Origin of the sequence: Paenibacillus sp. Lou8.1, assembly GCF_024213565.1 — a bacterium.
Classification (GTDB): domain Bacteria; phylum Bacillota; class Bacilli; order Paenibacillales; family Paenibacillaceae; genus Paenibacillus; species Paenibacillus polymyxa_B.
In genome coordinates this window covers 1-57,671 of the sequence record NZ_JANAVN010000020.1, presented here as the reverse complement: position 1 = coordinate 57,671, position 57,671 = coordinate 1, and the positions used below count along the sequence as shown (strand labels likewise).

The window sequence follows — 57,671 nt, the reverse complement described above, 5'->3', positions numbered from 1 at the left end:
CATTTAAATACCATTGCATATATTTTTCACCTCCTTATAAAATCTAAATGTTTCTATACACGTAAAATTGTTCTTTTAGGTATATCGGCAGGAAACATATAGAATTTTAGTTGTAAAATTATAACTTTAAACTAGAAATTTACGCAATACATTTATTAATGTTAATAATTCGATGAATAATTTATAAAAACATAAAATTACATATTGAATTTTCCATATCCATTGAATAATATAGAGGTACGGTTAACCGCCAGGTTTGAATCGTCCTTCTTAACAGAAGGTGCTTTTATTTTTCAAATCAATTGAAAGCGCTTTAATTCGAAATAGGAGGGATGACTAACATTAAATTCGAGGGTGAAGAAGTTAATACAAACATAATCCTGACCGCTTTCTCAATATTTTTTTATGTTATCAGGGATGTTCAAAACGAGAGGAGATTGATTTATGAAGCAATCATTTGTTCGTAAAGTAACGGCAGCTTCACTCGCAGGTGCGCTGTTGTTGCCTGCTTCTTTGGTAGGCGCGGAGCCAACACTCAATTCAGATACAGATGGAATTCAAAATGTAGGGCAAACTTCCCTTCAAGCTCAAGACCTAGAAAACTTTTCAATTCAAAGTAAAAAGGCTGTCTCTTTCAAGGAGACTTCCGTACATGATCCATCCATTCTGAAAGTGAAAGACACATTTTACATTTTTGGCTCACATCTGGCGGCTGCCAAGTCCAAAGACCTCATGAATTGGGATACGATTGCTACAGGAGTGGCGAATGGTAATGCATTGATTCCCAATGTCAAAGAAGAATTAAAGGAAGCACTGGATTGGGCACAGACGGACACGCTGTGGGCAGCTGATGTCATTCAACTGGCAGATGGCAAGTTCTATATGTATTATAACGCTTGCAAGGGTGACTCCCCGCGTTCAGCGATGGGCCTAGCAGTTGCTGATAAAATTGAAGGGCCTTATAAGAATAAAGGAATTTTTCTGAAATCCGGCATGTGGGACCAACCGAGTGAGGATGGAACGATCTATGATGCAACCAAGCATCCAAATGCCGTAGACCCGGACACCTTTTATGATAAAAACGGCAAGCTGTGGATGGTATATGGCTCTTACTCAGGAGGCATATTCATTATGCAGATGGATGAAAAAACAGGGAAGCCGCTCCCTGGTCAAGGCTACGGGAAAAAGCTGACAGGCGGTAACCATGCTCGTATGGAAGGGCCGTACATACAATACAGTCCGCAAACGGACTACTATTACTTGTTCCTGTCCTATGGTGGATTGTCAGCGGATGGCGGATACAACTTGCGGGTGGCTCGGTCCAAAACACCGGATGGCCCTTTCTACGATGCTGAAGGCAATGATATGATCAAGGTCAAGGCAAATCCGGATAAACCACTTTTTGACGACGCTTCCATTGAACCATACGGTGTCAAACTGATAGGTAATTACCTGATTCCAAGAGAGATTGGTGATCCGGGTACTGGACTGGGTGCAGGCTATGTGTCGCCCGGACACAACTCGGCTTATTATGATCCTAAGACGAAAAAGCATTTTGTCATTTTCCATTCCCGTTTCCCGGGGAGAGGCGAACAGTTTGAAGTGCGGGTACATGAAATGTTCATGAACGCTGACGGTTGGCCTGTGGTTGCTCCTTATCGTTATTCGGGAGATGAGGATTCACTGAAAAAGCTGTCAGAAAAGGATGTCCTCGGTCAATATTCGTATGTAAATCACGGGAAGGAAATTTCGGCAAATATTAAGCAAGCCGTTAACGTCAGTCTGGATAGCGGCGGCAAACTGTCCGGTGGTGTGAACGGTACATGGAAGTTGGGGACAGGCAATCAGTTGGAAATTACAGCAGAGGGCACGAAGTACAAAGGTGTATTCCTGCGGCACCGTGATCCAGACACAGGTGCCAAGACACTTGCTTTTACCGCGTTGTCCTCCAAGGGTGTTGCGGTATGGGGTTCGCTAAAGCCTGACCTGAAGGCCAGCAAGATTGTAGCTGCTGTGCAGAAGGATCTGAGCCTGGGCGATACGAGCAATGTTCTTAATAATCTGACGCTACCTACTCAAGCAGCACAAGATACCACTATTTCATGGGAGTCCACCCACCCGGAGAATATATCTGTGACAGGTGAAGTATACCGTCCAGAAGCCGGTTCTCAGCCTGTAGCAGTTACATTGACGGCGACCATCAAAAAGGACAAAGCCACAGCTAAGAAAAGCTTTACAGCCATTGTTCCCGGGCAGGCCCAAGGTTCTCAGCTTGCACGCTATTCGTGGAGTGAAGATCAAGGAACTTCGGTAGTCGACAGCACATACAATCATTTCGATGGTAAGATCTATGGTGGTGCCGCATGGGATAAAGACGGGAAGCTTGGCGGTGCTCTTGTCCTGAACGGCAAGGATGGTTACGTGCAGCTACCAGCGACGGTAACGGATGCGAAGGATTTTACCTTTTCCGCTTGGGTGAACTGGAAGGGCGGTGCAGCTTGGCAACGGATTTTTGACTTCGGCAACGGCCAAGCCCGCCATATGTTTCTTACCCCTTCCCAAGGAAGTGGTGTGCTCCAGTTTACAATCCATGAGGGTACAGATCAAAGCTTGCTTTCCAAATCATCATTACCTCTAATCCAGTGGACGCATGTAGCGGTTACACTGGAAGGGAATACAGGGAAGTTGTATGTAAATGGTGAGGAAGTAGCTGTTAATGACAGCATTACCTTCAATCCCGATGAGTTGCTGACGAGCGAGGCTTATCTCGGCAAAAGCCGTTTTGCCGCCGATGCTTACTTCAATGGCAGCCTGGATGAAGTTCAATTGTATAACAAAGCGCTGACAGCAGAGGAAATTAAAGCACTGGCAGAATTGTAGTTCAAAATGAGCAAATAAACGCAGGAGATGAGCTTTTAGTAAGAAGTTCGTCTCCTGCACAATGTTTTGTATATTTATTTCTTGATTGCTGGTATAATAAGAAGCAACTGCGGATATAATGTTTTAAGTAGGCGTTAATGACTCACTCCCGTCGAATGAACACAGCTTTGAAGTTCGCAATAGAGAACATAAGCACTCTGCATAAATTAAATTCACCAGTGCTTGCGTTTTCAATACACTTATGGTAATATGAGTATATTGAAATTGTGACCTGAGATTCGCATATTGTAGAGGGCTATTGTTTTAGGTTGAAATAACCTTGTGCAATATGTGAATTTTTATTTGTAAAAAATAAAGGTCATATAAATACATTTTGGAGGTAATTCCATGCAAACAGGTACAGTTAAATGGTTTAACGCAGAAAAAGGTTTCGGTTTCATCGAGGTTGAAGGTGGAAGCGACGTATTCGTACATTTCTCCGCAATCCAAGGCGAAGGTTTCAAATCTTTGGACGAAGGCCAACGCGTAGAATTCAACGTAGTTGAAGGAAACCGTGGACCACAAGCTGAGAACGTTGTAAAACTGTAATTTAAAATTACAGCCTATTCAGATGCCCCGAACATAGCGTTTGGGGCATTTGTTTTTATCTGTTCACAAGACCGTTTTTGAACTGATTACATCTTATCGCTTTATAAATCATGAAGAAAGAGGGATGTTTATGTACAATTCACGGAAAAAGCCAATGGATGAGATTCCTGAGGAAATTACAACTGTCTGGAATTGCGCCAGCGATACATGTAACGGCTGGATGCGGGATAACTTCGCTTTTTCTGTCGAGCCGACATGCCCCATTTGCGGTTCTGCCATGGTGAAGGGCGAGAAAAAGCTGGCAGTTTTAAATAATACGAGCTTCAATCATACCAAACAATCCTAAGCGGATAAATGTTTGTAGTGAAAGATGCCCCATAGCCATTAACGGCGCTGAGGCGTCTTTTTGTTTTTTATAAATATAAATTATACATAAGAATGAACAGGCTTTCAATTATGGTGTGGAGGATGGGGCTAGTATGCTCAGTAAGATAGAATTAAATTCAGGTAGCGCTTCGTAAAATACACCGTGCCCGCTACGTTCAAAAGGAATAAGTTTTGATCCAGCAATTCCTTTTTGAGTTTGGACAGCCAGGGGGAAAGGACAGACCCGATCCAGCTTGCCGTGTAGAATCCAAGTAGGCACCTGTATACATGGAAAATCAGGACGCAAATCAGAGTCACGTAGTGAATACAAAGTACAGGCCATGCTATGAACTGAAGCCGCAAAGCCCTGATCACGTAACCAGTCGCGTAAGCTCTGGCTGACGGGATTGGCAAACAACATTTCGCCAAAAGAAGTTACCAATTGTGGACGATCTGTATAGGCTTGTTTGATGAGTTTATCTACCTCTGTGACAGGAGTGCCATAAGGGAAGTCGCTGGTTGGGGTGAACCGGGGTGTAGCTGCTCCGATCAAGATCAACTGATTGACGCCAAATCCCCGGTGTCTGCTCATGTAGCGTGTGACCACAGCTCCCCCCATGGAAAAACCGATCAGCCGTACCTGGTTTAACTGAAGCGCCTGCATAACAGCCAGCAGATCGTCCGCCAATCGATCATAGTTATATCCATGCCATGGTCGATCAGACTTGCCGAACCCCCTAAGATCAACCTGAATACAGCGGTACCCGTAAGCAGGCAACAAGGCGACCTGGTATTCGTACATTCGGTGATCCAGCGGCCAGCCGTGCACCATCAGAACAGGGATGCCTTCTCCAATATCCTCGACATACAGCTTCACGCCGCGTTCCACCTCAATATAATATCCCATCGTGTTCACCCCTCTAGAAATCACGTCATTTCATTCTCTCTCACATATATGTAGCCAGGGCTTAGCTCATTCGAAAAAGGGATGAGTCTGTCACGATATAAGCATATAATATGTCAAAAAATGTATGTCATCCTGTATAGGGATAGGATATAATTATGGAATGAAACAGCATCGGGAGAGTGGAACAATGACACCATCAAAAACATTAAAATGGATTACAGGCGGATTGGAGCTATTTTTAGCTATTCCCGTTTTGGGCGGGCTGCTCATCGTAAATTCCGCGTATACTATATTGTTCTTTATGCTGATTTTCCACGTTGTTACGTTGGTGCTATCGGTGACGAATAGAGAGTCTTATTATGGATCTATTTTAGGGATCGTGACCTCGGTTATTGGATGGATTCCGATTGTGGGTTGGTTGATGCATTTGCTCTCAGGCATATTTTTGATGATTACCGCAGCCCAGCAGCCGCGTGATCAGTATCGTAATCGCAATCCTTATGATGATTATCGCTATTAGGGTAAGTGTGGCCATGCAAAGATGAAAGATCCTGTTGAACAGGGTCTTTTTTTATTTATGAAATCTCCCCATGATTATGGTGTTGTAGTATTTACCATCTGAAAGAACCTTATCGTTTTTTAATAATCCTTCGATTTCAAATCCATGTTTTTTATAAAGCTCAATGGCTTTATCATTCGTTTCCAAAACTTGTAGAGTTATTTTCTTGATGCCATTGGAGTCGGCCCAGGAAATAGATTCTTTTAAAAGATTCGTCCCGATCCCGTAACCCCAAAAATCCTTTAGTACACATACGCCGAATTCAACTTTATGAGAGAATCTGCTCAGAACATGGCCCTCACATCTTGAAAATCCCACGATTTTATCATGAACTACCGCAACTAAAAATAGGTTTCTGTTATTCTCTGTATCTGATTTAATGAGCTGTTCAAAACCGGATGTACTTATAAACGCTTCTCCCTTCTCTCTATCTAAATTTTCAGTTTCTCCATCAATCAGCAAGCGGATTTCAGACAAATTCTTCGCATCTTGAATTATGGCTGATCTGATCGTATAGTGTATTCCTTGCACATCAAATTCCTGTTTATTTATTTTCATTACATTCTCCTTATTATGAATTAGAGTGAAAAATGACCTCTGGATCATATTAGTCTACCACATATTATCTTGTTTACATGACAAATAAGCCTGTCTCCTTCTGTTGTATCGCAGCAGGGGACAGGCCTATTGATTTCTCTACCCGTACAGGGAAGCCGGATGGAGATTTATTATACATGGGTGGATGTGTCAGATTAACAAATGGTTTTTATGAATGCGACTTATCGAGCGACAGCTCTTTGGAAAACGGAAGTTGTAGCTATTTCTGCTTAGCAGAGGCTTTAGCTGCATTGGTTTTAGCAGAAGCCTTGGCTGCATCTCCCTGAGCAGGAGCTTTACCTGCATCCGCTTTACCGCCATCTACTGGTGGTTTGGATGGTTTCACGCCATTCACCATATCTGTCATCATTTGCTTCAGATTAGAGACACGTTGGTTATATTCAGTTGCCGTAATCTTGCCGTTTTGTTTTTCCGTAGCCAGTTTTGCTTTCATATCTGAAACCATCACATCAATAACGGAATTTACACTCACGCCCTGTGCTTTGGCGATCGTAGCAAGGGATTTACCTGCTTTCAGCTGTGTATCCAACTGAGTGGAGGATAATTTCAATAATTTCAGGAGAGCTTTGTTCTCAGCATAGTTACCTCCTGCGATTTTAGGACCATTAGCATCACCGGGATTCCCCTTAGGTGCCTGTGCTTTGTCTGCGATGGGAGCCTTCTCAGGTGTAGTTGAAGCAGCATGGGCTGCGCTTGTGGAGTACAGTGCCCCGCCTCCTAAAAATGTCAAGGCCATCGCTCCAGCCAAAATTGCTTTCTTGGTGTTCTTCATCTTCATTTTCCACCTTTCGGTTATGGTTTGTTTGGTACGTGATACATCATAAGGGATCAACTTGAATGCTATCTGAGCGCAAGCTGAGCATTTACTGAATGAAATTTGGGTGGCATGACTAAAATTTCAGCTAAGTAAACTTGTATTAAGTGTATTAAGTGATATAATACACTACAGGCACGATAGATGCAGCCGATTAGGGGGAAACACCCATGGAAGAACAACGGGTTGGCTCGTTCCGATTTTTAATTGATTTTAGCCAGCCATTATATGAACAAATATTAAATCAAGTACGAAGCTCCATTGCTAAAGGGGAGATCGAAATGGGAAGCAAAATGCCATCTGTTCGTGATCTGGCGCAGGAATTACGCATGAATCCGAATACCGTGATGCGGGCATATCAAGAGCTGGAGCGGGACGGATTGACTGAGAAGCGGCGCGGGCTAGGCACTTATGTTACTTCGTCCAGTGAACGGATTGCCAGCTTTCGGGAACAATTGGCAATAACGTATATAGATCAGTTTCTCGGACAGATGAGTAGCCTGGGGTTATCGTGGGAAGATGTACAGCAGTATATACGAAGCAAACAGGACGGAAATGACAAGGAAGGAGGCGATAAGGCATGACGGAGTCTGTTGTGGTTGCGAATCATCTGGTGAAGCAATACGGCAGTAAAAAAGCACTGGATCAATTAGATGTCATCATTCCGGCAGGACGTATTGTAGGCGTGCTTGGACCCAATGGCTGTGGGAAGTCCAGCTTCTTTCGAGCAATCACCGGATTGATTCAGCCAGATGGGGGCGAGCTTCAGGTGTTGGGCCGACAGCCTGGTTGGGAAACCAACCGGGATATATCCTATCTTCCTGACCGGGCACGCTGGTACCCCAATCATACAGTTCAGCAGACGCTGGAATGGGGGAAGTCTTTTTTGCCTGGTTTCAATATAAAAGATGCGTATAAACTTGCTGATCATATGGACGTCGAGCTGGAACTTAAAATGACTGGGCTGAGTCGCGGTCAGGAGGCACGTGTGCTACTGATTTTATGTCTGGCACGTGAGGTTCCACTCATGATCCTGGATGAACCGTTTGCGGGTATTGATGTTCTCTCTAGAGAGGCGATTGTAGCCGGGATTATTGATTATTTGGAGGGTCGGCAGCAGTCTATACTCATTAGCACGCATGATATTCAGGAAGTGGAAGGCTTGTTTGACTACACGGTCATGATGGACCGCGGACGGATCATATGGTCTGGTGATTCGGATGATCTGCGTGCAGAGCATGGCTCGCTGAATCAGGTGTTCCGCAATTTGTACAAAAAGGAGTGGAAGGCGTGAATTCATCAGGGCTGTTCAAAGATTTGATACGCCATGAATTTCGAAATAAAGGAAGCTGGAGAAAGCAGGGCCGCAATCGACTACCGAGATCGTGGAGACTCGTGTATTTCTCATTATTTCTAATTGCGGCGTTCGCTATTTCCTTGTACTTCGCACTTCACAACCAGCTCGAATTAACAAGGCTGTGGTATGTCACCCTGGGCCTGCCGTACATGATCATTTTTATGGGTGTGGGAAGTTTGAGAAGAGAATGGGAAAATGACACCTACGGATGGTGGCTGACCCTTCCCTATCCGCGCATATGGCTGATTAGCGCCAAATGGATTGCGGCTATTTTACAAACCATGGTCGTAATATTGCTTCTGTTTGTGGTGGGTTCTCTGTACGCGTTGTTCATCTCATCAACCATACAGCCTTATACGTTTGTGGATGCAGCGTCTTTTATTGTAGCTGGATTGAACTGGTTTGTGATGATTATCGCCTTCACGCCGTTGGTTATTGCGCTGGGTCTATTGACGGCCAGTACCAAATACAGCACCTTGAGGCCGCTTAACCCGATACTGTGGATTCTTTTGATGGGTGGCGGGAGTGTCTTTTATTGGTCGGGCGATCAGGGGCTTTATGAGCAGTTTGACCATGCTCAAACAGGACAATGGTTTCCATTTACCTGGCATTTCCCGATTGCGGTGTTGATGAGTTGGGTTGCTGCATATGTATTAATCCGCTTGAGCGCGTATCTGCTGGAGAAAAAACTGTCGATTTAGGCTAGCGTATCTACAGGATCTATGAGGAAGGAGTTACTACACCATGACGACGATATTTATATATGTATTGATGGCTGTTCTGGTGGGGCTGATGATCTGGTTAAGGACCAAGAGACGAAGGGGACCGGTAAAAGGAAATGGAATCCGGATTCTGCTCCCCTTGTTTATCGCTTTCCCGCTTATGATGATGTCTGTGTACCAATTAATGCATATTCCCGGTCAAACGTACGAGCTCCCCGCCTTTTGGGAACTGCTGGTTGCCGGGCTATTAGGGGCTCTGTTTGGCTATGTTATTTTGCTGCATACAGCGTATGAAAGACGGGATGACGGTCTTATTTATCCCAAGCCGAACCAATATTTTAAATATATTATTATCGCTATTATCTTGATTCGCGTCGTTTTGACTCAGTACCTCAGTAGTTTGGGTACGACCGAAATTAGCATGCTGGCAATTACGATGGCGCTGGTGTATATCTCAATCTGGCGAATCGGGAGCTTTATCAAGTTTCGGAGAACGTTATCCGTATAACAATAGCAATGGGGTTAACACAGCGGCTTGCTATTCAAAAAGCGTTCATTCGCTTGGCGATAGGAGCCGCTTTTTTTGTGGTTTCATCATAAATTCATTTGTAAGACCATAAGCATACATTGTTATTAGTCCCCATATCCTTTATTCTAAGGCTGTAGCTTGCTGCATAACGGGCTATGCATATAGAATTTTGAAAGGAGGGGTATTGAGGTTTCAAGAGATTCAGATGAGGGTTAAAGATAAGGCAGGACGTGAAAAGTTCATTTTTTGTGATTAGGTGTAACTTAATTAGTTACATAAAAGGGAATTGTTTTCAATTTTCTATTTTTTTTATGTTGAGAGGGGCTTACATTCATGAAAAAACATACGGTTACTGCCGCACTCGCTGGCTTGCTCGTGCTATCTTCTGCTGTACCGGCCTTGGCGGCCGAAACAAAACCCGCTACAGGTATTCAGGTTTGGGTAGATGGCAAGAAGGAGGCTTACAAAATTGCGCCTATCGTGAGAAATAAGCAGGTCTTAATTCCCTTGAGACAATTGGCCTCCAGTTTGGGGATTCCGCTGGATTCCAAGCATATTACGTTCAATACGGCGCGACAAAGCACGACCATTCGTTATGACCAGGCGACAGTTGTACTGGTGTCAGGCAGCCCGGAAGCGCAAATCAACGGGATTAAGGTACCGCTATCCACCTCGACCCTATTGACCAAGCAGGGGGTAACCTATGTACCAGTTGATGTCGTCAAAGAAGCATGGGGCAAGCAAGTGATTTGGGACCCGGCCAGCCAAACGGTGCAAATCGGGGTGAGTAATAAGGATAAGGTCATTGAAATCGTGAAAAGCTTTGAAACCGGAGACACGAAAGCGGCCGAGACTTGGATCAGCAAGGATCAGTACATTCAGCACAATCTGAGCTTTGCTAGCGGAAGAGATGCGTTGCTGCAAGGGATTAGCCAGTCGAAGGGAGCCAATGTTCAGGTTGAAATCCAACGTGTAATTCAGGATGGTAATGATGTAGCAGTTCATTATAAAGAGTCCATTTCAGGGAAAACGAGCATTGTTTTTGATATTTTCCGCTTCGATAGCAATGGTAAAATTGTTGAGCATTGGGACAATATGCAGGACTCGGCTCCAGCCAATCCAAGCGGACACACCATGATTGATGGAACAACACAGATCACGGATCTCAACCAAACTGAGACGAACAAAACACTGATCCGCAAGTTTGTGGATGATGTCCTGGTTGGCAAAAATCGTGCTGCATTGGAAAGCTACTATAACGGTGACCATTACATTCAACATAATCCTCTTTTTGGTGACGGTGTATCCAATTTGAAACAAGCATTTTCCGCAGCGGGAAGCCAAGGAGCTTCTTTTGGATATGATCAGGTTCACATGGTCATTGGAGAAGGCAACTTTGTGCTGGTTGTGAGTGAATTGACATCGTCTAAGGGAACTTCAGCCGCTGTTTATGATCTGTTCCGGGTAGAGAACGGCAAGGTAGCGGAGCATTGGGACGTAGTTCAGGAGGTTCCAGCTAAAACAGAGTGGAAAAATACAAACGGCAAGTTTTAAGAAAGTGCATTTGTGGTATGGCGTGATTGGCATGCTTCCCTAATCGTCCTCTTCCTGTTAAAATGATGCAAACTTATAACAGGAGGTTGGACGATGGAAGGCTTGAAGCAACGTGTGGGCTGCCTGCATGCACATCACTCGAACATAGCCTATGTGGAACGAGCTTTTGCTTCTTATGAGGTGGAGCTGATACATTTTGTGGACCCTGGGCTTATGCGCCGGATCTCGTCAGACCCGCATTTTTCTGCGGACGATGCCAGTCGCAAGGTAGAAGAGCAACTGAGCTGGATTGCTCAAAGCGATATAGACGTTATTTTGATAACGTGCACGAATTATATCGTTTTGGCAGAAAAAGCTCAATTGACCCTGTCTACACCAGTAATTGCGCTGGATGAGCCCTTTTTTCATGAGATATGCGATGATTTGCGGCCACGGACCTTGGTATTCACGAATCCGGCTACTGTAGAGGGAACGATGAAGCGTCTTTATCATACGGCTGCTCTGTTAGGCAAACCGGATATCTCTTCTTGGATAGAGGTTAAGGTGGTGGAGGACGCTTTTGAACTGATTATGCAGGGACGTGAAGACGAGTATAAGGAATTGCTGGTTCGTTCGCTGTATGAGCTAAGGGAGGTTGATCCAAGCAGAGGGCTGGCTGTAGCACAGTTGTCTATGGTTGATGCTGCGTTACAGGTGGAGCTGGAGACGGGGCAAACGATTGGTAATCCCTTACGGTCGTTGTCGAATTCAATTGAGGATTTGTTAAGTTAAATAAGTATAACCAAAAGAACTTCCACCCCGTGTTTTGGGCCTGTGGAAGTTCTTTTTTTTTTGGGAGGAGGCTGGCGAGCAGTTTACTTCTACGCTGTTCATCACAGATTCTGTTGATCTTGGGTGATGAATGCTGCGCCTGCCGATTCTCTTTGGACAAGCGTAACGTATAAACGTTCATGCTCCACGTCTTCCCCAGCAATGATTTTGAGAACTTGTTCGGCAGCTACAGCGCCCCATTTACGCTTGGAATAGTCAATCGTTGTCAGACGGGGCTGAATATATTGCGCCAGCTCGATATTATCAAAGCCGACGATATGAATATCCTTGCCAATCGTCAGCTCTGACTGAGCCATTCGATTGTACAAGCCCACTGCCATTTCATCATTGAGACAAAATACGGCTACAGGTTCCGAATCCGGGCTAACTTGTTGCTGCAAAATGATCTCAGCCGCCTGTTCACCGCCCGATTTCTCAAAATCGCCGTCAATTTCGATCATTTCAGCCACGCCGCTACGCTCAATGGTCTGCTTGACCGCCTGCATCCGTTGCCATGAATCGTAAGAACCTTCTGGTCCGGTAACCACATATAGCTTACGGTGTCCCAATTCCAATAAATGTTCGATTGCGAGAGCGGCGCCCGCTTTGTTATCCAGCAGCACCTGGTTAATGTTAGGATGGTTCAGTTCACGGTCCAACACGACAATTTTATGTCCTCGCTCGGCGTAGTTCAGTAGCTCCTGACTATCAAACGTCTGATCCAGCACAATGGCGCCGTCGATCATGCGTTCCGGCAGCATTCGGTGAGACTGCTTACCGCTGCATACGATGAGATCATAGCCCTTGCGGTTCAAAATTTCCTTGATGCCATACAGTAAATCTCCATAAACGTCTCCACGGAAATCAGTTAGGAAAACGCCAATAATTTTGGTCTGCCTTTTCTTGAGATTACGTGCGGCGGCATTGGGCACATAGTTAAGCTCTTTGGCAATGGCTAAAATACGTGCGCAAGTTTCTTCTGTTACCTTATCGCTACCATTCAAGGCATATGAAACGGTAGATATGGAAACGCCCGCCTGTTTGGCGATATCTTTAATGCTGACCACATCGTCACCTCCTTGTCGTCCATCTTATAATTGCTATTGTATATTCATTATTAACCACATATCTATTCCAAATGTCGTAGTCCTACACATAAGCAGCAAAGGGCGATCCCGCAAGATCGCCATCCCTTTGTTGCCTATACCAGATTTAGCATTAAAAACGCTTTATAAAATAATCTCCAGACGGTGTACACCGTCATGTTCTGCCAAGGCTTGCTCGAAAATCTCGCGTTTGATGCGCAAGGCACCGGAGCGGTAGCGATTATCATCGGCTGGCACGCTTTCCAGTGGTGTTCCGTTCAATACTGTACGGCCCTGCTCACCGCCAGTATGCTCTTGCAGCATGCGGTAGACGAAGGTAATTGGTTTTCCTGCAAAGGAAAATTCAAATTCCAATCCGTCGAGATGATCCGGCAGCACGGGGTCTAGGATCAGATCTTCGCCCGACTGACGAACACCAAGGACGTTCGATATAAGCTGATTCATATAGATTCCTGGACCACTGGAATAGATTCTCCAGCCGCCTTTGACGGGTACAGCTCCTTCACGCAGTTCACCAAACCGTTCCTGTGCTTCATAGCGGGTATTAAATTTACCATCCGAGCTGCTGAAATAGGCGTTGCTTTGGCGCCATTCGGCATTCGGTACGGACGCACGTATGCCGACCGGATTGATGAGCTTCAAGCTGTGCCAAGCGTCATCCTTGCGTCCCAACTTGGCCATCGCTTCCGCAAAGCGGATATGGGCATGCACATATTGCAGCCCGACCTCACGTCCGAAGTTGGCCGCTTGCTCTGCACGCTTGAAGTGCGAGCTCACACCGCCATCATACTGTGCAGGGCGGTTCATCAGACGCACCCCATCCGGGCAGAGGAACTGCTCACGGATGAGTTGCTCATGAGCCAATGCTTGCTCAGGCGTGAGCAGCTGGCTGATCATGCTGCGTGTCATCGGCAGCAACCGATAATGGATTCCTGTCTCGGTGTCAGACGGATGGAGCATCAGCTTAGGTTGGCCGGGCTCTTCCATATACACGAAGCCCGGAATAATTCCGCTCTCCAGCATGTAGCGGTTAAAGTCTTTACGGATGCCATTGGCCATCTGATGTAGATCTTGTGCGATCTTGTCGGCTTCACTTACTACACCCGCGGGGGCCTGCTCCAAAGCAGCAGCAAAGTTACTAATAACTTGGTAGGTGAGTGCAACCGTCCAGCTGCTCGCCATGTATTGCTTCAGCTGAGCATTGGCTGGTTGGAGGGTATCATCCCAATCGCCGTCGCCATAGGCCGACAAATACGTATCATGGAGGAAATTCTCGCGAATATATTCGATTTCCTTCAGGGCATGTTCCATGAGAGTCGCGGTCTGCTTGGTATAATCGAAAGTATGCCGATGGGTGTAAGGCACATTTTCTCCCAGAATACTGTAATCACGGGTAGCGGTCAAATAATCGCCCAGTACCTTGAGCGGCCAGACGATAATATCCCCATGGCTTTCTTCTTGCTGCACGTGAGTATAGTTGTCAAACATAAACCATTGCGGCCAGTTTCCGCTGTCCTCGTACTGATGGCTGAAAACAGTCAGCAAAATGGAACGGACCTCATCGAACTTTTGCATAGCTGAGAAATATTCCACAGGCCCCTGACACACATCACGTGTTCCCCAGGCTGCACCGCCGTATTGTTCCAGACCGTGAGGCACAGAGTAGTGAACGAGCATATTGTGGGTGTACCACCAAGCCACTGCGTTCACACGGAATAGCTCGCTCGTTTCGTGTTGACCCAGCGACAGATGGAAACCGTTCATAAGCTCGGCAAAATATGCCCGATAGCGCTCGCGCTCATCTTCAAAGGAAGCGTGACGCTCTTTGTGCGCTGATTCTTGCCCAGCTGAAAGCCCATTCAGCCAACCCTGCACGGTGCAGGTCCATTCGCTGCTGTCACCCAGCTCCAGCACAACCAGAGACGCATCAGGAGAAGCTTTCCCCTGTAGCAGTGCGTGAGCGTCGCTCACATGCTGTAATGGAGCGCCCTCTATGTGCATTCGGTACAGCAGGTCTGGATAGGCTTCGGCACTCAGGGAAGCAGAGTCTGCCCGGAAGAGTAGGGCGTCACCTTCACGTTCCATATGAAACGGGAGCTCATATTCGTTCACATGCATAGACATTTGCTGAGTGATGAGGAACGGATAGGTTTTGCCACTCGCCGCACGCATGTGAAGCCGCACTTCTGGGCTATCGACATTCGTATGGTTTGTAATAATGAATGTATCGTCAGCCGTTTTGTAATACCAGCGCACATAATTGAAGCCAATCTCGAACAGGGAAGGCATCGTGAGCAGGCGGTATTTCCCTTGGATTCCGACATAAATACGTTGACCGGATGTCTTGGGAATATTGAGCGCATTACGCGCGTTGGTAATCATTTTGTTGAAATTTGTATTGCCGATTACGAGTTGGGAATTGAACACCCCGTACATATAGGAGGTGGTTGTAATGGTTTCTTCCTTACCTCCTGAGTAATGACCACCCATTAAAATGTGCCCATGGGGACGCTCTACACGAAGCTCTTTGGATTTGAGTACGACATGCTCATAGCTGTCCGTAAAAAAGGAAAGTAGTTCATCGCCATCCCGTTCTTCTTCCTGCCGTTTGGGGAAAAGTTGATCCACTTCGGCATCGGTTAAGTCCAGCGTGCGCAGCGGCTCACCGATGGTTTGAGCTGGAGCCACACGCCCTGCCTGAAGATCACTTGCCGCGCGTACCGGTATGATGGTCTCGGAAGCGTCTACTAGAATGGCAGCTACTTCGTCACGTGCTTTTGTCACCAGTTCCTGATACTCCAGCTTTGTCACTGCGGCTGGATGATTCGGCTGGAACAGACCGTAAAAAGTAAAGCGAGCTTCCCCAGCCAGTTTCACCCGCTCAGATTGCAACGCGGTATAGGCGAATTCGTATTGGTACACTTCATTGGCGAGCGAATCGCGACGGAGTGCTTCCGGCTCATTCGTTTCTTTGTACGAAAGTCCAAAGAACTGAAATCCGTCAGTCGAGTAACCAACAGTGCGGGTTAACGAGCCTTGTTGAATGTATGGGAATGCCTGACTTTGAGGCTGGTTTTGACGTGAGCAAACGGTATAGCCTCTTTGTTCATCATGATACACGGTGTGGTCAATATATTGAGATAAATAAGCTTCATTACTGCGCACAGCAGCGGTATCGGCAATGCCGATATCCTGACCGTACACGACATCTGCTTCCACGTCATCGCCCTGTAGGGTTACATCCCAGAACCATACTCCCAGGCGGCTTAGCGTGAAGGTCACCTGATAGCCTACACCAGCGGTGAAACCTTCCCAAATAATCTGCTGATCCGTTTGTCGGATTACTCCCGGTGAGCGAACCCCAAGCAGGGGAGTGATACTTACACCGGACGGACGGTACAATCTCAAGTACAGATTGTTCAAGGAACCGTCGACTGAATTGGTCAACAGTTGGTTGATCATCGTTGAGCCGTGAGCGATCTTGTACACATCACCGCTGCTTAAGAAGGTAAAAGACAGGTCTCCGGTCCGCAGCAAAATATTTTGATCTAGACTTGTATTTATCAAAGGGAACGCCTCACTTTCCTGTTTCTTTTACTAACCGAAAATGGCCTTCTGTAGTATCTCGGCTGTTAGGTCCTGTAAAGACGGCAAATTCACCGCTGTCACTGTCAAAGCTCAAATCTGCATGATGATAGCGCAGCTGAGGCTCGGTCACTGTAAATTCCACTTCCCGGCTTTCGCCTGGGGCAAGCAGGACTTTGCAGAAATCTTTCAGTTCTTTCATCGGACGAACCGTATCACCGCTGATATCACGAATATAGAACTGGACGGTTTCCTCGACTGGACGCGTTCCTGTGTTCGTTACCTGCACTTTAACGGTCAGCTCCTGACCGGGAGTAAGAGTGTCGCCGGAAAGCTGTACGCTGTCATAGGCTACATTGGTGTAACTCAGTCCATAGCCGAACGGGAATAAAGGTTCGTTCGGTACGTCTAGGTATTGGGACACGTAGCGTTCTTTTGTATTTGGATCTAACTGCGGGCGTCCTGTATTAAAATGATTGTAATACACGGGCACCTGCCCGACCGATTGTGGGAAGGACATCGTCAGACGACCCGTAGGTTCGGCATCACCGTATAACAAATCGGCAATTGCTGCGCCGCCTTCGCCACCAGGGAACCAGGCTTCCAGTACAGCGTCTGCTTCTTCAATGACGCCGTGCAGATCCAATGGACGACCATTAAACAGTACGGCTACCATAGGCTTGTTCAGCGTCTTCAGGCGCTTCACCAGTTCCAACTGGGCTTGTGGCAAGCGAATATTGGAACGGCTGCCTGCTTCACCACTCATATCCGAGCGCTCTCCAAGCGCCAACACGATAACCTCTGCTTGGCTGGCAGCTTGCAGAGCTTCTGTATATTGCTCCTCAGTCATATCGTCGATAGAGCAACCTGCCGCAACCGTGAGCAACGAGGAGGATATTTTCGATTGGAATCCGTCAACAACACGAATGGCTTCCTCTTGTGAACCGCTCCACGACCAAGAACCCAGAATATCGCCGCTCTCTGCAAAAGGTCCGATCAATGCAATACGTTGATTGCGATTCAATGGAAGCGCGGAATCATTTTTGAGCAGCACGCATGATTTAATGGCTAGTTCTTTGGCAACCGTGCGATGAGCGTCGCAGAACACAACTTCACGTTCACGCTCAGGGTCTGCGCCGCGTAGCGGGTTTTCGAACAAGCCCAGCTTTTGCTTGAGCTTCAATATACGCATCACTGCTTCATCAATGAGCGCTTCATCCAGCTGTCCGCTGCGAACCAGCTCAGGCAGATGCCCGTTATAGCAGGAGGTCATCATTTCGATATCTACGCCAGCCAGCAGTGCCTTCTTCGCTGCCTCGCGCTCATCCTCGGCGATGCCGTGAGGGATAAGCTCCTTGATGGCGGCCCAATCCGAAATGAGTACACCATTAAAGCCCCATTCATCACGAAGCAAATCACGCATCAGGCGCTTATTGCCCGTTGCGGCTACGCCTTCTACGGTATTGAAGGATGTCATCACCATTTCACAGCCTTCATCTAAAGCAGCTTTGTAAGAGGGGAGATAATACTCTCGCAGCTGCCATGCGGATACATCTACAGTATTGTAATCCCGTCCGCCTTCGCCAGCTCCATATGCGGCAAAATGCTTCACGCATGCGGCGACCCGGTCGGTATCGTTCGTCAGATCTTTACCCTGAAACCCACGCACAAACGCTCGAGCAAATTCGCTGTTGAGGTAAGGGTCTTCCCCTGTAGATTCCATCACACGGCCCCAGCGCGGGTCACGCACCAGATCGACCATAGGGGCGAATGTGACATGAACACCGGATACAGCCGCTTCTCGAGCGGCAATGGTAGCGCTCTCTTCTGCCAGCTGCATATCCCATGAGCAACCAATAGCCAGCGGTATAGGGAAAATCGTTTTGAAGCCATGTACAATATCTGCCATAATTAAAAGCGGAATACCCAGACGGTTTTTACTCAAATGAGCCTGCTGAACACGAATTGCTTCCTTAGCCCCTGCGAGGCCAAGCACGGAACCGACGTTGTGGACATTTTTCTCTGTAATGCCGAGAGAAGCCATAGGGCCGGTAATTTGACTATCCGTTCCCGCTTCTTCAAAGAAGGCACCTACAAGCTGTAGCAGTTGATCGACTTTTTCTTCAAGCGTCATGTTTTCTAAATAGGAATTCAGGTGTTGTTCCATCATAATCCTCCATAAGCTGTATTGTTGGTGGACAGCTCTCTTTTTCAGATTCATGAGATTTTTTGGATAAAGATGATTAAAAAAAATGCTGAACAGGCTAATAGCTAGTATAGAAGCATAATATTCTGTCGTATTATTAATCGAAACGTTTCTATTGTTGAACTCAGTTGGATTATATACGCTTTCAAATGGAGAGTCAAATCCAATTCAGCGGGTTTTTATAGGCTAAATAGCGTAATAAAGATGATAAAAACGAAAAAAAGTCAGGATTCCGAGCAAACAAAAAATAATATTGCTATTGAATACGGTTTCAATTTGTTTTATAATGACTATCGAAACGTTTCTATTGACGGGTATGGTCCTTGTGCTTTGAACATAAGTGTTATAGCGGTATGCTTTAATCGCTATGTATTTACATGCATCAGGATTTTGCAAAATTCGATTCCAATCAATTATTGTATTTTTGCAAAATCCTCGTATTTGAATCCGTTATCATATTGCATGATCGGTAAACCGATCATCTCGGGAGGAATTCGTATGATGAAAAGAACGTTGGGGATCATTTTGGCAAGTACCTTATTACTGGGGGGCGCGCTGGCAGGCTGCTCGTCCAAGGATGATTCGTCTGGCAAAGATGCGAACGGCAAGACGACCATCACCATGTGGGGCATGGGAGCAGAAGGAAAACTGCTGCCTGAAATTGTAAAAGATTTTGAGAAAGAAAATCCAGATATTCACGTTGATGTACAGGCGTTGCCTTGGGATAACGCTCACGATAAGCTGCTGACAGCAGTTGCTTCAAAATCCGGTCCGGACGTGGTTCAGTTAGGTACATCATGGGTTCCCGAACTTGCGTCTGCGGGTGCATTGACGGATATTACCCCTTATATCAGCAAGTATCCTGAACTGGAATCGAAGAATTTCTTCGAGGGTGCTGTAGGTACGACAAAATTTGAAGGGAAACCAGTCGGTGTGCCTTGGTACACTGAAACGAGAGTTTTGTTCTATCGTTCTGACCTACTGAAACAAGTCGGATATAATGAAGCGCCTAAAACGTGGGAAGAGCTTTCCGATGCTGCTCAAAAGCTGGCGGCTCGGGGCAAAGGCAAATATGGCATCTCCTTTAGTGCAAAGGAGCAGTCTATGGGCTTTATGTTTGCTCTCCAGAACGGTTCCAAGCTGGTTGACGAGCAGGGCAATCCGCTGTTCAATCAACCACCGTTTGTAGATGCTGTGAAGTATGTGAATACCTTTTTCCAAAATGGCTCTAACGCAGTGGATATTGGAATTGATTCCGTTCAAGGTTTGCAAGGCGAGGGTATCGTTCCAATGTTTATCAGCGGTCCTTTCATGATTAAAGAAATCAAGAGCAAGGCACCAGAATTGGAAGGTAAGTGGAATATAGCGGAGCTTCCTGGCAAAGTAAACAACCTGTCCGTTTTGGGTGGAGCCAACCTTTCAATTATGAAATTCAGCAAGCACCCAGAGGAGTCGGCCAAATTCCTGGCTTACATGAGCAAACCAGAAACACAGCTGAAATGGATGGATCTGTCCAGTAACTTGCCTGCAACTACTAAATCGTGGGAAGATGCCAAACTGAAGAGTGATCCGATGCTTCGGACGATTCGCAAACAGTTGGATCATTCCGCAGCATTGCCGCAACTGGCCGCATGGGAAGAGGTTTCTCAACAATTCATCAAGAGCTTCGAACGTATTTACCGCGGTCATGCCGATGTACAGAAGGAAATGGATGACTTTAATCAGCAGGCTGCAAGTATAATGAAAAAATAATGATCCATATCCGTCATTGTCAAAGGGAGTGAAGGCATGAAAGGAAGCTCGCAGAAGCTTGCGCCATACTTGTTTATCGGTCCCTCCATCATCCTGTTAACGCTGTTTTCGTTGTTGCCGATACTACTGGCGCTCGTGATCAGCTTCACGGATATGGATCTGTCCGGACTCGTTAATTATGAAAGTATTCGCTTTATAGGATTGGAAAATTACACGAACGTGCTTTTGGACCCTTCCTTTTTAAAGTCCCTTGGTAATACCCTGTTCTTCGTCATCATCGGTGTTCCGTTGGTGCTGATATTTTCGCTTAGCATCGCGATTCTGATTAACATGGGGAAATCACGTGCTTTCAAAGTATTCCGCGTCGTGTTCTATCTGCCGTCCGTAACGAATGTGGTTGCGGTCGCAGTGGTTTGGAGTTATCTGTATAATCCGACGCTTGGATTATTCAACTACGTACTTGGTCTGATGAATTTAGGTCCCGTCCCATGGCTGACCGATCCAACAGTAGCGAAAATTTCGCTGATTGTGTTAGCGGTTTGGCGGGGCATCGGCTTAAACATGATTATTTTTATTGCGGCTATTAAAGGGATTCCGGGCTCTTATTATGAAGCGGCACAGCTTGACGGGGCCAATACATGGCAGCAAATTCGTTATATTACGCTTCCGCAGCTTCGTTACGCTATTTTCTTCGTGTCCATCACGACGATGATCGGCTGGCTGCAATTTTTCGAGGAACCTTTTGTCATGACCAAAGGGAAACCGCTCGACGGCACGCTGACGGCATCCTTGTTCATTTACAATAATGGTTTCCAATTTAGTAAATTCGGGTATGCCGCGGCGGGATCGTTCATTCTGTTCTTCGCGATCATCGCGGTAACGCTGATTCAGTTCCGTTTGCAAAATAAAGCGGAGTCCTGATAGAGAGAGGTGATGAACGTGAAAACAGCTGTTCAGCAAGCCCGCGCCAATACGCGCAGTGGTGAAAAAACATTTCAATGGTTCGTGGCGATTCTCCTGACCGTAGGAGGTCTGTTGATGGTGCTGCCTTTTGCGTGGATGATTCTATCCTCCTTTAAGACAGAGGGGGAGGTAACCAAAATTCCTCCGACCATCTGGCCGCAGCATTTTACACTGGATAATTTTAAATTACTATTCGATAGCATGGCTTTTGGAACCTATCTGACGAATACGCTGATTATTGTTTTAGCTTCCTTCTTCGGATTATTCCTCAATGCCATGGCGGGTTATGGTTTTGCCAAATTCCAATTTAAAGGCAAAGGGTTTCTGTTCTATCTGGTACTGGCAACGATGATGATTCCAGGTCAAGTGACGATGATTCCCGTCTATTTGATTCTGAACCAGATGGGGTTGACCAATTCCATGCTAGGGATTGTCCTGCCTGGATTGGTAGGTGCGTTCGCGATCTTCCTGTTCCGGCAGTTCATGTCCGATATCCCGGAAGAACTGCTGGAGGCGACACGCCTCGATGGAGCAGGGGAGTTCCGTACTTTTCTGCAAATCGTATTGCCTATCTCGACACCAATTCTGGCAGTACAGGCCATTTTAACCTTTATCGGTGGATGGAATAGCTTCCTGTGGCCGCTCATTATTGCGAACGATGAGAAGCTGTACACCTTGTCCGTCGGGTTGTCACTGCTCAAGGGGCAGAACGAAAGTCAATTTGCCCTTCAAATGGCAGGCTCGACCTTCATGGTCGTTCCGATCATGATTATCTTCATTGTTTTCCAAAAGTATATTATTGAGAACTATACGATTTCGGGGATTAAGTAATAGTGTAGTGACGAACTATAGGCTGAACATAGTAACGGCGTAGTTTCTTGGTTCTAAACCAACGAGACTACGCCGTTTACTCTAATGGAAATATGATCAGCAGGACAACTATTACTATTTAGCAAAGGGTTATTCACTCAATAAGTTTGTTTATAAAACGAAATATTTTGAAGTACGTAACCAATTTCTTATCGTTTATCATTAATGTTAATAAATATATTAAGTATTTAATAATAATATTGACTATAATAAATATGGTGTGTTATATTAAAACCGTAAATAAAACGGCTTCTTAGTCTTGGTGGTACAACGGATTTTATTTTCGCATTCAGAGAGGATGGTTTAGGTGGCAGCAGCTGTAAAAGCAAAGATGATTGTAGACAAATCTTTTCGTATTGCTGAAGTCGATAAACGCATTTATGGCTCTTTTGTAGAGCATCTCGGGCGTGCCGTATATGGCGGTATTTACGAGCCTACTCATTTAACTAGTGATGAAAGCGGTTTCCGAAATGATGTTAAAGAGTTGGTAAAACAGCTTGATGTTCCTATTATACGCTATCCGGGAGGCAATTTTGTATCCGGTTACAATTGGGAGGACGGTGTTGGCCCTGTCGCGTCCAGACCTAGACAGTTGGAGCTGGCGTGGAGAACGGTCGAGCCGAATGAAGTGGGTACGAATGAATTTTTCAAGTGGGCCAAGGATGTAGGTTCCGAAGTCATGATGGCGGTTAATCTGGGTACGCGCGGAATTGATGCTGCGCGTAATCTGGTGGAATATTGCAATCACACAGGCGGCTCCTACTGGAGTGATCTACGTCGTAGTCACGGTGTAGAGCAACCACATAAGATTAAAACCTGGTGTCTTGGTAACGAGATGGATGGCCCATGGCAGATTGGTCACAAGACAGCAGAAGAATATGGCCGTCTGGCTGTTGAATCTGCAAAAGCCATGAAGCTGATTGATCCTGACATTGAGCTTGTATCCTGTGGCAGCTCCAGTTCCACAATGCCGACGTTCCCGGAATGGGAAGCAACCACACTGGATCATACCTATGAGGTAGCGGACTATATTTCCTTGCACCAATACTACGGCAATCATGACAATGATACGGCTAATTACCTGGCACGCTCTATGGATATGGATCATTTTATTCATACGGTCATTTCGACTTGTGACTATATCAAAGCAAAGAAACGCAGCAAAAAGAAAATGATGCTCAGCTTTGACGAATGGAACGTATGGTACCACTCCAATGATGCGGACAAAAAAATTGATCCGTGGTCTGTGGCACCGCCGCAGCTTGAGGATATCTATAACTTTGAGGATGCATTGTTGGTAGGCAGCATGTTGATTACGTTCCTGCGCCACGCGGATCGTGTGAAAATGGCTTGCCTCGCCCAACTGGTCAACGTTATTGCGCCAATCATGACCGAGAATAACGGAAAGGCGTGGAAACAAACGATTTTCTATCCGTATTTGCATGCCTCCCGTTATGGTCGTGGCATATCGCTGATGCCTGTCGTGGATTCGGAAAAATACGATTCCAAGGACTTCACAGACATTCCTTATCTGGACAGCGCTGTAGTTTATGATGAAGAGGGAGACGCACTGACTGTCTTTGCAGTGAACCGTCATTTGTCTGAATCGCTGGAGCTGACAGTAGATGTACGCAGTTTTGAAGGCTACCGCATTGTCGAGCATACTGTATTGGAGCATGATGATCTTAAAGCGACCAACAGTCCAGCTGGTGAAAAAGTTACGCCTCACAACGGTGGCAACGCCAAGCTTGAAGACGGAATTGTAAAAGCTCATTTGGGCAAAGCTTCGTGGAACGTTATCCGTCTCGCTAAGTCTCATTAATTCTCTTCTGTAAAAGGTACAGCTTCGACTGTATCTAAATAAGCTCGCATTCTCTCTTGTAAGAGTATTACAAGAGCGGCAATGCGGGCTTTTTGCGTAAAATGAGCCATTTGTCCCTCCATAGATATAGGTTTCTAAGAGAAAGGTGGATTTTAAATAAATATTATATTTATTACTAAATTTAACTAGACAAAGATGACCTTTATTCACTAAGTGCTCGTACTCCGTACATTTTTATGAAGTTAATTAGACCCAGTGCCAGACTTCCCAGGTGAAAAAAGACCCTATTATATCGTTGTCAACGTATTGATATCTGAAATGCAGGGTGTGCAATCCGACTTAAATCCACGTTATACTTTAAAAGACAGTCTATTTAAAACCAGATGATGATTGTAGCATTTCGAGAAAGGAATGATCTGTATGAGTCAGACAGACCAATATCGTTTTCAAGTGAACTTGGGCGGTATGATTGATATTTTGGCCAATCATTTATATAGCAGTCCGCGAGTGTTTATACGTGAGGTTCTGCAAAATGCAACAGATGCGATCACGGCTCGCAAGGAGCTGCGGAAGGTTGCTGCTGAAAGTAATGTATTACAAGAAGACAAGGCCCTTGAAGATACAGCTTCTGAGAGTAACGACTATGAAGGTAAAGTCATCGTGGAGTTATCTGGTTCCGGGGAGCATCAGGTATTGATGATTCAGGATAACGGCATTGGATTGTCAGAAGAAGACATTCACCGTTTTTTGTCGATCATCGGTCAGTCTTCCAAGAAGGGAGCCGATTTGCTGGCTTCTGAGACTTCGTTTATCGGACGCTTTGGGATTGGGTTGCTATCCTGCTTTATGGTGAGCGATGAAATTGTAGTGCTGACCCGCTCGGTGAAGGAAGGCATCTCCATGGAATGGAGAGGGAAGCCGGATGGGACGTATACGATTCGTCGATTGGAAACCGAGCTGCCTGTAGGGACACAAATTTATTTGCGCTGCAAGCCGGGAAGTGAGTTTTATTATGAGCCAGCGCATGTAGAGGAGTCTTTATTCTATTATGGGGCGTTGCTGCCGTATCCGGTCATGCTGTCTGTAGATGGGGAGACCAAGCGCGTCAATCTTCCGTCGACGAGCTGGATGCAGGACCCAGAGCAATTACGGAGTCGCCGTAGTGAGGTACTGGATTTAGGCTATCGCCTGATGGGCGAGCGCTTCAGTGATTTTATACCGTTGCGGACGGCATCGGGCAGAACAGGCGGGATTGCATTCATTTTGCCTCGCAGTGTTAATCTGAATAGCAAGCGGCTGCATCGGGTGTACCTGAAGCATATGCTGGTGTCCGACAAGGCGGAAAATGTTTTGCCGGAATGGGCATTCTTCATTAAAAGTCTGATTTGGACAGATGAATTGCAACCAACGGCATCACGTGAGTATTTTTATGAAAATGAGCAGCTTGACGATGTTCGTTCTGAACTGGGAACCTGTATTCGGGAAGAACTGCTACGCATGGCGCAGTATGAGCCAGACCGCTTGCAGCACTGGATTCGTTTGCATGAGCTGTCCATGAAGGCGCTCGCCGTGGAGGATGATGAATTTTTGCGGATAATGTACCGTTGGTTTTCCTTCGAAAGTACATTTGGGCGGCGTGAGCTGAAAGAACTGATCCAAGAGGCGGACGGACGTCCACTGCATTACACATCGACAGTAGATGAGTATCGTCAGATTACGCATGTGGCGGCGGCGCAATCCATGTTGGTGATCAATGGCGGCTATATTTATGATTCAGACATTTTGGAAAGGCTGCATTGGATTGACCCTAACCTGCAAACAGAGCGTCTTAGCCCTGAGGAAGTATCTCTTTCATTTACCGGGCTAACGCAGGAAGAACGCGAGAGTTATTACGGTGTGCTACGTGTCATGGATGCTGCTTTGCAGCCGATGCGTTGCCGCGCTGAGTTGAAGCGTTTTGAGCCTGCGAGTTTGCCAGTGTTGTATACCATTTCTCAGGATGCCCTGACCTTGCGCTCTATGGAAAACACGGTTGAGGAGACAACCTCACTTTTTTCCAATGTGCTTGATAGTCTGAAAGCAGGAGTTCAGCAAAATTCGGGCTATTCCACCTTATACTTTAATCTGAACAACCCGGTGGTGGCGCGGATTCTTGAAGCTACCGATACGCAGATGGTCACGGCAGCTACAGAAATGATGTATGTGAATGCGCTTATGATGGGGCACTACCCGATGAACCGTAGTGAGTTGGGACTGATGAATCGGAGTGTGCTGCATTTTATCAATTGGGGATTAGGGAACGGACAAAATGCGTAATTGCGTAATTATAGGGGGAGCCAAATGGAAGATACGATATATGAATTGATGGAACAGGCGCAGGATCTGCCCGGGGGTGCAGCAAAGCTGGCGATTCTGGAAGAAGCTGTCCGCTTGGCAGACACATCCGGGTTGAAGGAACTTGCTTATGAAATCCGGGGAGAGATTGTGGACTGCGCTATTTTTAACGGATATCCATTGAAGTCGCTGATTGCTTTTTCGTGGCAGCTGGGCCAATTTGATCAAAATCCAGAGGAATACGACGCAGATGAGCTGTTGTGGAATTACAAATGGATACTCGGTAAGGTGTGCAGCTTTTCCAATATATCGAAGACTCAAATAGAAGATCTGGCGGAGGATATGCGCAGACGTTATGCCGAATACGGGTATAATGAACGTCCATATTACTATTATAAGTTCCGCATCGCGATGGACATGGGTGAACTGGAAGAAGCACGGCGATATCTGGATACCTTCCGCTTGGTCGAGCGGGACAGTATGAGTGATTGTGAGGCCTGCGAGCAGAGCCAGATGGTGCGGTTCTATTATTTGACCGGAGAAGACGAGCAGGCGCTTGCCGTGGCAAAACCGATTTTGTCGGGACGGATGAAATGTGCAGAAGTACCGCATGTGACGCTTTCACAGGTATTATTACCGCTCTATCGTCAAGGCGAGGTTGATCAGGCAAAGGACAATCATCGCAAAGGCTATCGCCTAATTCGGGATGAACGCGACTTCCTGAAAACGATAGCGGAGCATATCGAATATTTGGCGATTGCTGATCCAATTCAAGGAATCGAAGTGGTAGAGCGTCATCTACATATGGCACTGGACTATGAGAGCGGGCTGGAGCAGATGTATTTTTACGCGACGATGGTGAGTCTACTGCAAAAGTTGGATACTTCGGGAGAAAAACGGTTGATCCGGTTGCCGGCTTCCTTGGAATGGGCTAGAGAGGATCGCACATTGACAGAAATCATTGCGTATTTTAGGCCACTGGCAGAATCAGCGGCGGCTGATTTTGATCGACGGAACGGGAATACGTTTTATTCCGATTGGATCGGGAAAATTGTTCAAACGGCATAGAAGAAGTGGTAGCTGTGACGAATATTTTATACAGCCCAAACAATGAGCAGGTATAATGTTCCTGTGAAATGACAGGAGGGGTTATGTTGTGACCGTAACCGAAAAGGTGATTAATTTCGCACACCGCGGAGCTTCAGGTGTATGTCCCGAGAATACGATGGCGGCATTCCGCCACGCCTTGGAACTGGGAGCAACAGGTATAGAGACGGATGTGCAGCGTACCCAAGATGGGCATCTGGTGCTGATTCATGATGAGTCGCTGAAGCGTACGACAAGTTGCTCACTGGATGTAAGGGATATTACGCTGGAAGAATTAAACAAACTGGATGCGGGCGGTTGGTTTGATGAGAAATTCCGAGGTGAGCGGGTCCCGATGCTGGATGAGCTACTGGAACTAGCCCAGTCCTCGAATACAATTATTAATTTAGAGTTGAAAAATAGCATTTATCTCTATCCGGGAATGGAGGAAGAGGTCATTGCTGCCGTGAAGCGTTTTGGGTTGGAACAGCGGGTAATCATATCCAGCTTCAATCACGAATCGCTGGCGCTCTGTGCGCAGCTTGCTCCTGAGATCAAGACGGGGGCGCTGTATATTGAAATTATGGTTCGTCCATCGGAGTATGCCACCCAGTTCGGGGTTACAGCACTTCATGCCTACAAACAAGTTGTTACACCAGAAGCTGTATCAGAGGCTTTGGCATTAGGCGTCGTCTACCACCCATGGACGGTGAATGAACCGGAAGAAATGAAGCGTCTGCTGGAGGCCGGGGTGAACGGCATCATTACGGACTATCCTGATCGGTTGGCGCATTTGTTGGCTGTTCGCTCTTCCTAAGTCGAAACACACAGCGGAACTGCGACTTAGGTTTGCAGGTATATGACTGTGGCTATTTATTGAAGTGAAAAAGACTCTCCTATACGCACTCGTTTTTACGAGGCGAGGGAGAGTCTTTTTTTGCCTTAAGCCGAAGAGCGTATCATCCACGATGACCTTGATTCCTTTCTACTTGATGCCGAGCCGCATGCGATAGCTGAACAGGATATCTAGTGTTCTGCCCTGAAAATGATTCTCTACCAGCTTCACGAAGCGGGCTATATCGTCGTCAAGCGCTCGATTGCCAAGTTTGAAGAGACTTTGAATACCCCCTTGGCTGAGAGCGAGCCCTGTATAGCGAGCTGCGTCACACTGCTCACGGTTGTGAAAGACAATCTCCCGGGTATATCGGAATTGTCCGCTGCGGTGCAGATTAGCTAAATGCTGATCCTTGCTCCATTTATGAGCTTGTTGCTCTACTGGGGCTTCCTGTTCCAAAAGGGTATCCGCTTTGGTGATAAGCTCTATATAAGCTTGCTCTATCTGCCATTGCAGCACCGGAGGCCAGTCACAGTCAAAGGCCGCAAACACGCCGCCCTGAGCCAAGACCCTGCCCGCTTCCTGAAGCGTGCTCTCGGGGTCCATCCAGTGAAAGGATTGAGAGCAGGTAATGACGTCTACAGTTCCGTCTTCAAAGGGCAGGTTGTTGGAGAACCCGCTTTTGAAGGAAATGGTTTCTGCCATTGTCGTTCCTGCTGTCTCCAGCTTGTGCTGTGCTTTTCCTCTCATGTCCGGGTTAGGCTCGATACCGACGATTTGCCGAGCGGCGTTTTCCCATATGAAAGTTGAAAGTCCTGTACCGCAGCCAATATCGGCAACTAGCTCTACGTTTCGCTCCAGATAGCGGCTGATGATTTCCACGACGAGTGTCGGCGCTTCCGGGCGATGCTGATCGTAGTTGTCGGCAAAACCGTTGAAACGATCCACATTACTTTGCAGATTTCCCTCAGGTATCATAGGTCCTTTTCCTCCTTAGTTTCGACTGGGCGGCCGTGTAGATTCAAATGCTGCTGTACTCCTATATTGTACAAGTTTACATGTTCATCCATCTACTCTCGTGATTTCACAGCACCCGTCGGATTTCGGAGGAAGGAAATTCCCCTATTTTATCATTGAAGCAAGCGCCCACTCGCGCATCATGGAGTCAAGCATCGGACGCAAATCTTCGCGTTGCATACCCATGTGGAGCACGGCTTCCAGATATCCAGCTTTATCTCCAATATCATAACGTGTGCCTTCCAGCTCTAATGCGAGCAGTTGGTTCTGCAATGCTACTTGATGAAGGGCATCTGTCAATTGGTATTCACCGCCCGCTCCAGTGGACAGGTTTTCCAATATAGAGAAAATGGAAGGCTCCAACACATACCGACCAATGACTGCCTGCCGCGAAGGAGCCTCTGCCGGAGAAGGTTTTTCAACAAGCCCACCGACTTCGTGAATGAGACCGTTCTGGTGAGTGGAGTCAATAATGCCGTATTTACTTACATCCTGTTCTTCCACTGTGCGCACGCCGACCACTTGCTTGCCAGTCGCTTCGTAAACATCCATCATTTGACGAATCGCCGGGGTGGAGGAATTCATAATATCATCGCCCAGCAACACGGCGAAGGGCTCATCGCCAATGAACTGACGAGCGCAGCTGACCGCATGTCCCAGGCCGAGGGGTTCTTTTTGACGGATATAGTGAATGACTGCTTTGCCCCCGATACTTTGAACTTCACGTAGGAGATCATATTTACCTTTGCTCTCCAGTACCTGCTCCAACTCCACAGACTTGTCAAAATGATCCTCGATGGCTTTTTTATTACGCCCCGTTACGATAATGATGCTCTCAATTCCGGACTTGATGGCTTCTTCTACGATATATTGAATAGCCGGCTTGTCTACGATTGGAAGCATCTCTTTCGGTAAAGCTTTCGTAGCTGGTAGAAAACGGGTTCCTAATCCGGCGGCTGGAATAACAGCTTTTGTAATTTTTCTCATAGAAACTCACTTTCCTTTCGTGATGGGGAACCGAACACCCAGTATCGGCTCCCGATATAATTGATGATCATTCCGGCTGCGGTGGCGATCAGCTTGCTTAAAGCAAGTGGCAGCTCGGTTCCAGTGTGAAGCACCTGCAGTAATAAGGAGGTTACCCCCAATACGATGAGGTTGATGACGATAAATTTAGGTAATTGACGCTTATTAGTGTTGTTTGATAGTTGTTCGTTGAATGTCCATTTGCTGTTCAAAATATAACTGTTGGCTGTGCCGCAGCTGTACGAAATAATCTGGGCTACAATGACCGGCACTCCGACCCAAGCCAGCAGCATAAAAATGATATAATCTACACCCGTATTTACCAGACCTACGATGCCAAATCGGATCATAGGAAGCAGCTGGGCCATGCGACTTTTCATGGTTTAGGCTCCATGACCGGATTTGGGTCCGGTATATACCGCACTGTTGCCGTGCACTGTGCGTCCTGCCGAAATCAGGCTATCACGGGCTCCTTGCATGTACAGGGATTCACGGGGTTCAGGGGCTTTCATAGCATGTGTCGGACCGTTTTCGTATTGTCCACCCAGATGCTCACGGACAATGTAAAGCGGACGTGCTTTGGTTTCGTCATAAATCCGTCCAACATATTCACCCATAATACCGAGAATGATCAGGATCACCCCGTCGAAGATCAGGCTGATGCTAATCATAGACGACCAGCCCTTCATTACATAGGAGTCGGTGAAAAAGTTGAGAAACAGTACGTACATCAGATACAGGAAGCCGGACATGGATAGAAGCGCACCGATATACCCTGCCAGCTTAAGCGGTTTAATCGAAAAGGATGTGATCCCGTCCAGACTGAGCTTGATCATTCGTTTCAACGGATACTTGGTTTCGCCTGCGAGCCGCTCGTCACGCTCATATTCTACAGCAGTTTGTTTGAACCCGATCCAGCTGACCAGTCCACGAACGAATCTGTTATTTTCCGGTAGCCGTTTCAATTCTTCTATGACCTTGCGATCCATTAGGCGGAAGTCCCCGGTGTCGACCGGGATATTAATATCCGTTGATGCTTTGAGTACACGATAGAAGAGGCTGGCAGACCATTTCTTGAAGCGAGTTTCGCCATTGCGTTTGAGCCGTTTGGCGTAGACCACCTCATAGCCTTCCTTCCACTTGTTAGCCATCTCAACAATCAGTTCCGGCGGGTCCTGGAGGTCGGCGTCAATGACGACGACCGCCTCTCCCACCGCATAATCCATCCCGGCGGTAATCGCTAGCTGATGACCAAAATTGCGAGAGAAATCAATCAATACAATGGTGTCATCTCTGAGACTGAATTCCTTGATCAATTGGACGCTGCGGTCCGAACTTCCATCATTTACGAAGATCAACTCGTAGGGCTCACCCATTGAGCCCATGACTTGTTTCAGCCTCCGGTAGGTTTCCGTAATAACGGCTTCCTCGTTGTACATCGGAATAACTATGGAATAACGGATGGGTTCACTCATTCGTAGTTCCTCCTCATTTATAATGTGATTTCGTATAAAGTACCGCTTCCGCCACGTTCGTCTCCGCCAGGGCCACCTTGACCATCCTGGGCGTTTGCATTGCTGTTTGTGGTGTCGCTTCCGCTCTCGGTTGCTTTAACGTCTGTACTTGTTTCGCCTGTTGTTGTTTTCCATTCATCTGTTGGGATCACTTTGCCGTGTTCTTTGATCCATGCAGTGACTTCAGAGTTACCGCCGTCCGGTCCGCCGCCTCCACCAGAAATCATGAAGTACTTCACTTGGCCGCTTTCGACCAGCGCCTTGATTTTATCGACGGTATAGACTGGATCGGAAGATACAAAACCGTTCATAATAATTACTTTTTGTCCGGCCTCGACCAGGTAAGGAGCAGCCGTTGAATAATTACTTGCTGCGAAAAGGTAGGTTTCACCTGTGTTGTTTTTTTGCAAATAGCTCAACGTTTTTTGATCTAAACTTTGGCTGCCGTTTGGTCCTCCCATCCCTCTAGAGCGGGTAGAAGATTTTTGTTCCGTGTCTGTACTTGTTTGTGTGCTTGAAGTATTTCCATCAGGACTGGAATTCTCTATATTATTGGTCTGGTTATTCGTTTGAGTTCCTTCGCCTTGTTGTCCATTAGCGCTCTGGCCTCTAGTGCGATCATTGCCACCCGGCATTCCCCCACCACCGCCGCCAAATTGAGTCGGTCCGGCTTGTGGAATCATGCTGTTCCCCCCGTAGACGATCGGTGTCAATGCCCAGTACACAGGGCCGATAAACATAGCGAGTACACTTGCAATGATGGCGAATCTTGTGAACTTCTCAGATTTCATTCGTGCTACTACCAATAGCAGCGTGCCGATGATCCCTAGGATCAATACCGCGATGGACCAGCCGCTACCAATGGTATCGTTGTAATTTTGCAAAACAAACCAGCTAAATACCGAGGTTGCCAATACTGCGGCGGGTAACAGCCAGGAGAGCCAGTTGGAACGCTCACGATACTGCTTCCACAATTCTACGAATCCTGCTCCAAAGAGCGCTGCAATTGGTGGTGCGAGCATAATCAGGTAATAATGATGGAAGAATCCAGCTACGCTGAAAAATGCAGCTACGGGAATCAACCAGGCCAGCCAGAAGATGACCTCTTTGTGCTTTTGTGTGATATTACGACGTCGAATGCTTGCAAGCAGACCGATGGAAGCAATCAATGCGAATGGAAGCAACCAGCTGGCTTGACCTGACAGGGAAGATTGGAACAACCGTAAAGGTCCTTTTTCGCCAGTGCCGAACATGCCACCACCGGAATTTCCTCCCGGTCCACCGCCAGGACCACCCTGGCCACCTTGCCCTTCTCCAGGACCACCTTGCCCGTTGCCGCCGAATCCGCCTGTTGCCATGTTGTTGGCACCAGAGTCATCCGTAGTGGTAGTGCTGTCCGATGATGTAGTCGTCTGAGCTTGATCTGTGTTCGTATTGCTGCTATTCGTTGTAGCGATATTGTCCCGATCTGTGCGTTCACCGCCACGATTGCCAACTGTACCCTGATCTCCTGTCAGACGGGACAGGCCGTTATAACCAAAGGCCAAATTCAGTACAGAATTGGTACCACTACTTCCCATATAAGGGCGTTTGTCTGCTGGGGTGGAGTCCACCACGACTGCCCAGGAGAGCGATACGATCAGGAGAACGACTGCTGACCCTACCAGTGTTACTGCTTTTCGTTTCCAGTTAAACTTGGAGGCCAGCAGATAGAACAAACCCAGTGCGGGAACGATCATATAGGCTTGCAACATTTTTTCGTTAAAGGCGATGCCTACGACTGCGAAAGCAGCAAGGATCAGCCCGGTTTTGCTATTTCTAATGCCTCTGAACAATAGCCATGTTGCGAGCAACAGTGTGAAGACCAACATAGCGTCGATGTTATTCGTGCGGCTAACCGCTACGGCTATCGGTGTCGTTGCCATGGCGAAGGCGGCCAATCGTGCGGCCATCGTACCGAAGCTCGGTTTGACGAGCAAGTAAACGAGCAAGACCGATCCGACTTGAGCCAGCGCCTGTGGCAAGATAACGCTCCATCCGTGAAGCCCGAATATATAGGCACTCAGTGTCTGAATCCAGAACACCACAGGCGGTTTGTCTACCGTTACCGATCCGGCAGAATCAAGTGAGGCGAAAAAGAAGTTGTGAAAGCTCTGTAGCATGCTTGCTACGGCCGTCGTATAGTAGGTGTTTACATATTTGTCTTGCCAGGTGTTGTATCCGTTCAAAAATGCGGATATCAGCATAATGATGATCAGGGGGATGTCCGCCCTGGTCTTAAACCATTTCTTAATCATGTTCATTCCACTCCCTGTGAAAATTCTTTGTATTTATTCCGTTGTTCTAGCCGCTATCTTCAGGACTGCGGAATGACCAGTCGCTTCTGATCTTGGCCCGGTGAACTACCGGCTTGCTATTATCATGCCAGACCTACCTTAATTGGTTCTGAGCGCTCCCTGAACGTTAGCTGAAAGCTGAGCAGAGGTGCTTTTTTTGCGACAGGATTCAGGTATATTAGATACAGGTAAAAAATGAACCGACTTTTTTATGAGAAAAATGCGGCAACATGAAAGGGAAGATTAAATAATGAATCCAATACACGGAGTTAAAATTATGCTGGCAGATGATGAGCCTCATATTTTGCAATTTTTAGAGCTTGGACTGATTAATGAAGGATACGAAGTCAGAACCGCCGAGAACGGGAGTGAAGCGCTCGATTTGGCAAGAGAGTTTCGTCCGCATGTAGCGGTGCTGGATGTGATGATGCCGGAAATGAACGGTTTTGAGGTGTGCCAAAGTCTCAAGGAGACGGAGGATAACATCGCGGTTATTATGCTGACCGCCAAGGATGATGTAGACGATCGGGTAAAGGGTTTGAAAATCGGCGCGGATGATTATGTCGTGAAGCCCTTCAGTTTTAATGAGTTGCTGGCTCGCATTGAAGCGCGCTTGCGCAATCAGTTTCCCGATCTGCTGGGCGAAGTGGTTCACGGACCCTTTCAAGTGGATGATCGACGGAAGGAAATTCGTTATCAGAGTCAGGTGCTGGAGCTGTCGCCTACCGAATATGAACTATTGAAGTTTCTGGTGCTAAACCACGGGATTGTGCTGAGTAAAAGTCGTATACTGGACCGGGTATGGGGGTACGATTTTGGGGGCGAGGATAATATTGTTGAAGTGTACATCCGCTCCTTACGTGAAAAACTCAAAGACAAGGAGCACCGGGTCATTCGTACGCTGCGCGGTGTGGGATACCGGGTGGATCTGCTATGAAGGCGGGAGGGAAAAGTCGGAGGAAATATGCGCTCCGTTCTCTCCGGTCCCAGCTTTTAGCCAGAACGTTACTCATTTTGGCTTTGCTGCTCGTATTAATTGGTTTTCTACAATATTTTCTGATGAAAGATTTTTTGTATCGTAGTCGGGCAGAAGCTATGGATACGCAGCTGAATTCGATTCCTGCCGATTTATTGATTAAGGATTCACAGGAGCAGAGTGGGGTAACCGCTCCCCGAGAACAAACCAATCGGAGGAATAATCGACCGGGGCCGTTTTTGTTCTGGCCAGATATGTCGCTCGCTTCTATAGATATAGATGGCACCTTCCAGAGCTTGTCCAACGAAAACGGGCTTAAGCCGCCACGTCTCGCCACTGAGCAATATCATGCGATGCAGCAGAGCAAACGTATGCGTCACGGCTATCAATTAATCACGGATGCTCAGGGGAAAGAGCAACTGGTTGTATTCCGTCCGCTCGGTCCACCTGACCGTTCGTCCGGTTTACTTCAAATGGGCGTATCCACGAATTCTATGCAAGAGCAGTTGATTAACCAGCTCCGCACCTTTATTTTATTGTCACTGATTGCGCTTGCGATTGGGTTGGCGCTTATGCTTCCTGTGCTGCGCCGCACGTTGGTCCCCCTCTCCAGGATGGTCGAGGCAGTCAAACGTATTGATGCGGGCAATCTGGCCGAGCGCTTTGACGCAGAGCAGGGGCAGTATGAGGTGGATCGTTTGGCAGTTTCATTTAACGGGATGCTGGAACGGTTGGAGCATTCGTTTGCTGCCGAACGGGAATTGCAGATGCAGATGAGACGATTTATTGCGGATGCTTCCCATGAACTGCGCACCCCGCTCACATCTATTCACGGTTTCTTGGAAGTGCTGCTTCGTGGAGCAGCATCCAATCCGAAGCAGCTCCAATCAGCACTAGAAAGTATGTATGGTGAATCCAAGCGCATGAATAAGCTTGTCTCTGATTTACTATTGTTGGCTAAGCTGGACCGAACACCGGAGTTGAAACTGGAGGACATGTCACTAGATGCGTTGCTGTTGGAAATGAAACCGCAGCTCCTTATGCTGGCAGGTACACGTAAGGTAGTTTTTGATATGACGGCAGGTATACGGGTGTTGGCAGAGGGGGATAAAATCAAGCAGGTAGTGCTCAACCTGTTTCACAATGCTGTTCAACATACTGATATGGAAAGAGGTGTGATCCAGGTAAACCTGTCTGCAGGTAAGAAGTTGGTGGATATCCAAATTCGTGATAACGGACCAGGCATGAGTAAAGAACAGCTGGAGCGGATATTTGAGCGTTTTTATCGTGGAGATGAATCGCGTACACGTAGCTCAGGCGGGGCGGGCCTTGGTCTGGCCATTACACAGTCTATCGTGGAAGCACACGGCGGGAACATTACGGCCGAAAGCACACCGGGAACGGGAAGTGTATTCAAAGTAACGCTACCTTTAGCGGGAACAGTATAGTATTTAAGATTATGGCGTAACATAAAAATAGCCCCCCGAACCGCGACTTTGGTTAAATAACGGCTCGGGGGGCTTTTTAATTGTTAGTTAATGAGTGCAGCTTTTTGTAAGAGCACATGCAGCACCTTGGCAGATGCCTCACGGGTTGTAGGTGCATTCGGCTGGAAGTAGGAAGAGCCTTTAATCGTGGCTCCGTTAATAATACCTGCCGCACTTACTTTTTCAATACTATCCTTGGCATAGCCTGCAAAGGATGAAGTATCATGGTACGGTGTGCGTGCAGGACCATCGGCTGCTGTTTTGATTTGAAGCAGATCTACTGCTTTGCCCAGCACAACAGCAATTTCTTGACGACTGATATTTGCTTGCGGATCAAACTTGTCGTTGTTGCGACCTGTAATCAATCCGGCCTCATAAGCGGCTGCCACATCCCCGGCATACCAGCTACCTGCCGGAATATCACTGAATGGTGCAGTAGTACCTGGTGTCAGGCCAAGTGCCCGGGTGACCAAGGCTGCAAATTCTGCACGCGTCACGTTTTGCTTCGGTGAGAATTTCGTGTCGGTTGTGCCGTTAATGAGCAACTTATTCGAAAGCGATTGAATTTCGGATTGGGCATACGACGATGAAATATCTTCGAAGCTAACAGGACGTGTCGCCGCTGCATATGTTGAGAAGCCCGGACGGCTTACCTTAACGACGGTAGATCCATCAGCTTGCTTGGTGAAGACGGATGGAACTGGATAGACATTTCCATTCGCCGTATAGAGCACACCAGCTGTATTAGGATCAATTTGACCAGGTACGGTAAAGGATCGGCTAATAAATTGTCCTGGCGCAACTTTGAGCGATTGACTCTTGCCACCAGTGACAAGATTAGCTTCAAACCCTACCGGGGTGCCGATCACATTGGAGCCTTTCAGCTTACTTGTAAAAGTGCTGCTCGCCTCTGTCTGGCTGCTGATTACCACTTCAATGCCTGCACCAGCAGGAACATTTTTCAGAGCGGATACTGGCAAAGCCATAGAAGAGCCTGTATTGCTTACAATCAAGCTGCTTCCTGCTGAAGCCTTGCCCAGCGTTACCAGTTGTGTGGAAGTAAGCGATGCCTTCGTCGTTTGGCCTGCTTGGCTAGTAGCCGACAGTACAATAGCTGTCGGGCTGGAACCTGCTGCTGTCACGGCAGCCTGCAAATCTGCATCGGTTACTGTCAGCGACTGTACATTATTGTTCAATGCAACGGCTGTAGTGATAGTTTTAACAGCCTGTCCTTGTTTCACAACGCTTTGAAGTGAAGGTGCAGATGTAGGGACAGGAGTGGATGTGTTCGTTGTAGCAGAAGGTGTAGTATTGCTTCTGCCGCCACCTCCACCTCCGCCTCCACCACTACCGCTAGATGCGGCGCTATTATCCACGCGAATAGCTTTAGTGGCGGTGAAGAGTTTAGGACCTTTAGTAGTACTCACGACTTCGCCTTTTGCATTCAACTCCGGAGCGCTGACTTCCAGCTTGTATACGCCGTCCTTCAAATGCTGAATCACGGGCTGACCGTTAGCATCCAGAACAGAGTTTCCATTGTCATCTAATTCGGCGTAACTTCCGTCAATGCCCTTAAAGGAGTAGACGCCTTGTTTGAGGCGTGCATTGTCACCTTGTTCCTTGGAGGTCGTAATTCCATCGATCAGACCGATTAACTTGTCATCTACGCCGTATACATAGAGCGCGATCAGGTTCGTTTTATCCGTAGTCAGGCGGAATGCCAAATCTGTTGAGCGCTGAGCACCTGTACGACTCGGATAAATAATCGGGTTGGTAACACTCAGATCCTGCAAGCCAAACCCTGTTGCCGGATTTTCTTTGCCGACATGAACGACGAACGGCAGATGAAGCGTTGGCAGTCCGGCGCTTTTCAGAATAACTTCCCCTTCATATACACCTGTGGCTGCACCCGAATTTGGTTGTACAGACAGGAAGAACGGTTGCGATTTACCCGGTTCTGCCGAGATTGCTCCATTCGCGCCGACACCTTGCAACTGAACGGCAATGTTGCTCACGTCAGGTGTAGCAATCGGTTGAGTTGGATCAGAAGTTACATTATCATGTAAAACGGTGCTGGCTTCATATTGCACAGTGTTAGCCGACAAGTTTTTGAGTTGAAGCTGAATCTGCTTCGCATCACTACCAGGTCGTAACACCCCGAAGCTGGCGGAAGGATTATAATTCACAACCTCCTGCCGATTAAAGTTTTTGTCGAGAATCGTAATCTTTTCGACGGTTTCCAGCAGGGCTGGCGTCTGAATCGCATTAGCGATGTTTACAAGGCCTGCACCTTGGGAATACACATCATATTGGATTTTATCCTCATCAAAGAGTGTAATCGAAGTGTTGGCGAGCGCAGCGCGGATATCAAACGGTGTCCAGTTCGGATGCTGCTGCTTCAGCAGTACAGCAAGTCCAGCCACATGTGGAGACGCCATACTTGTACCGTTGCTACGTTTGTAAGCCTGCTCATACGATGCATCTGGATAGAACTTGGCGAAAGCAGGGTAGGTTGATAAAATGCCAACCCCCGGTGCGCTCACGTCTGGTTTGATGCTAAGCAGTTCATCTCCGTTCGGTCCGCGGGAGCTGAAATCGGCCATGGTATTACCTGCATTATCTGTGCGAATATAGTCTGCTCCAAAGGAAACGGAGAACTTTTCTCCAGCGTTGTCTACGATTTGTTTAGCCAGTGCACGGCCTTCCTTACCTTTCATGTCAAAGGTTGGAATAAAGTCAAAGCTGTCACCCAAATTGGAATTAACGTAGTCATCGCGACCTGAAATACTTTCCCCTAAATCAGCTTTGGTGATGTCGCCCGCTTTCGTATTCCCATTAAAAACGATAACAGCCTTCGCGCCGTTTTTTTTCGCATTTGTGATTTTATCCACGAATGCCAAGTTGCCGCGTGAAACGAGGACGATTTTTCCTGCTACGTCTTTCCTTTCAAAATCATCAGGTTGTCCCAGATTCGCATATACCAGCTCATAAGGGGCAGTTCCCAAAATGGAGGCAAAGTCTTCTCTGCCTGTCTCCCAGCCCATCAAATTAAAATCATAATGTGCATAAGCATCATTAGTTACGGTCTTTTTCAATTCACCGTTAGCCTCCCAATAGGTGTCACGGGTGACCGAAGCTGTACCAGAGAAGCTTTTGCTCGGCGAAGTAGCTGCACCGACGGAAATCGCCAGCTGTGATGTTGCGGGAGAACCCATGGAATAAAAATAGGGGCCTTCCTGTGCAGCATTACCATTCGCTATGACCGCGACTACGCCGGAAAGTACAGCATTATTAATAGCAATGGAATCCGGGGAGTTCGGGTCCTTTTCGGAATCCGAGCCCAGCGACAGGTTAATGACGTTCATACCATCTTTGACAGCGCGTTCAATGCCATCAATGACCTGTGCGGAGGAACCGGAGGAACGACCCGTCTTGGCATTGCGTCCAAGCACTTTATACACGTATAAGTCCGATTTATAGGCAATACCCTTTTGTACAATATCTGAGGATTTATTTGCGGCTTTACCGGCAATCGTGCCGGAGACGTGAGTACCATGTGTCGTTCCGCTAAAACCTGTGCCGTATGGGTCATTCTCTTTTTCAAGGAACGGTTCCTCGTAAGGGTCGTTGTCCTGTTCAAAAGAGTCATATCCGCCTTTATAGGCTTCTTTCAAATCCGGATGCTCATAATCGATACCGGTATCAATAACCCCGACCTTGATTCCCTCGCCATTCAATCCTTTGGCCCAGGCTTCAGGAATACCAATCTGGTCCAGCGGTGCGTTATCATAAGTGGCTTCACTGGCTGTAAGTGTTGGCGGGTCCTGTACGGGGATGGAATAATACGTTTTGTTTTCATGAATGGATTTTACGCCTGGCAGTTTAGCCAGTTCTGGAATCTTATTGGCCGGCAATGTGACCTCCAAGCCGTTAAGCACCGTGTTGTACTGGTAATTCACCTGGAGAGAAATACCATGCTCAGCGGCTTGGTCCACGAACGTAGTTTGCTCGGTGGCAATCGCGGATTCCGCTTTTTGCTCAGATTGAGCTGTGAAAGCTTGGACGCCTGAACGTGCCGCATATTTGTCCACGGCTAAGGGCTCACCATCAAGCTGTACGATGACTCTGACCTGGCGGGAAGAGTCTGTGCTTAGCTCTGGCGAAATGAAGGCCGGAGCCGCCTCAATAGTCAATGCTTGCTGAGCTTCCAAAAATGAGTTGAGTTGTAGATCTGCGGTAGCAGCAGAACTGACAGACGGCAGAGACAAGCTTACCGTCAAGGCAAGAGCGAGTGATACGACAGGTATTTTTTTCAAAATGATCGGCTTTTTCAAAGATTTCCCTCTTTTCAATCAAAATATGATATGTCTACATACTAGGATTTGAAGCCACTGCCGTTGTTCTCACGCCTCCCTTAATATCTAAAATAATAGAATTGACCACTGGTGACTAACTAGCCAGTTTTGAGGCATATCTTACCATATTGGTGGGATATATTACTATATGTTTTTTATATTTTTAGAAAAAATAAGGGTAACATTACATGTAGATTCCATGGAAATGTTATGAATTTACTAGATTATTTTTGAAAACAATCAAAGGGGAATGGGAGAATGCGAGATTTAATGATATAATCTGCATTGGAATTGTTGAGGTTTCACAATCATGTAAAATGCCTAAGGCAAAGGAGTCGATTATGTTGGCAAAAACGTTGATTTTCGGGCATAAAAATCCGGATACGGATACCATTTGCTCAGCTATTGCTTATGCAGACTTAAAAACCAAACTGGGCGCGGACGTAGAGCCGGTTCGTCTGGGCGAGGTGAACGGGGAAACCCAGTATGCACTGGATTATTTCAAAGTGAGCGCGCCACGTCTGGTTGAGCAGGTTGCTGCTGAAACGGACAACGTCATTCTGGTCGATCATAATGAACGCCAGCAAAGCGCCGCTGATATTGACAAGGTACGTGTAACTGAAGTCATCGACCATCACCGGATCGCTAACTTTGAAACAAGCCAGCCGTTATACTTCCGAGCTGAGCCGGTGGGTTGCACAGCCACCATTTTGAACAAGCTCTACAAGGAAAATGGTATAGCGATTCCGAAAGAAATCGCAGGTCTAATGTTGTCCGCGATTATTTCCGATTCCCTGTTGTTTAAATCCCCAACCTGCACGGATCAAGACGTAGCTGCTGCTCGTGAACTGGCTGAAATTGCTGGTGTAGATGCAGATCGTTACGGATTTGACTTGCTTAAAGCGGGAGCTGATTTGAGTGGTCATACCATTGAACAGTTAGTAAGTCTGGATGCCAAAGAATTTCAGATGAATGGTCGCAAAGTGGAAATTGCTCAAGTGAACGCAGTAGACGTCAACGATGTGCTATCGCGTCAAGCTGACCTAGAAGCTGCATTATCCCAAACCATTGAGGCCAAAAATCTCGATCTGTTCCTGTTCGTTGTAACAGACATCGTGAACAGTGATTCTATTGGTATTGCCCTGGGAAGCCAAGCACAAGCGGTTGAGAAAGCCTATAATGTTCAGTTGGACGACAATAAGGCTGTTCTAAAAGGCGTTGTATCGCGCAAATCGCAAATTGTGCCTGTATTGACTGACGCTTTTAACAGTTTGTAATGATAAATAATAAGCCTCCTGAGCCCGACTGCATAATGGCAGTGGAAGCAGGAGGCTTATTTTTATTTCTTCAGTTCTGCCAGGACATCTCCGATGCGGAATTCAAATGCCAATTTCAACTGATCGCTCATCAGGTGCCAGGCGTTTTCAGCTACAGCGAGATCGCCGCTATGAGTAAAGGCATGTGCGGCACCCATGTATTTTTTATACTTCACGGGGACATCTGCTTCAATCAGCCGTTTGGCATACAACTCGGCTTCGTCAGCCAAGGAGTCCAACTCCGCGGTTATGATCAGAGCAGGAGGGAGATTATGTAGTGATTCTGCAAAAATGGGGGAAACCAACGGATTTCGCGCCTCATCTGGTGAGTTCATATAACTTTCATTAAAGATTTTTGCTACTCGTGGCGGAATCCCCTTCTCGAATTGGGGCTTCAATTTGGGATCTGTAGCAATATCCAGTGGTGGGTAATCCAGTACCTGATATACAATCGGAAATTCCTTGCGATCCCGGGCCATAAGACACAGCGCTGCCGCTAAATTGCCACCCGCACTGTGTCCCCCGACCGCAATGCGTTGAGGATCTACGTTAAGCACATCAGGATGCTTGTACAACCATTGGGTCACCTCATAGCTTTCCTGTAGCGGGATAGGGAATTTATGTTCTGGGGCCAAGCGATAATCGACATTAACGACGACGCAATTCGCACGTTCAGCAATGACCGGGCACCAGGGATCATCCATTTCGGCGCTACCCATTACAAAACCGCTGCCATGGAAATTAACGAATACAGGGAGTGGATCAGCAGACCGGTGAGAAGGTTCATATACAATCACCCTGGAGTCACCAATAGAGGTGGGGATGATCCTTTCCTTCCGATGTACTTTGGGAGAATGCGAAGGTTTGAAATCGGACGCAGCTACCATTCTGCCAGCCGATATGCGAGCAAGTTTGACGAACAGTTTTTGTCTCAGTCTTCGCACCATTTTTCTCTCTCCTCTCTGGAGTCGGTTAGACGCGAACCTTTAACATCTTCAAACGCAGAACGTACGCGTGACAAATAGGTTTGGAACTGACAGATTTCCGACTCACTAAAGTCTGACATCAGACGTGAAGCCAGCCCTACGAAAAACGGATCCATCTGTTGAATTTTACTTCTTCCTTTATCGTTCAGGGACACGAACACTCCCCGCTTGTCATTGGGATCGTCATATTTATTAATGAATCCCTCTTGTTCGAGAGAAATAACCATAGAACTGATTGCTGCCCGGCTTACACCCATCTTATCAGCCAAAGCAGAAGGAGATGACATTTCATCTCTTTGCGCTGAAAGTACACAAAGCGCGATATATTGCCCGTAGGAGAGACCAAATTCACGTGAACGTTTTTCCATATTTTTGCGTATTTCATACGTTATGGAAAATAAATCTACCAAAACACCAATCGGTTTATTGCCACCTGGAAAGAGATTATAGGCCAGTTGACGAATTTCGGAGTCCAAAAAAAAGAACATGCGATCCACCTCGATGTAGTTAATTAGTTAACTGTAATTTAATTAACCACTGGTTGCAATGATTTATACAAACTTTGTTCTGCATTTTTTAAAAAATATATCTGTAAAACGTCATATCCAGGGGCCGATACACTGATCGAGGCCCTGATTCACAAAGGCTTGTATGGAGGGCTGGCGCAGGGTACGTCCTTCTTGCCATCGCCACTCACTATATTGAACCTTGGCGGTATACATGGGTTGCACCCAAAATGCGTCTTGATGCCGATCCGGTTTATTGCTAAAAGGTCGCTCCGATATGGTATGTGGCAGCAGGCGCTCGGTAAGCTGACGCCAATCTTCCCGAGTCAGCTTACCCGTACCCACATGCCCGATATAGCGCAGCATTCCTTGTTTATCATATTGGCCCAGCAACAGAGCGTTGATAAGGCCTCCATTTAGGGTATAGCCACCGATAACGGCAATGATATCGCCATAATTTTTGACTTTGACCCATCGTCTGTCTTTTCCGCCCAATGTGTACGGACTATCCAGCTTTTTACACACAATGCCTTCCATTCCTTGGCTGCACATGACCTGAAATAGAGCTTGTCCATCAGGATGAGCGGGAGCCAGTTGAATCCGTTCATTCGGTATGATGATCTGATGCAGCAGTTCAAGCCTTTCCTGTAACGGTTTAAGATGAACCCACTCCCCGTTCAGATAAACAATATCAAACAACATGTAAGTAGCGGGTACAGCTTCATAGGCTGACTGAATTCGATCCGTCCGACGAATCAGATCCCTTCGCATAATTTCATGGAACGATGGCTTACCGTCGGCACCGAGTGCGATCATTTCCCCGTCCAATATGACCGAATCAGCCTTACAGTAGGAGGGGAAGAGAGCAAGCTCCGGGTATAAAAGCGTGCGTTCATGCTGCTTGCGGTTGAACAGACGCGTACCGCCCTGGTCGTGATACGTCAAAATTCTCGTACCGTCCCATTTTATTTCGTAACGCCAAAGGCCTGTTGCATCTACAGGTACTTTTTCGCTCAGTTCAGGTTCAAACGGGATGACAGGTTTTAATTCCGTACGCAACGCAGCACCTCCCTTGCCTTCATTGGAATAAATATAGTGTCGACGATAGATCTTATTTTATGTATGTGATGTTTCGCTGATTCCTAAATAGGGGAATGATAAGGATATCTTGGGCCGGCATGAAGTGATTGCAGTAATTCGTTAGCATGGAGTTGTAACGGGATGTTCTTCAGTCAGAAAGGAGATTGGTTTCATGAGACAAATTCGCGAGGAGGACCATGCAGTAGTCATGGTGGATAATGGGCAGGTAGTTGCAGAAGTAGGCTATAAATCCATAGATGACCACTCATTGGTCATTGACCATACATTTGTATCCGAGCAGTTACGGGGTCAAAAAATCGGCAAGGAACTTATCGACCGAGTGGTTGATATGGCAAGGAATGAGCATAAAAAGGTTATTCCTGCTTGCTCGTACGCGCTTGCTCTGTTCAAGCGCCATCAGGAATACAGTGACGTATGGCAGCAATGAATATGGACCATCAAGGCTGCTTAATTGCATAACCGATACAACACCGGAGCGGGTAATCAGACCTTCCCGGTGTTTTTTGTGTGCATAAAGCTTGTAAAATCAATGCATTCTACCGTTGATATAGGGAAGTAAAGGGCTATTCTCAAATGTTGAAGCATATTTTCTGACAGATGGCTATGAAATTGTTCATACTGTTGTCACTTCACAGGCTGTCCATCAGTTCTATATAATATATTATGGTTATGACTACAACAGTAACGAAAACCTGAATTTAACGAAGGAGACGCTCATGATGAATAAAGCGAGTGAGGACAAGCAGTACGTTCCAACGAGCAATCGTAATTTTACAGCCTTGATTATCACCGTTTCCATTATAGCCAACGTGATTATTTTGCTGCTGTTCTTTTCGCCGATCGGATACCAGGGTAGTGTGAGTTTTGATCTCACTATTTTCCCAAGGCTGAATGCGATTTTTAACAGCTTCACATTTATTTTTCTGGTGGCTGCACTGGTTGCTATTTTCAAAAAGAACATTAAGCTTCATAAAACCTTTGTTTTGCTGGCCTTCGCCAGTACCGTTTTATTTTTATTTTCCTATCTGACCTTTCATTACATTTCGCCGGAAACTGCAAAATATGGTGGGGTGGGTATCCTTCGGCCGATTTACTTTACGCTGTTGATTTCGCATAGTATACTGGCTGCGATTATTGTACCGCTGGCCCTGTTCACGGTTGTATGGGGATGGACGATGCAGGTAGCAAAACATCGTAAGATTGCACGCTGGACGATGCCGATTTGGCTATATGTGAGCTTGACCGGGGTACTGGTGTACGTTTTCATGGCCCCATACTATTAATAGATTAAACCCTTTGCGGGTTGATTTAGGGAAATGGCGTCTCTGCTGAAGAGACGCCTTTTTTGTATCCAATAAAAGAAAAATTATTCCTTCTAAATTTATTTTATTGAAAAAACGTTCCTTCTTTAGCGGCATTTCTGCTATAATTTGCCTTAATCAACTAAGAACAAGGGGGTCACCATGTGACAAAGAAAGCGAAAGGCAGGTTACGGTTGCTTGTATCTATGCTAGCGCTGGTTGTACTGCTGAGCAGCTGCGGTGGTGGAGGATCAAAGTCGGAAAAGGTTGACGGAGGGAAAGTAACACTGCAATTTTGGACCATTGCACTACAACCTACATTTACCCCGTATTTCAATCGGGTGATTGCCGATTATGAGCAGAAGAACCCCAATGTCAAAATTGACTGGAAGGATTACCCTTATGACGCAGTAACCAACAAGCTGTTGACAAGTATCGCTAGCAACAGCAGTCCAGATGTAGTCAATCTCAATACAGAATTTGCTAGCCAAATGGGCTCCAAGGGTGCTGTTGTTGATATGAATGAGCATTTGTCGCCCGAGGAAAAGGCTGCTTATTTCGAGGGTATTTATAATTCTACAGTTATTAACGGTAAAGCTTATGCGCTACCCTGGTATACCGGTACAGAAGTGCTTTACATGAATACAAAGCTGGTCAAAGCTGCCGGATTGGACCCTGCTCATCCGCCCAAAACCCGGGAGGAATTGTCTGAATGGGGCCGTCAGATTAATAGAAAAATTGGCAAGGCAGGCTATGCTCAGCAGCTTGTATCCAAGCTTTTCGCTGTGGACGGCATTCCTATCCTAAATAAAGAAAAGACAGCAGCGGCGTTCAACACACCAGAAGCAGTCACTATGATTGATAATCTAAAGAAACAGATGGAAGATGGCATTGTACTCAAGGAAGACGCTGAATTCTCACAACAAGTGAAATATTATGCCGGCGAGCAGGTTGCTTTCGAGCTGGCAGGCCCGACGTTCATCAATTTTATCAAAACGGCAGCGCCGGACGTTTATAAAAACACAATTGCTGTCCCTGTCCCAACCGGCAAAGCCGATGTGCGACTCTCCAACTCCATGGACCTGGTCGTACCTGCTATGTCTGCACATGTGGACGAAGCAGTGAAATTTGCTGTTTTCTTGACAAACGCAGAGAGTCAAACAGCTTTTTCTAAAGCGGCGAATACACTACCTTCCACGAAAGACTCCATTAAAGATCCATATTTTACTCAGTCTGACAAATCATTAGAAGCACAAGCCAAGGTAGTATCCGCACAAAGCTTGGATAAGGCGACAGATTATATGGTCGGTGTGCCTAATGCCAAAGATGTGAATAGTGCCATCGCGCGAGCTTTACAAAATATGGTATTGAATGGCACGGATACGAAGCAGACGCTTACTGCTTTGGAGCAGGAAGTGAACGATATTTTAAAGCAATAGGTTTGACAGGGGAGTAAGTGAATACTCCCCTGTTCATTTATCAAAATCAGGTGGTGATGCAGCATGATCAAATGGTTGAGGTCGGAGTCCTTTACGGCCTGGGCCTTTATGACGCCGGGACTGTTATTGCTTGCCGTCTTTGTATTTTGGCCTATTATTTACAGCATTCCGCTGGCATTGACGGACTACTCTGTCATATCAGATACCCATTTTGTCGGCTTGGATAATTTTGAAGCGGCGTTTAAGGACCGTAACTTTCTAATTTCGATTTGGAACTCATTGTTGTACGTGCTCATTGTCCCCTTTCTTCAAATTTTCTCCATCCTGATGGCTGTGCTTGTGAATAGCCGTATCCCGGGAATTAAAATATTTCGTACGACCTACTACATCCCTGTTGTGACTTCGATGGTAGCGGTAGCCTTAATTTGGAGCTGGCTGTTGGGCAAAAACAGCATAGTGAACTACTTGCTCATGCAGGTCGGCTTGATTAGCAAAGACATACACTGGTTATCGGACAGCAACTTGGCCTTGTATGTACTAATGTTCATCACAATGTGGAAGGGACTCGGGTATTATATGATGCTCTATCTGGCTGGATTACAAAATATTCCCCAAGATCTGTACGAAGCCGCTAGAGTCGACGGAGCAAGCCGATGGCGTCTGATTGTCCATATTACTCTTCCGCTACTGAGACCCTACGTTCTGTTCTGTACCCTTATATCGCTCATGTCAGCTATTCGCGTATTTGATGAAGTATATGTACTAACCAAGGGTGGACCGGGAACGGCCACGTTGACATCCAGCTTGTATATTTTTCAAAAGGGCATGGAGCAGTTTAATTTTGGATATGCTTCGGCGCTTGGCTTAATTGTCGGTGCAATGATTGCCGTACTTAGTATTATCGTATTCCGATTCAATAGGAAAGGCGGTGTCAATCCCTATTGATGAATCTAAAGGATGACAAAATGCTACGCTCATCTCTACCTAAAAAGGAAAGCAGCCGCATCATGCGCAGTCTTGCTCGAATGCTGAGAATGACGGTCATCTACGTGCTTCTAGTGCTACTCGCCCTCTTTTTAATGGGACCGTTCCTATGGCTGCTCAGCGTATCCCTCATGCCAGGCCGCAACATTTTTACAACGCCACCCGCTATTTTTCCGACCTTTATTGATTTCGACAACTACGTTCAGGTGTGGCAGTTCATGAATTTTCCAAAGTATATGCTGAATACGGTCATCATTACGGTGTTGGGCGTTGTGCTCAATGTGGTGCTCGCCAGTCTGACAGGATATCCCTTGGCTGTGTTTCGTTTTAAGGGTAAAAATCTGGTGTTTACGTTGCTGATTGCCACGATGATTATTCCTTCCTACACCGCATTTATTGTGCATTATCTGACCATTCAAGGGCTTCATCTAGGCAATACCTATTTAGGTGTGGTGTTGCCTGGGGCAGTCTCCGTTTTCAACATTTTTCTAATGCGACAGACGTTTATCCATATTCCTACCGATGTGCGTGATTCCGGTAAAATGGACGGCGCTTCGGAGTTCCGAATTTGGTGGCAGCTGGTGCTTCCGCTGGTCAAGCCAGCGCTGGCTGTAATCTCTCTATTGGAGGCGATGTCGTTCTGGAACAGCTTTCTGTGGCCTATCGTTATTTTGAACGATACGGAGCTATATCCGCTGGCAGCTGCGCTCACGTATCTCAACGGTCAATTTGCCTATAACTTCGGCTGGATTGCTGCAGGCACAATGATTTCGGTACTGCCGATCATTATATTGTTCCTGTTTACGCAGCGCTACTATATGGAAGGTCTGGCGGGAGCGGTAAAAGGATAAGCCAGTAGTTACGGCTACGAAGAGCCTGTGAAGGGAAGGAGACGATTGCGATGAAATTGTCCAAAGGAATGGGGCCTCATTCAGGTGTAGGGCTATCACGGCAGGAGATACAATATTATTTTCGTGATGTGTTTGACAGCGGGGAAAGGCTGGTTATCTCCGAACCGCGACTGATCTGTGAACTGTCCTCTCGCTTTGCAATGAATCAGGAGTATGAAGGTGTGCTGGACCCTGAGGGACCGATCAAGCTCATTGCACCTCCAGGACCGGGTGTACCGACTGAAACACGGGGAAGTGTACAGTTGGCGCTCGAATATGACGGGACGCTTGCTGCAGACGGATATCGGTTGGACATTCAGAAGGACGGGCGGATTGAAATCCACGCTTCCAATAAAAGAGGGCTCAAATACGGCATGGATGCCCTGCATCTCCTGCTTCAGGTGGAACAGGAGCGATGTACTCTGCCGGTGATGTCTATTCGGGATGAGCCTTCATTTCCGGTCCGAGGAATTATTGAAGGCTTCTATGGGATACCGTGGAGTTTCGCGGATCGGCTGGATGCCGTCCGTTTTATGGCTACGCACCGGATGAACACGTTCATGTATGCCCCCAAGGATGATCCATATCATCGTGAGCTATGGAGAGAACCGTACCCTGAGGATACGTTTGCCCAGATCCGCGAATTGAAGGAAGCCTGCGAACGGCATGAGATTGATTTTCATTATTGTATCAGCCCAGGGAACGACCTGAGCTTTGGCAGCGATGAAGATTTCCTCAAATTGACGGAAAAGCTGGCGGCCGTGATTGCGATTGGCGTACGTCATTTTTCTGTATTAATGGATGACATTGACTATGTACTCAAAGGGGAAAATCGACATTTGCTGGGCCGCTCGGGTCACGCTCATGTCTTTTTGACGAACAAGGTGCATGCATGGCTGGCTGAACGACTGCCTGAATTTACGCTGACGGTCTGTCCTTCGGAATATTGGTCATATTGGGATACCGAATACAAAAAGGATTTCCGTGAGCGGCTGCATCCGGAGATTAAGGTGTTCTGGACGGGGTACTTTGTTTTTGCCCCACAGATTAGTCGCGAGCACGCCGTTGATAATCATGCATACTTTGGGCATGAGCTGTGGCTGTGGGATAACATCCCGGTGAATGATTGTGACCATGATCGGTTATTCCTTGATCCGCTGCGCGGACGGTATTCCGGGCTACCGGACTGCGGACATACCGGTATGGTGGCCAACCCGATGAATCAGTGGGAATGCTCCAAAGTGACGCTCATCACGATGTCCCACTACATGTGGAACAGTGAACGGTATATGCCTGAGCTATCTTGGGAATGGGCTGCGCGGGAGTTAGCGGGAGAGCGTGCGGATGAACTGATGTTTTTCTGTCGTCAAAATAGGAACAGCCGACTAGGCGGCAACACGTATGAGGACGTGGACCTTGCTTTGAAAATGCGCGATATCCCTGCGCTGGATATGTACTTTGAGCGGCTGCTTCAGGCGGTGAGTGTCCTACGGAACGTGCCTGCCGATGATCTAGCCGCAGGGTTCGTGTCCCAGGCCGCGCCGTGGCTGGAACGTGCCGAGCTGGACGCGGGCCTGTGGCAGGTGCTGCGTCAAGCTGCGCTCAGCAGCGAGCGACAGGACGATGCACAGTCGGGGGAGAGCAGCACGTCGAGCGAAGCAGTTGAAGGGCCAGAGCCGTCGCCTCTGACGGACGAAATCGCAGGAGAACTGCGACGCGGTATCACTGCTTGCTTAGAAGCGGAGGTTCGGCTGGGTAGCAATCCAGCAATCCGTGCTGCCGCGCAGTGGGGTTATGTCGATCAGGACGAACAAGGCAAATATCGGCTGATCTTGTGAGTGTTTGCGATGGATTAAGAAACCAAGGCAGCATAGCTGCCCTGAAAATAATCATTTGCCGTTAGGATAACGGTAATTTTCAGGAGAGGTGGAATGTACGATGAAGTCAAACACCCGATTACTTTTTATACCGCTGGATGAGCGGCCCTGTAATTATCAATTTCCTTATTTACTGGCACAAGGCACAGACTTGGAAATGGAGCGGCCCCCATTGGAATGGATGGGGCAAAAGAAAACCCCTGGCGATACGACCAGACTATGGGCATGGCTCGAAGAACGCGCAGCGACTGCTGATGGAGCCATTGTTGCGATGGATACGTTGCTGTACGGAGGAATCGTACCTTCTCGACTACACGGTATGTCGAGCGAGCAGGTCAGAGATAGAGTGAATCGGCTTCGCAGGCTAAAGCAATTATATCCGCAACTGACTCTGTATGCATTTCAACTGATTATGCGTTGTCCGCAATACTCTTTGGCTGATGAAGAACCGGATTACTATGCCGATTGGGGTCGTGAGATATTCAGAAAGGGCTTCATTGAGCATCGTCAGGAACTGGGGATCGCTACCGCAGAAGAGTTGCTTGAATTAGTTGATATTAACGAGCGTTTGCCAATGGAAATACTGGATGATTACTTGGGGCGTCGCCATGTGAATTTGGAGGCCAATGAAGTTGCACTGGATCTCGTAGCAGAAGGTATCATTGATTTTATGATCATCCCACAGGATGATTCGGCTCCCTACGGCTATACCGCCAAGGATCAGCAGCGGCTAAGAAGTCGTATTTCTGAGCTTGAGCTGGATTTGAATGTATACATGTACCCGGGGGCAGATGAAGTGGGTTGTACGTTGCTGGCTCGTTGGGTTAACAAGATGAATAATGTAATCCCACTGGTGTATCCTCGATTGTCTGCTTTGCAGGGGGCATTCGTAGTTCCGCTTTTTGAAGATCGCTATTTTTACGAAACCTTAAAATATCAGATTATGGCGGCAGGTGGGCTAATAGCTTCCTCAGCAATGGAGGCTGATTTGATTTTGTTGGCTAACACACCCGGTGACACGATGGCAGAAGCTTCATCCCAGCAGCGTGCAATGACCGGATATGATGTACATCGGAATGTAGTAGAGCTGGTTGAGTACGGTTCTTATATGCTGCAATATGCGGGTCAAAATGTTGCAGTTGCTGATGTGGGCTACGCCAACGGCGCAGATCTCAAGCTAATTAGACTATTGAAGCAAAAAGGACTGCTTTTTAAGCTGGCGGGTTATGCAGGCTGGAATACCAGTTCTAACACGCTGGGCACCGTCATTGCCCAGTCTATGCTGTATACCCACTATGGCTCTACGGAGGAACATTTGGATTTTCTGTCGCTGCGCTACGCCGAGGATGCCTGTTATTGCGCTGTGGTACGTACGGCTATGAATAACGGGATTGTGGAGCAGATGGGTTTTACCAAGTTTATGCTCGATGGACCGAGAGGCTCGGTAGCTGCGGTTATTCGCGGACGGCTGGAGCAGGCGCTCAATGAATATGTGAACGGGCCGGAAGGCCGCGTGGAAATTACAGATTGCTACATGCCGTGGAACCGCACCTTTGAAGTCGGATTAACCGTACGGCATCATGCCGAGAAGAGAGGGTGATTCCTATGGGAATGGAAGGTGTGTTATCCAAAGTTCAGCACGGACTGATCGTATCCTGTCAGGCGCTACCAGGCGAACCGTTACATGGAGCAGATTCTATGGTCAAAATGGCGCGTGCCGCACAGCAAGGTGGAGCTGTAGCGATTCGCGCCAATGGTGCATCGGATGTACGTGCGATTAAACAGGCGATTTCTCTACCAGTCATTGGCTTGATTAAGCGGGATTATGATGATTCTGATATTTACATTACGCCTACCCTTCGTGAAATGGAGGAACTGGTGGAGGCAGGCGCGGATATCATTGCGCTGGATGCCACATTACGACCGCGCCCAGCGGGATGCAAGCTGAAGAGGCTCATAGATTATGCCCATGAGCAGGGAGTTACTTCCATGGCAGACATTTCGACACTGGAGGAGGCGCTTCATGCGGCCTCTCTTGGCGCAGACTGCGTATCCACCACGTTATCCGGGTATACACCGTACTCTACTCGGATTGAGGGTCCTGATCTGGAGCTGGTTCGGAGAGCGTCAGAACTGGTTCCTGTTCCTTTAATTGCAGAGGGCAAAATCTATGATCCGGCGCAGGTTGAGGAAGCATTCCGAATGGGAGCACATGCAGTAGTTGTAGGCTCGGCGATTACCAGACCCCAATTGATTACGCAGCGGTTTGCCGATGCCGCAAGGAAGGCAGTGAAATGCATCTATGGAGATGAACGACCGAATTAACACATATTATCCTTCATTAACGAAATCGGAGCAGAAAGTCGCCTTGTGCGTACTGGAGCATCCCGCAGACATCATATATTTCTCCGTGACAGAGCTGGCGGATTTTGCAGGTACAGGTGAAACGACCGTCATGCGCTTTTGCCGGAAGATTGGTTTCAAAGGCTATCAGGATTTCCGACTGTCCCTGGCGCAAAACCAGACTTATCGTAAAAGTGATATGGGCGAGGAGAACATCGACCCAGATGACGAGCAAGATATTACGCGTACGGTGTATCACAACATGCTCGATATTTTGCACTCCAGTATGGGGCTGCTGGACCATTCAGAGCTTGGTCGTGCGATTGCGTGTCTCGATCAAGCGGGCTATGTTCAATTTTTCGGTGTGGGCGCTTCGGGAATTTCTGCGCAGGATGCTAAAAACCGTTTCTTACGGATCGGGCGTCGCGCCGAGGCTGTGGCAGACGGACATATTCAGTCGATGATGGCGGTGTCCATGAACCCGGGTGATGTGGCTATCGGCATCAGTGTATCAGGAAGTACGCTGGATACGAACGATATGCTGCATAAAGCCAAGCAAAACGGTGCAACGGTTATCGCGATTACAAATTATGCGAAATCACCCATTACCTCCATTGCGGATATCGTGTTGCTGACCGCAGGCAAGGAAGCTCCAATAGAAGGTGGTTCAATCGGCGCTAAAATCTCACAACTATTCGTGATTGACCTCATCTGCGAAGGGCTTGCTCGCAAGCATACGAATCACACCAAACAGATGAAGGAAAAAACAGCGAGGGCCGTTATTGAACGAAGCTATTGAGATTTTTCAGTTGTGAATTGAAACTTGTGCTCCGACAGTTCAATGACTTGTGTTTGTGGTGCTTATGAATGGCTATTTCAAGTATTGCTATTAATAGAAGGTTTGTACAAAGAGCTAGTAAGCTTTTATGTAGGGCAACAAGGAGGTTGGTGTGGTGGTAGCTGCTGTGAACAGAGTCATTGGAATCGACATTGGGGGCACATCGGTGAAGGCCGCCATAGTGGCACGGGACGGATCGGTGCTTGATGAAATCCGGCTGGATACGGACGCTTCCCGTGGACGTGAATGGGTGTTGTCGCAGGTGTCAGAATCTGTGCTCGGACTGTTGCGTTCTTTTGGGGATACCAGCATCGGTGCCTATATAGATATAGGCGCTCTAGGCATTGCTACTGCTGGCAGAGTAAATGTGGAGAGCGGCGTAGTTGTGTATGCCACAGATAACCTACCTGGCTGGCAAGGTACATCCTTAGTAACGTGGGCTAAAGAAAAACTGGCTTTACGAGCGGTTGCTGATAATGATGCGAACGCCGCTTTACTTGGAGAAGCGTGGCAGGGAGCGGGGAAGGGCAAGCGACGTTTGGTGATGCTCACGTTGGGAACAGGTGTCGGAGGTGCATATATGGAAAATGGCCTCTTGTGCAGAGGGGCTTATTGGAGCGGCGGTGATTGGGGGCACAGTATTCTATACCCCGGAGGACACCCCTGTAATTGCGGAAAAAAAGGGTGCGCCGAGCAATATGTATCGGGGAGCGCCCTGTTACGTCGAGGTAGGGAACACGTCGGTAAATTGTACCGCTCGGGAAACGAGATTGTGAAAGAGGCCGTTCACGGTAACCAGGAGGCAATCCAGGTGCTGGATGATTACACCGCAGATTTAGCTGTACTTCTAGCTAACATCTCGGTGACTCTTGATCCTGAGGGGATCATTGTAGGCGGAGGAGTAGCGGACACGGGAGAGGTCTGGTGGCCTATGCTGGAAAAGCATCTGCACCAATTTGGAGTTCAAACGGAAGTAAGTCGGGCATTGTTGGGCAATCGCGCTGGAATCATCGGCGCTGCACGGCTTGCCTTCGAAATGACCGAGTCCTAGTACAAGAATGAAAGGGGAACGAACCATGACGCAAAAACGGCTTGATACCGACATTGTTGTGATTGGCGGAGGTCTGGGGGGGATATCGGCAGCTCTTGCGGCGGCGAAGGCTGGCATGAGAGTCATCGTGACAGAGGAGACGGACTGGTTAGGGGGGCAGTTAACTTCACAGGCGGTTCCTCCAGATGAGCATCGATGGATCGAACAATTTGGTTGCACAGCAACATACCGTGAGTTCCGTAATCGTGTACGTGACTATTACCGTCAGAACTATCCGTTAACCGAAGAAGCTCGAAATAATCCCATTCTCAATCCTGGGAACGGTTGGGTAAGCCGTCTGGCCCATGAACCACGGGTAGCTCTGCGGGTGCTTGAAGATATGCTCGCTCCTTATTTGAATACGGGGCGCGTTCATGTATATTATCACACCGTGCCTATTGCCGTTCAGACGGATGGGGACTGTATTACTTCTGTAACTGTCCGTACCTCGAATAGCGCTGATCATAAGTGTGGATTTAGAGTGCTGCACGGAACGTTTTATCTGGATGCGACAGAGTGTGGTGATCTCCTTCCGATGGCGGGCGTGGAGCATACGAGTGGAGCGGAGTCGCGGGCTGCTACGGGTGAACCTCATGCACTGGAGTGTGCTAACCCTTTTGATATGCAATCTATCACACATGTGGCTGCCGTAGACTATATTCCCCAGGAAAGCTTCATTATAGAGCGGCCGCAACAATATGATTTCTGGAGAAATTATATTCCGTCCTTTTCCCGTTTTCCGATTTTGAGCTGGTTTGCTACTGACGCGGATGATACCAGTAAACTAAAACAGTTCACATTGTTTCCTAACGATCAGGGCATTGTATCCTTATGGGATTATCGTCGTATTGTAGATCCCTCGATATGGAGCAAACCGCTAAATGATGGTGAGGTAACTCTTTTAAACTGGGCGCAAAATGATTATTACCTAGGGCCATTGATCGGTGTCACCGCTCAGGAGCAGGCAAAACATCGAGAAGGAGCGCGTGAGTTGACTCGTTCATTAATATATTGGCTTCAAACCGAAGCGCCCCGATTAGATGGAGGGTTCGGCTATCCGGGAATTCGACCACGGGGTGATATTCTCGGCACTTCTGACGGTCTGGCTAAAACGGCTTATATTCGCGAGTCACGCCGAATTCAGGCCAATTATATGATATCTGAGTTTGATGTAAGTCGTGAGCTTCGGGGAGAAGAGGGTCCTAAGCGATATACAGACAGTGTAGGTGTAGGTAGCTATCATTTGGATCTTCATCCAACTACGGTATCTCAGCGAACATTCTACATCCCTAACTATCCCTATGAAATTCCATTGGGCTCACTTATTCCGGTGAGGGTACGCAATTTACTTCCTGCCTGCAAAAATATAGGGATGACCCAAATAGCCAATGGCTGCTATCGATTGCATCCTACAGAATGGAATATAGGAGAATCAGCGGGAAGCCTAGCGGCTTACTGTGTCTCCAACGAAGTATATCCCATTGAAGTGAGCCGATCAGCAGAGCATCTTGGATGTTTTCAAAATGTTCTTCTTCGCCAAGGTGTCGAATTGCACTGGCCTGCAGAGGTATTTGAGCCAGAGGAAGTCATCAGCTAATGAAGGGGCAACTAGCCCCTCGACTGATTTTAAATGAGCTGAAAGATGAGTGGATTTATTCTAAAATAAAAAAATGAAAAAAAGTGCTTGCTAAGTTGCTGAGGTTTATGATATATTATTTGAGCTGACAACAAAACAGCAGTTTCAAAAGCGAAAAGCTTGGGTGAAATGATCTTCAAAAAAAGAAAAAAATAACCCTTGCATTTTTGAAACGAACATGGTATGATCTTATAGCTGCTGAAAAACGCGGCGAAAGAGAAATGTTTGATCTTTGAAAACTGAACAACGAGTGAGTAAAATGATTTTGCTTGCAAAATCAAACAAGAGATATTTTTATCTCGTCAGTTTCAACATGAGCTTATCGCTCTTTCTATAAACCAACTTTGGTTGGTCTTTAATGGAGAGTTTGATCCTGGCTCAGGACGAACG

The 57,671-nt window shown here is 47.2% G+C and carries 47 protein-coding genes (1 of these 47 running past the window's edge); 31 read left to right on the top strand and 16 right to left on the bottom strand.

What is annotated here, in order from left to right:
- Nucleotides 1-19 carry the 5' portion of a DUF805 domain-containing protein gene (locus tag NLX78_RS23855; RefSeq protein WP_254351723.1) on the bottom strand. It extends 326 nt beyond the left edge of the window, so the window shows 19 of its 345 coding nt (coding positions 1-19); it begins with the start codon at nt 17-19; the stop codon falls past the left edge of the window.
- Nucleotides 20-444: 425 nt separating this feature from the next.
- On the opposite strand from NLX78_RS23855, the gene abnB reads away from it, so the two are divergent.
- From abnB to NLX78_RS23840, 3 genes are all read left to right on the top strand, one after another.
- Nucleotides 445-2,880, top strand: a complete 2,436-nt coding sequence (gene abnB / locus NLX78_RS23850) for an arabinan endo-1,5-alpha-L-arabinosidase AbnB (RefSeq protein ID WP_254351722.1) — start codon at nt 445-447, stop codon at nt 2,878-2,880.
- Nucleotides 2,881-3,267: 387 nt separating this feature from the next.
- Nucleotides 3,268-3,468: a cold-shock protein gene (locus tag NLX78_RS23845; RefSeq protein WP_007428290.1), complete on the top strand. Its 201-nt coding sequence runs from the start codon at nt 3,268-3,270 to the stop codon at nt 3,466-3,468.
- Nucleotides 3,469-3,598: 130 nt separating this feature from the next.
- Complete coding sequence (locus NLX78_RS23840) at nt 3,599-3,814, top strand: cold-shock protein (RefSeq protein WP_013308357.1); 216 nt, start codon at nt 3,599-3,601, stop codon at nt 3,812-3,814.
- Between the two features lie 108 nt (nt 3,815-3,922).
- Here the strand turns inward: NLX78_RS23840 and NLX78_RS23835 are convergent, their stop codons facing one another.
- On the bottom strand, nt 3,923-4,741 hold the full coding sequence (locus tag NLX78_RS23835; protein WP_254351721.1) for an alpha/beta fold hydrolase: 819 nt from the start codon (nt 4,739-4,741) through the stop codon (nt 3,923-3,925).
- A gap of 187 nt (nt 4,742-4,928) precedes the next feature.
- Here NLX78_RS23835 and NLX78_RS23830 point away from each other — a divergent pair, with 187 nt between their 5' ends.
- Entirely contained in the window at nt 4,929-5,261 is a 333-nt protein-coding gene (locus tag NLX78_RS23830; RefSeq protein WP_254351720.1) for a hypothetical protein, read from the top strand.
- A 51-nt stretch (nt 5,262-5,312) separates the two neighbouring features.
- Here the strand turns inward: NLX78_RS23830 and NLX78_RS23825 are convergent, their stop codons facing one another.
- Nucleotides 5,313-5,858 (bottom strand): GNAT family N-acetyltransferase, encoded by a 546-nt coding sequence (locus NLX78_RS23825; RefSeq protein ID WP_254351719.1) that lies wholly within the window; start codon nt 5,856-5,858, stop codon nt 5,313-5,315.
- Between the two features lie 259 nt (nt 5,859-6,117).
- Complete coding sequence (locus NLX78_RS23820) at nt 6,118-6,690, bottom strand: hypothetical protein (RefSeq protein ID WP_254351718.1); 573 nt, start codon at nt 6,688-6,690, stop codon at nt 6,118-6,120.
- A gap of 212 nt (nt 6,691-6,902) precedes the next feature.
- Here NLX78_RS23820 and NLX78_RS23815 point away from each other — a divergent pair, with 212 nt between their 5' ends.
- The 6 genes from NLX78_RS23815 (at nt 6,903) to NLX78_RS23790 (ending at nt 11,665) form a co-directional block, all read left to right on the top strand.
- Nucleotides 6,903-7,316 carry a GntR family transcriptional regulator gene (locus tag NLX78_RS23815; RefSeq protein WP_235306978.1) on the top strand — a complete coding sequence of 138 codons (414 nt, stop codon included), beginning with the start codon at nt 6,903-6,905 and terminating at the stop codon, nt 7,314-7,316.
- Nucleotides 7,313-8,026 (top strand): ABC transporter ATP-binding protein, encoded by a 714-nt coding sequence (locus tag NLX78_RS23810; protein ID WP_209949938.1) that lies wholly within the window; start codon nt 7,313-7,315, stop codon nt 8,024-8,026. Before NLX78_RS23815 ends, NLX78_RS23810 begins: the two co-directional genes overlap by 4 nt.
- Nucleotides 8,023-8,790 carry an ABC transporter permease subunit gene (locus tag NLX78_RS23805; protein WP_254351717.1) on the top strand — a complete coding sequence of 256 codons (768 nt, stop codon included), beginning with the start codon at nt 8,023-8,025 and terminating at the stop codon, nt 8,788-8,790. The genes NLX78_RS23810 and NLX78_RS23805 overlap by 4 nt, the downstream gene beginning before the upstream one ends.
- A 43-nt stretch (nt 8,791-8,833) precedes the next feature.
- On the top strand, nt 8,834-9,319 hold the full coding sequence (locus tag NLX78_RS23800; RefSeq protein WP_235306981.1) for a cytochrome c biogenesis protein CcdC: 486 nt from the start codon (nt 8,834-8,836) through the stop codon (nt 9,317-9,319).
- Between the two features lie 354 nt (nt 9,320-9,673).
- A complete protein-coding gene (locus tag NLX78_RS23795) occupies nt 9,674-10,894 on the top strand; it encodes a stalk domain-containing protein (RefSeq protein WP_254351716.1) in 1,221 nt (406 codons plus the stop codon).
- Nucleotides 10,895-10,987: 93 nt separating this feature from the next.
- Nucleotides 10,988-11,665 (top strand): hypothetical protein, encoded by a 678-nt coding sequence (locus NLX78_RS23790; RefSeq protein WP_069290871.1) that lies wholly within the window; start codon nt 10,988-10,990, stop codon nt 11,663-11,665.
- A 101-nt stretch (nt 11,666-11,766) separates the two neighbouring features.
- Here the strand turns inward: NLX78_RS23790 and NLX78_RS23785 are convergent, their stop codons facing one another.
- The 3 genes from NLX78_RS23785 to bglX all read right to left on the bottom strand — a co-directional run bounded on the left by NLX78_RS23785 (nt 11,767) and on the right by bglX (nt 18,562).
- Nucleotides 11,767-12,771, bottom strand: coding sequence for a LacI family DNA-binding transcriptional regulator (locus NLX78_RS23785; RefSeq protein WP_254351715.1), 1,005 nt, complete (start codon nt 12,769-12,771; stop codon nt 11,767-11,769).
- A gap of 162 nt (nt 12,772-12,933) precedes the next feature.
- On the bottom strand, nt 12,934-16,374 hold the full coding sequence (locus tag NLX78_RS23780) for a GH36-type glycosyl hydrolase domain-containing protein (RefSeq protein ID WP_254351748.1): 3,441 nt from the start codon (nt 16,372-16,374) through the stop codon (nt 12,934-12,936).
- 13 nt (nt 16,375-16,387) lie between these two features.
- Nucleotides 16,388-18,562, bottom strand: coding sequence for a beta-glucosidase BglX (gene bglX, locus NLX78_RS23775; RefSeq protein ID WP_254351747.1), 2,175 nt, complete (start codon nt 18,560-18,562; stop codon nt 16,388-16,390).
- Between the two features lie 537 nt (nt 18,563-19,099).
- Here bglX and NLX78_RS23770 point away from each other — a divergent pair.
- The 7 genes from NLX78_RS23770 to NLX78_RS23740 all read left to right on the top strand — a co-directional run bounded on the left by NLX78_RS23770 (nt 19,100) and on the right by NLX78_RS23740 (nt 28,245).
- Complete coding sequence (locus NLX78_RS23770) at nt 19,100-20,353, top strand: extracellular solute-binding protein (RefSeq protein ID WP_061830775.1); 1,254 nt, start codon at nt 19,100-19,102, stop codon at nt 20,351-20,353.
- 36 nt (nt 20,354-20,389) lie between these two features.
- Nucleotides 20,390-21,274 (top strand): carbohydrate ABC transporter permease, encoded by an 885-nt coding sequence (locus NLX78_RS23765; RefSeq protein ID WP_250259823.1) that lies wholly within the window; start codon nt 20,390-20,392, stop codon nt 21,272-21,274.
- Between the two features lie 18 nt (nt 21,275-21,292).
- On the top strand, nt 21,293-22,147 hold the full coding sequence (locus tag NLX78_RS23760) for a carbohydrate ABC transporter permease (RefSeq protein WP_023986622.1): 855 nt from the start codon (nt 21,293-21,295) through the stop codon (nt 22,145-22,147).
- Between the two features lie 346 nt (nt 22,148-22,493).
- Nucleotides 22,494-24,008, top strand: coding sequence for an arabinosylfuranosidase ArfA (arfA, locus tag NLX78_RS23755; RefSeq protein ID WP_165179623.1), 1,515 nt, complete (start codon nt 22,494-22,496; stop codon nt 24,006-24,008).
- A gap of 420 nt (nt 24,009-24,428) precedes the next feature.
- Nucleotides 24,429-26,324, top strand: a complete 1,896-nt coding sequence (locus tag NLX78_RS23750) for an HSP90 family protein (RefSeq protein WP_254351714.1) — start codon at nt 24,429-24,431, stop codon at nt 26,322-26,324.
- 24 nt (nt 26,325-26,348) lie between these two features.
- Entirely contained in the window at nt 26,349-27,410 is a 1,062-nt protein-coding gene (locus tag NLX78_RS23745) for a hypothetical protein (RefSeq protein ID WP_254351713.1), read from the top strand.
- Nucleotides 27,411-27,498: 88 nt separating this feature from the next.
- Entirely contained in the window at nt 27,499-28,245 is a 747-nt protein-coding gene (locus NLX78_RS23740) for a glycerophosphodiester phosphodiesterase (RefSeq protein WP_254351712.1), read from the top strand.
- Nucleotides 28,246-28,413: 168 nt separating this feature from the next.
- On the opposite strand, the gene NLX78_RS23735 is transcribed toward NLX78_RS23740, so the two are convergent.
- From NLX78_RS23735 to NLX78_RS23715, 5 genes are all read right to left on the bottom strand, one after another.
- The gene (locus NLX78_RS23735; RefSeq protein ID WP_254351711.1) at nt 28,414-29,241 is read right to left on the bottom strand and encodes a class I SAM-dependent methyltransferase; all 828 of its coding nucleotides are present in this window, start codon (nt 29,239-29,241) and stop codon (nt 28,414-28,416) included.
- 144 nt (nt 29,242-29,385) lie between these two features.
- Nucleotides 29,386-30,267 carry a UTP--glucose-1-phosphate uridylyltransferase GalU gene (galU, locus tag NLX78_RS23730; RefSeq protein WP_025723867.1) on the bottom strand — a complete coding sequence of 294 codons (882 nt, stop codon included), beginning with the start codon at nt 30,265-30,267 and terminating at the stop codon, nt 29,386-29,388.
- Nucleotides 30,264-30,686, bottom strand: coding sequence for a GtrA family protein (locus NLX78_RS23725; RefSeq protein ID WP_254351710.1), 423 nt, complete (start codon nt 30,684-30,686; stop codon nt 30,264-30,266). Before NLX78_RS23725 ends, galU begins: the two co-directional genes overlap by 4 nt.
- A 3-nt stretch (nt 30,687-30,689) precedes the next feature.
- Nucleotides 30,690-31,781: a glycosyltransferase family 2 protein gene (locus tag NLX78_RS23720; RefSeq protein ID WP_254351709.1), complete on the bottom strand. Its 1,092-nt coding sequence runs from the start codon at nt 31,779-31,781 to the stop codon at nt 30,690-30,692.
- A gap of 17 nt (nt 31,782-31,798) precedes the next feature.
- A complete protein-coding gene (locus NLX78_RS23715; RefSeq protein WP_254351708.1) occupies nt 31,799-34,117 on the bottom strand; it encodes a glycosyltransferase family 39 protein in 2,319 nt (772 codons plus the stop codon).
- 289 nt (nt 34,118-34,406) lie between these two features.
- On the opposite strand from NLX78_RS23715, the gene NLX78_RS23710 reads away from it, so the two are divergent.
- The gene (locus NLX78_RS23710; protein ID WP_061830691.1) at nt 34,407-35,093 is read left to right on the top strand and encodes a response regulator transcription factor; all 687 of its coding nucleotides are present in this window, start codon (nt 34,407-34,409) and stop codon (nt 35,091-35,093) included.
- Nucleotides 35,090-36,580 (top strand): sensor histidine kinase, encoded by a 1,491-nt coding sequence (locus NLX78_RS23705; RefSeq protein WP_254351707.1) that lies wholly within the window; start codon nt 35,090-35,092, stop codon nt 36,578-36,580. Before NLX78_RS23710 ends, NLX78_RS23705 begins: the two co-directional genes overlap by 4 nt.
- A gap of 83 nt (nt 36,581-36,663) precedes the next feature.
- Here NLX78_RS23705 and NLX78_RS23700 read toward each other — a convergent pair whose 3' ends face one another.
- Nucleotides 36,664-40,953 carry a S8 family serine peptidase gene (locus NLX78_RS23700; RefSeq protein WP_254351706.1) on the bottom strand — a complete coding sequence of 1,430 codons (4,290 nt, stop codon included), beginning with the start codon at nt 40,951-40,953 and terminating at the stop codon, nt 36,664-36,666.
- Nucleotides 40,954-41,318: 365 nt separating this feature from the next.
- On the opposite strand from NLX78_RS23700, the gene NLX78_RS23695 reads away from it, so the two are divergent.
- On the top strand, nt 41,319-42,251 hold the full coding sequence (locus tag NLX78_RS23695) for a manganese-dependent inorganic pyrophosphatase (protein WP_061830773.1): 933 nt from the start codon (nt 41,319-41,321) through the stop codon (nt 42,249-42,251).
- A 62-nt stretch (nt 42,252-42,313) separates the two neighbouring features.
- Here NLX78_RS23695 and NLX78_RS23690 read toward each other — a convergent pair whose 3' ends face one another.
- From NLX78_RS23690 to NLX78_RS23680, 3 genes are all read right to left on the bottom strand, one after another.
- Nucleotides 42,314-43,237 (bottom strand): alpha/beta hydrolase, encoded by a 924-nt coding sequence (locus tag NLX78_RS23690; RefSeq protein ID WP_254351705.1) that lies wholly within the window; start codon nt 43,235-43,237, stop codon nt 42,314-42,316.
- Complete coding sequence (locus NLX78_RS23685) at nt 43,222-43,764, bottom strand: MarR family winged helix-turn-helix transcriptional regulator (protein WP_069290889.1); 543 nt, start codon at nt 43,762-43,764, stop codon at nt 43,222-43,224. The genes NLX78_RS23690 and NLX78_RS23685 overlap by 16 nt, the downstream gene beginning before the upstream one ends.
- Nucleotides 43,765-43,875: 111 nt before the next feature.
- Nucleotides 43,876-44,841, bottom strand: a complete 966-nt coding sequence (locus NLX78_RS23680; protein WP_254351704.1) for an ATP-dependent DNA ligase — start codon at nt 44,839-44,841, stop codon at nt 43,876-43,878.
- 193 nt (nt 44,842-45,034) lie between these two features.
- On the opposite strand from NLX78_RS23680, the gene NLX78_RS23675 reads away from it, so the two are divergent.
- The 11 genes from NLX78_RS23675 to NLX78_RS23625 all read left to right on the top strand — a co-directional run bounded on the left by NLX78_RS23675 (nt 45,035) and on the right by NLX78_RS23625 (nt 57,242).
- Nucleotides 45,035-45,310: a GNAT family N-acetyltransferase gene (locus NLX78_RS23675; RefSeq protein WP_254351703.1), complete on the top strand. Its 276-nt coding sequence runs from the start codon at nt 45,035-45,037 to the stop codon at nt 45,308-45,310.
- A 289-nt stretch (nt 45,311-45,599) separates the two neighbouring features.
- Entirely contained in the window at nt 45,600-46,166 is a 567-nt protein-coding gene (locus NLX78_RS23670) for a DUF420 domain-containing protein (protein ID WP_013308403.1), read from the top strand.
- Between the two features lie 182 nt (nt 46,167-46,348).
- The gene (locus tag NLX78_RS23665; protein WP_254351702.1) at nt 46,349-47,623 is read left to right on the top strand and encodes an ABC transporter substrate-binding protein; all 1,275 of its coding nucleotides are present in this window, start codon (nt 46,349-46,351) and stop codon (nt 47,621-47,623) included.
- A gap of 63 nt (nt 47,624-47,686) precedes the next feature.
- Nucleotides 47,687-48,568, top strand: coding sequence for a carbohydrate ABC transporter permease (locus NLX78_RS23660; RefSeq protein WP_061830675.1), 882 nt, complete (start codon nt 47,687-47,689; stop codon nt 48,566-48,568).
- On the top strand, nt 48,568-49,458 hold the full coding sequence (locus NLX78_RS23655; RefSeq protein ID WP_254351701.1) for a carbohydrate ABC transporter permease: 891 nt from the start codon (nt 48,568-48,570) through the stop codon (nt 49,456-49,458). The genes NLX78_RS23660 and NLX78_RS23655 overlap by 1 nt, the downstream gene beginning before the upstream one ends.
- A 50-nt stretch (nt 49,459-49,508) precedes the next feature.
- A complete protein-coding gene (locus tag NLX78_RS23650; protein WP_254351700.1) occupies nt 49,509-51,335 on the top strand; it encodes a protein O-GlcNAcase in 1,827 nt (608 codons plus the stop codon).
- A 100-nt stretch (nt 51,336-51,435) separates the two neighbouring features.
- Complete coding sequence (locus NLX78_RS23645; protein ID WP_254351699.1) at nt 51,436-52,974, top strand: DUF4127 family protein; 1,539 nt, start codon at nt 51,436-51,438, stop codon at nt 52,972-52,974.
- A gap of 5 nt (nt 52,975-52,979) precedes the next feature.
- On the top strand, nt 52,980-53,699 hold the full coding sequence (locus tag NLX78_RS23640; RefSeq protein WP_254351698.1) for an N-acetylmannosamine-6-phosphate 2-epimerase: 720 nt from the start codon (nt 52,980-52,982) through the stop codon (nt 53,697-53,699).
- Nucleotides 53,677-54,516 carry a MurR/RpiR family transcriptional regulator gene (locus NLX78_RS23635; protein ID WP_165179638.1) on the top strand — a complete coding sequence of 280 codons (840 nt, stop codon included), beginning with the start codon at nt 53,677-53,679 and terminating at the stop codon, nt 54,514-54,516. Before NLX78_RS23640 ends, NLX78_RS23635 begins: the two co-directional genes overlap by 23 nt.
- Nucleotides 54,517-54,667: 151 nt before the next feature.
- Entirely contained in the window at nt 54,668-55,606 is a 939-nt protein-coding gene (locus NLX78_RS23630; RefSeq protein WP_446675808.1) for an ROK family protein, read from the top strand.
- A gap of 25 nt (nt 55,607-55,631) precedes the next feature.
- Nucleotides 55,632-57,242: an FAD-dependent oxidoreductase gene (locus NLX78_RS23625; protein WP_250267247.1), complete on the top strand. Its 1,611-nt coding sequence runs from the start codon at nt 55,632-55,634 to the stop codon at nt 57,240-57,242.
- Nucleotides 57,243-57,671: the final 429 nt, after the last annotated feature.

Excerpts from the sequence above, each read along its gene's own strand:
- abnB (WP_254351722.1), top strand. The coding sequence starts at position 445 with ATGAAGCAATCATTTGTTCGTAAAGTAACGGCAGCTTCACTCGCAGGT.
- NLX78_RS23845 (WP_007428290.1), top strand. The coding sequence starts at position 3,268 with ATGCAAACAGGTACAGTTAAATGGTTTAACGCAGAAAAAGGTTTCGGT.
- NLX78_RS23840 (WP_013308357.1), top strand. The coding sequence starts at position 3,599 with ATGTACAATTCACGGAAAAAGCCAATGGATGAGATTCCTGAGGAAATT.
- NLX78_RS23835 (WP_254351721.1), bottom strand. The coding sequence starts at position 4,741 with ATGGGATATTATATTGAGGTGGAACGCGGCGTGAAGCTGTATGTCGAG.
- NLX78_RS23830 (WP_254351720.1), top strand. The coding sequence starts at position 4,929 with ATGACACCATCAAAAACATTAAAATGGATTACAGGCGGATTGGAGCTA.
- NLX78_RS23825 (WP_254351719.1), bottom strand. The coding sequence starts at position 5,858 with ATGAAAATAAATAAACAGGAATTTGATGTGCAAGGAATACACTATACG.
- NLX78_RS23820 (WP_254351718.1), bottom strand. The coding sequence starts at position 6,690 with ATGAAGAACACCAAGAAAGCAATTTTGGCTGGAGCGATGGCCTTGACA.
- NLX78_RS23815 (WP_235306978.1), top strand. The coding sequence starts at position 6,903 with ATGGAAGAACAACGGGTTGGCTCGTTCCGATTTTTAATTGATTTTAGC.
- NLX78_RS23810 (WP_209949938.1), top strand. The coding sequence starts at position 7,313 with ATGACGGAGTCTGTTGTGGTTGCGAATCATCTGGTGAAGCAATACGGC.
- NLX78_RS23800 (WP_235306981.1), top strand. The coding sequence starts at position 8,834 with ATGACGACGATATTTATATATGTATTGATGGCTGTTCTGGTGGGGCTG.
- NLX78_RS23795 (WP_254351716.1), top strand. The coding sequence starts at position 9,674 with ATGAAAAAACATACGGTTACTGCCGCACTCGCTGGCTTGCTCGTGCTA.
- NLX78_RS23790 (WP_069290871.1), top strand. The coding sequence starts at position 10,988 with ATGGAAGGCTTGAAGCAACGTGTGGGCTGCCTGCATGCACATCACTCG.
- bglX (WP_254351747.1), bottom strand. The coding sequence starts at position 18,562 with ATGGAACAACACCTGAATTCCTATTTAGAAAACATGACGCTTGAAGAA.
- NLX78_RS23770 (WP_061830775.1), top strand. The coding sequence starts at position 19,100 with ATGATGAAAAGAACGTTGGGGATCATTTTGGCAAGTACCTTATTACTG.
- NLX78_RS23765 (WP_250259823.1), top strand. The coding sequence starts at position 20,390 with ATGAAAGGAAGCTCGCAGAAGCTTGCGCCATACTTGTTTATCGGTCCC.
- NLX78_RS23750 (WP_254351714.1), top strand. The coding sequence starts at position 24,429 with ATGAGTCAGACAGACCAATATCGTTTTCAAGTGAACTTGGGCGGTATG.
- NLX78_RS23745 (WP_254351713.1), top strand. The coding sequence starts at position 26,349 with ATGGAAGATACGATATATGAATTGATGGAACAGGCGCAGGATCTGCCC.
- NLX78_RS23735 (WP_254351711.1), bottom strand. The coding sequence starts at position 29,241 with ATGATACCTGAGGGAAATCTGCAAAGTAATGTGGATCGTTTCAACGGT.
- galU (WP_025723867.1), bottom strand. The coding sequence starts at position 30,267 with ATGAGAAAAATTACAAAAGCTGTTATTCCAGCCGCCGGATTAGGAACC.
- NLX78_RS23725 (WP_254351710.1), bottom strand. The coding sequence starts at position 30,686 with ATGAAAAGTCGCATGGCCCAGCTGCTTCCTATGATCCGATTTGGCATC.
- NLX78_RS23720 (WP_254351709.1), bottom strand. The coding sequence starts at position 31,781 with ATGAGTGAACCCATCCGTTATTCCATAGTTATTCCGATGTACAACGAG.
- NLX78_RS23715 (WP_254351708.1), bottom strand. The coding sequence starts at position 34,117 with ATGATTAAGAAATGGTTTAAGACCAGGGCGGACATCCCCCTGATCATC.
- NLX78_RS23710 (WP_061830691.1), top strand. The coding sequence starts at position 34,407 with ATGAATCCAATACACGGAGTTAAAATTATGCTGGCAGATGATGAGCCT.
- NLX78_RS23705 (WP_254351707.1), top strand. The coding sequence starts at position 35,090 with ATGAAGGCGGGAGGGAAAAGTCGGAGGAAATATGCGCTCCGTTCTCTC.
- NLX78_RS23690 (WP_254351705.1), bottom strand. The coding sequence starts at position 43,237 with ATGGTGCGAAGACTGAGACAAAAACTGTTCGTCAAACTTGCTCGCATA.
- NLX78_RS23685 (WP_069290889.1), bottom strand. The coding sequence starts at position 43,764 with ATGTTCTTTTTTTTGGACTCCGAAATTCGTCAACTGGCCTATAATCTC.
- NLX78_RS23675 (WP_254351703.1), top strand. The coding sequence starts at position 45,035 with ATGAGACAAATTCGCGAGGAGGACCATGCAGTAGTCATGGTGGATAAT.
- NLX78_RS23670 (WP_013308403.1), top strand. The coding sequence starts at position 45,600 with ATGATGAATAAAGCGAGTGAGGACAAGCAGTACGTTCCAACGAGCAAT.
- NLX78_RS23660 (WP_061830675.1), top strand. The coding sequence starts at position 47,687 with ATGATCAAATGGTTGAGGTCGGAGTCCTTTACGGCCTGGGCCTTTATG.
- NLX78_RS23655 (WP_254351701.1), top strand. The coding sequence starts at position 48,568 with ATGAATCTAAAGGATGACAAAATGCTACGCTCATCTCTACCTAAAAAG.
- NLX78_RS23650 (WP_254351700.1), top strand. The coding sequence starts at position 49,509 with ATGAAATTGTCCAAAGGAATGGGGCCTCATTCAGGTGTAGGGCTATCA.
- NLX78_RS23645 (WP_254351699.1), top strand. The coding sequence starts at position 51,436 with ATGAAGTCAAACACCCGATTACTTTTTATACCGCTGGATGAGCGGCCC.
- NLX78_RS23640 (WP_254351698.1), top strand. The coding sequence starts at position 52,980 with ATGGGAATGGAAGGTGTGTTATCCAAAGTTCAGCACGGACTGATCGTA.
- NLX78_RS23635 (WP_165179638.1), top strand. The coding sequence starts at position 53,677 with ATGGAGATGAACGACCGAATTAACACATATTATCCTTCATTAACGAAA.
- NLX78_RS23625 (WP_250267247.1), top strand. The coding sequence starts at position 55,632 with ATGACGCAAAAACGGCTTGATACCGACATTGTTGTGATTGGCGGAGGT.